Genomic DNA, 56,433 nt, shown 5'->3' with positions numbered 1-56,433 from the left:
GCCTTGACGTTCCGGCCGATCTGGCCCTTGATCGTCATCAGCGACTCTTTGAACTTGCGTGAATCGAAGTTCTCGAAGGCCGAGCCTTTCTGGCGGGCGGCGCTGCCCACAGACATCGCGCTGTCACCCGCCCGCGTCGTCACGCCCACATCCACGTGGGTGGGCACGCCCATCAGCCGGCGGCCTTTGAATTCATCGTATTTGAAGCGCGGCAGGTAGTTGCGGCGAAGGCCCACCTCCTGCTGTGGCTCGCCATCATCCTTGCGGCTGTAGCTTTCAAACGTGATTACTTCGACCAGGTCGGTCTTCCGGGCAAAGTTCCCATTGAGCATGGCCGCTGCACGGTCCTCGGCCATGCCCAGGTTCTTCTCGGCCTGGGCAATCGCTTCCAGGCTGCGGCCGGCAAGCGCCTCCTCCAGCTGCCAGCGGGCGCGCGGTACGGCGGAGAGGCTGCCTTCGATCGAACGCGAGACCTCACGGAACTCCTCCCAGACCTCGGGTGTCAGCAGCAGAAATTCTTCGTCGGCCGCGTTCAGCAGCGCCGGCACACTGATCTTCCCGGCCAGCTCCAGTGTGGCACCTTCGCCCGGCCCGCTCACAACGGCATGCATCTTCACCGGCACCACCGGCACCAGGCGGGGCTGCCCCACGACCCGTGGCTCGGACAGGCCACTGCGCAGCTCGCTCCGGCTGCCCGGCAGCGTGAACACCAGCCGTAGATCTGATTCGCAGAAGATGCGCGGGGTCATCCCCTGCAGGTCCGTTACGCCACGCACCACCTGGCCGTGCACATCGCGGGCGATGACTTCAGCCCCCTTGCTGTCGCGGCGGTAACCCACGAACGCGGCCCCCGGCACCGGTGTTGGCGGACCCTGCCGCTGCAGCTGCAGCTGGTGGAACGGCCGCAGCCGCAGCCTCCGCACCTGCAGCGCAGGCCGCATCGACGCGTCGGCATGTGGATCCTCGCTCCACGGCCCCAGCTGCGCGGGCTCACGGCAGTCCGGGTGCAGCAACGGATCGGTCCACTCGCCGCTTGCATCATCGCGGACCTGCAGGTGGTATCGATGTTCACTCTGCGGCAGGAGCACGCCCTGCCCGGGGGCAGTAGCTGCCTCCTGCCCGGCGCGCCGCGGCCAGGGCAGCTTCAGGCCGGCTGGCCCGGCGCCGGGGTGCGGCCAGCCTTTGCGCCAGTCAGGGAGGACCGGTGGCGCTGGGGTGGGTGCACGCTCGGGCAGTATCACCCGATCCGTATCGCCGTGGATGTCGGTCCTGCCGGACGCCACGACAGCGAAGCCATGCAGCACATCGCGGATGCGATAGGTGACGCCCGCACACGGCACGACGTTGCCATGCCCGTCATGGCGAAACAGCGTGAACTTTCCAGAGCTCATGTTGCAGATTCCTTTCTTCCAACGTGATCAGCTATCGCCTGCGTCGCGCAGGTAGCCCTCGTGCCGCTCGTCATCCACGAACAGGCCCACCTTCTCCGGTCCGTCGGTGACAACTTCCTGGGTAAACCCGTTGCCATCAGTCGTTCCGCTCAACCAGCGGCCATCCGGCAGCTGCATCGAGTACGTCACCCCCGCCAGTGGCGCACCTGCGTGATCGCGCACAAGGAAGCGGGCGCGGCAAGGCGCAATACCCAGCGTGCGTAGTGGATACGCCAGGGACGCTGGGCCGATGAAGCTGTGCTGGCCCGCATGCACGGTGAGGGTTCCCGGGCAGCTGAACTGCAGGTTGCCCCCTTCCATGCGCAGGCTGGCGCCGCCCTCTACCTGTACGACCAGTGCACCTCCAGCAGCCAGTTCTACCGCCGCATGCGCGCTGGACAGGCGCTGTGACTGCCGAGACTGAAGCTTCACCGCGTCGCCCTGCGCCTGGATCTCGACAGGCTGCTCACCAGCGGCGATGGTCAGGCCGGACGGACGGCCCGATGCCGAAGTGGCGGCCGACGCCAGGACGCCGACCGACTGTGCCGCGTGCAGGCGCGCGTGGCCCATGACGACCGCGTGTGCAGCACCGCCGGCACCCAGGACCACGTTCTGCCCTGCCTGCCAGAACAGCCCCTGCCCCGCCACCACTGCCTGCAGCGGCGCGACCATGCCCAGCAGCGGTGCCGTGCTGTGGGGCACGCCACCGGCTGTGTCGCCGGCGGCGGCGCACGCACGGGCGAAGCCATCGGCCGCGACCACGCCCGCTGCCGCTTGCCGCAGCGGTGCCAACGCAGGCGAGGCATGCAGCCCTGCGGTACCGTGCAGCACAGCGCTCTGCCCGAACGCAGCGGCCATCGCCCCACACTGGGCCAGCAGCGCGCCTGCCTGCGCTGCCGTACCCGCCGGTTGGCCACGCCCTGACGGATGGGCACCGAGCCACAGCCCGCGCTCGCTGCGCACAACGCCCGCTGCATCGCTGCGCAGCTCGAAGCCCTGCCCGCGCAGGCTGCCGCGATGATTGCCGCGCTGGTGGATGACGTGGCCCAGGTTCAACTGGGTGGCCGCCTGTGTCGTCGCCAACTGCAGGCGGAGCTGGTCGTCCGTGTCGTCGAACTGCAGGGTGGAGCCACCCTCACCGCCCCATTCGCGGGAGCTGAAACCCCAGAGCGCACCGGGATGGCGATGCGCCTGCGGGCCATCACCCGCTGCGTGCCAGGCCGGTGCGTTGCCACCGGCAAGGTTGCCGGTGCCGCCGACGCGCGTATCGCTCGCCTGTGCATGCAGCGATGGATCATTCTCGCCACGCCCGTTGTACAGGGCGCCCAGTACGATCGGGCGCTACACATCCCCCTCCAGGAAGCCCACCAGCACCTCCTGGCCCACGCGCGGCAGGAACTGGCTGCCCACGCCCGGGCCTGCAAACCGCTGTGCAACGCGCAACCATGCGCTGTGCGCCGGCTTGCCCGCTGCATCCATCAGTGGAAAGCGCACGCGGATCCGCCCGAGGGCGTCGGCGTACACGCGATCGCCTACGGCAGCTCCGCCGCCCTCATCGGCACCAATCACGATGGCCGTCTGCCGACCCACCACTTGGGCTTCACTCGCCGGGTCTGGCGTGGTTGGACGCCAGGGACGCTGGCGGTCAACAGCATGGAAGGCGGCGGCATAGCCGAGCTGCTGTGCATGGCGCTGCAGTTCGGCAGGCAGGAACCCGTCACTCTGCAGCGCCTCCACCCAACGCTGCGGGAGCAGCCGATCTGGCAAGGTATTGGCGCCGGCATGCTCCAGCGAAGTGATCAGAAGTTCGGGCGTGTGGTGCGGCGACCATTGGCTGATGGCTGACCACCTGCCTGCGGCCAGGCCTCGCACTGTCGCAATGCCCTGCCACCCATGCCGATCCGCCTCGTGGCGCTCAACCGCAAGGACGGCGCGCCGCTCGCCTTCTGCCCGCGATTCGAAGCCCAGCGAGCCGCATGCCAGATACTCCTCGACAGACGAACTACCACCGCCATCCACCGGCAACTGCACGGCCAGCGTGCGATCCTGCCGATAGTCATCGCTGACCATGCTCAACCGGTGAGGGCCCAGCCTCACGCGCCGGGCCAGGTGCAGCACGCTGTCCTCCTGCTCGGCCGCGTCGCCGCGGTGGAAACGAAGGCCACCGCCACGTGCCGAAACCGCGTGCTGTGGCAAGGCCACGCTATCGAAGAACAGTTCGATTCGATGCAGTGCGGGCGCCTCCGCATCTGCCTCGACACGCCAGCCAATGCCCTCTTCGGCCAGCAGGCCGGCGACAAAATCCATATCGGACTGGCGATACTGAACGCAGTAGTGACGCGGCGGCAGCGCGTCCAGGCAGGCCCGCGCATCGTCGCTCCAGCGCCAGCGGGCAAGCGCTGGATGGCCGGCGAACACGGCATCCACGATCTGGCGGACGGTTGCATCGCGGAAAACACGACTGTTCCGTTGCTGCGCCAGCCACCACGTCCATGCCGCCAGGCGAATGCGGTAGCGGGTGAAACCGCGATCGCAGTCCAGCCGACACACCTCGCGTACCAGGCCGACCCGCTGGATGTCGCGCCCCTGCGCATCGCGGGTGGACAGCGTTGCGGGCCGGCCCAGCCACGCTTCGCAGGCAGGGTCCGCGTGCGCCGCGAGTATGTCGACGTGGTAATCCAGTCCTTCGGACAACGCTTCGCGTCCGCGCCAGCGCTCCACCAGCAGAAGGCCCGCGCCGGGCAGTTCAAACCGGTGCAGCAGCGCTGCATCCTCATGCGCTTGCAACGTGTGCATATGGCTTACGCCCTGTGCACCACCCTGGCGCACTTCTGTGCGCAGGACCCTAGCAAGGGGTTGGCCGAGGAAAAATCAGACGATTACGAAAATGACCTCAGGCAGCCAGAGAACATCACTGCATCACGGATTCGGCAGCGAGTTGTATGGCCGGGACGTAACCTGCGGCCAACAGCAGGTGCTGATTGCGACACGGAAGGTGGCGCCCGCGCAGCGCGCATCGCTTTGGTAGAGCCGAGCCCTTGCTCGGCTGCTTCTGGCGTAATGCCCAAGCCGAGCGTGGGCTCGGCTCTACAGGCTCGGTCGCCGGGCGTGGCCCGGCGCTACCCTTACGGCTTCGACATCGAATACGGCGCCTGCGCACCCTGCCCCGGCCACGCCTTGTTCGGCTCGGCCTGCATGGTGAAGGTCAGCTCGCCACCGGCCAGGATCTCGTCATGGCGCAGGAAGGTGCGCTGCAGCGGCTTGCCGTTGAGGCTGACGCTGCCCACGTAGGTGTGCTTGTCGTCCAGGCCGTTGGCCACGATGGTGAAGGTCTTGCCGTTCGGCAGGCGCATCGCGGTCTTCGGCAGGAACGGGCGGCCCAGGATGTACTCGCCCGAACCCGGCGCCACCGGGTAGAAGCCCAGCGCCGTGAACACGTACCACGCCGACATCTGGCCAACGTCATCGTTGCCGGCCAGGCCATCGGGGCGATCGGCGTACTGCGTGTCCATGATCTGCTTCAGGCGTGCCTGGCTGCGCCAGGGCTGGCCGGCATACGAATACAGGTAGGCCACGTGGTGGCTGGGTTCGTTGCCATGCGCATACCAGCCGATCAGGCCGGTGATGTCTTCCATGTGCTCGAAGATGGACGGATCCACCTTGGCGTTGAACACCTCATCCAGCCGCGCCAGCAGCTTGTCGCTGCCACCGTGCGCTGCCGCCAGCCCGGCCACGTCCTGCGGCACGTACCAGGAATACTGCCAGGCGTTGCCTTCGGTGTAGTCGGTGCCGTAGCCGCTGGCGCTGGGGTCGAACGGCGTGCGGAAGCTGCCGTCACGCTTGCGCGCACGCATGAAGCCGGTGTCCTTGTCGAAGGCGTTGCGCCAGTTGCCGGCGCGCTTGTCGAAGGTGGCCGCGATATCGGCCTTGCCCATCGCCTGCGCCATGCGCGCGATGGTCCAGTCGTCGAAGGCGTACTCCAGGGTCTTGCTGGCCGCCTCGCCTTCCTCATCGATGGGTACGTAACCCAGCTCGCGGTACTGCGCGATGCCATCGTAAGGGCCGTAGTTCGCCGTCTCGACCATCGCCTTCAGTGCCTTGTCGGCATCGAAGCCACGGATGCCCTTCACGTAGGCATCGGCGATCACCGGCACCGCGTGGTAGCCGATCATGCACCAGTCTTCCAGGCCGTGGAACGACCACACCGGCAGCATGCCGTACGGGCTGTGGTCGTGGTGGGCCAGCATCGAGTTGATGAAATCTCTGTTGCGCTTCTCCGGCTGCACCAGCGTCAGCAGGGGATGCAGGGCGCGATAGGTATCCCACAGCGAGAAGGTCGAGTAGTTGGTGTAGCCCTCGGCCTTGTGCACCGCATTGTCGGCGCCGCGGTACTGGCCATCGGCATCCATGAACAGCGTCGGGCCCAGCATGGTGTGGTACAGCGCGGTGTAGGCGCTGCGCCGTGCATGCTCGGGCGCGTCGATGTCCAGCACCGACAGCGCCTGGGTCCACTCCTGCTTGGCCTGTACGCGCACGCGGTCGAAATTGAAGTCGGCCACCTCCGCATCAAGGTTGGCGATCGCACCGGCCTCGCTGACCGGCGAGATGGCGACCTTGACGATCAGCGGCGCATCGAGCTTGCCGAAGTCGAACGTGCCGACCAGCTGCCGGCCCTCGATCTGCGCCCGCTGCGCCGGGTCCTTTTCGCCAGGGGGCGCGAAGCCCTTGTAGACGATGTCCTTCTCGGTGTTGTGCAGCTCGTGGCTGGCCAGCGGCCGCGAGAAGCGCATGGCGAAGTACAGCTGGCGGCCCGCCGCCCAGCCCCGCGTTTCGCGGAAGCCGGTCACGGTGCCATCGTCACGCACGCGCACCCGCGACCACAGGATCTTGCCCGGGTAGTCGTACATGCTGGTGCGCATGTCCAGCAGCATCTTCGCGTCGGTACCCTTGGGGAAGGTATAGCGATGCACGCCCACGCGGGCGCTGGTGGTCAGCTCGGCACGTACCTTGTAGTCGTCCAGGGTCACGGCGTAGTAACCGGGCTCGGCCTTCTCGTCGTCATGGCGGAAGCGCGAGGCGTAGCCACTGCGCGGCTTTTCCGGGTCACCGCGCTCCAGGCCGGGTTCGCCGGTGAACGGCATCACCAGGATGTCACCCAGGTCGGAATGGCCGGTGCCGGAGAAATGCGTGTGCGAGAAGCCGACGATGCTGCTGTCGTCGTAGCGGTAGCCCGCTGCCCAGCCATACGCCTTCTCGCGCGGCTGGATGCGGGTGTCCGGGCTGAGCTGGACCATGCCGAAGGGCACGGTGGCACCCGGGTAGGTATGCCCTTCCCCGCCGGTGCCGATGAAGGGGTCGACCGAGGCATAGGCCTTGTCGGTGGCGGACTTCGGCGTGGCGGCCGTGCCCACGCCGGAGGCGAGCATGGCGGTGGCGGCGACGGCGATCAGGAGGCGACGGTCCAGCAGGGGCATCGGCATTTGGATCGATTCAGGTGGTGACCGGATCGTAGCACCGGGCCAGGGCCTGCACATGCTGCGTTGCAACTGAACAGATGGAGACGCGACGAAAAGTGTCGCTTTCATATGCAACTTTTTGTATTCACCACCTCTGCCCCGGCGGACAGACTGGATCGGTAGCGGTGCACTGCACCTCTACAACGAGAACCGCCTGCTGATGTGCTGGCGCGCTTGCGACGTTTTTGGCGTTGTTTCGTGGCGCCGATGCGGGTGCCGACGGCCTGCCGCCCTGTTGGGGCTGAGCGCCCGCAGGTAAGCAGAGTGCTTTCCGTTGGGTGCATTGCGCCATGTCGTGACGCATTCGGACCACTTGCAGGGGTGTGCGTTCAAGCGCTCTTGGCGGCGCCGAAACTGAGGCAACGCGATGATGAAAAAGAAACTGGATCCGCTGCGATGGCGGAGTGCAGGATGGCGGCGCAGTGGCGTAACCGCTGCCGGGCGTGGAACCCCGAAATGAGTTGTGAGAGCTGCTTGCCGTGACTACGGCGGGCGGTGCGCGGCGGCCGCATGGCCCACCGGCTTTTTCTCACAGCTCAGCCGAAGTTCCACCCGCGTATCGCCCGCCACCTATGGGTGGCCCACTCTTGCAGGAGCCATCGCATGTCATCTGAAGCACCCACCATCACCAACGAAGTGGAATCGCTGTTCTTCCGGCTGGAACACGCCCTGTACACCGCCGAAGGCATGGCGACGATGATCAACGAGAACGAACCGCCGGACCCGGCGGCGCATGGCCGCCCGGGCTACAACGTGCACAAGGTCAGCTCGGCCATCATTGCTGTCAGCCAGCGTGGCCGTCGGTTGCTGGGTGAACTGCGCGCACACCACGGCCCCATTACGTTGCATTGAGGCCCGGGTGGGTAGAGCCGAGCCCATGCTCGGCTGCCCTCTCAGCCGAGCATGGGCTCGGCTCTACAGACACAGCAGTCCTGCATGGCTCGGCTCTACAGACACAGCAGTCGAGCAAGCTCGACTCTACTGCAGGCCGTCGCTGACGCGCTCCAGCGCCTGCCGGTAGCGCCGGCTGCCGAACAGGCCGCGCTGCAGGGTCGTGCGCACCGCCTGCACGTCCTCATCGTCCGGCTGCTGCGCGCAGGCGCGCTCGGCCCAGAACACCGCCCGGTCGAAGTCGTGCTCGCTGCGTGCGGCGTAGTACTGCGCCAGCATCCAGGCGGCCTGCGTCCACGCCTGGCCAGCCCAGAATTCGAGGGTCTCCAGCAGGCGTGGCAGGCGACCTTCGGCAGGCACCTGCGTGCGCAGGTAATAACCGACGCCGGCCACGCAGCTGCGCACCCGACGCTGCAGGCGCTCGCCCCACTCCTCTTCGGTCGCAGCCAGTTCCAGGCAGCGCAGCTCGCAGGCGTTGGACAGATGCACCAGTTCGTCCACACCCATGCCCGCAATGCCGCCCTCCTCCAGCCCGCGGTCGTAGACCAGGCTGAGGTTGTAGAGCGCGCGGCCACTGTCCTGCTCCGCTGCGCGGCGGTACCACTGGATGGCCAGCGCAGGATCGTAGGCCGGCGCATGCTCGAAATAGTGGTAGCCCAGCGCGGCCTGCATTTCCGGGAAGCCCAGCTCGGCGCCGGCCTGCGCCATGTGCAGCAGCGCGGTGTGCTGCTGCGTTTCGTCGAAGGCGTAATAGACGTCGTTGAACGGACAGTCCGCGCCCGGCGCTGGCACCGCCATCAGCGTCGCCGCATGGCGATAGGCCGCCTCGGCCTGTGCTGCATCCGGCGTCACGCCGCACCAGCCGGTGTCGCGCAGTGCGCCCTGCATCACCGCCGCCCAGGCAGAATTGCGCCACTGCCGCGCGACGACCGGCGCCAGCCACTCGCCCATGCCGGTGGCGGCGGACGCGTGCAGCATGCGCATCAACTGGTGATCATCAAACCCGCGCGGCACGCTGGGGTCGGCCGCCTGCGCATAATGCGCCGCGGCCATATCGGTGTTGTCCACCCGCGATGCAAGTTCGGCCAGCTGCAGGTGGATGCCCGTGCGCTCCAGTGCCGACTGCGGCTGCGCCAGCAGTTCCATGCCGCGCGCGAACGCCTGCTGGACCGCGCCGCGGTTGCCGGTATCAATACTGTCCACGTCGATGGCATCCAGCCAGGCGACCATCCGCAGCTGGTTGCGCTGCGATGCATCGAGGCCTTCGGCCAGGGGGCCATCGGCCAGCGCCAGGATCTCGTCATGGCTGCCACCCCAACGTGGCGTGCGCAGCCGCGCGTAGGTGTCCAGCAACGGCAGGCCATGACCGGCGGCCTGCAGGCCCATCTGCAGCCAGGCCAGCGCCGGCTCCGGCGAAGCGCCGTCTGCCTCGATCGGGTCGCCATCCTCGTCCAGCTCCGGCGGCAGCGGAATGGCGGTCGCCCACGACGCGGGCAACTGCGCCGGCAGCGCCGGCAGGCGGGGTGCCTCGGCCATCCACGCACCCAGCAGCGCCTGCATGTCGCGCCAAGGGCCGGCGCCATCGGCGGGATGGAAGCCATCATGCATCCAGTCGCTCATCCACACGGGAACGCCGAAGGCAGCCACGCTGCGCATCAGCTGGTGCAGCAGCGGCCAGCACAGTGGCCCGCGATCGGCCAGGGCGATGGCATGCACGAACAGCGCGGTCTGCGCGGCGTGCACGCTCGACCAGGCGCCCTCGCCCACTGAAGCAGTCCAGCCCGAGCCACGCGCATCGACGGCGATGCGGTCCCAGACCAGCGCTGCCAGCAGCAGCGGCGCGTCGGCCTGCGGCGAGGCCTGCTGCCAGGCAGCCAGTGCCTGCCACAACGTGTTGATCGGCAACGCCTGCGGAGGGGCAAGCAAGGCGAGCACGCGCGCACCGCCATCGGCGTCCTGCGGCGCGAGAAGTTCAGGCAAGGCGGACTCGATGGCCTCGAAGCGATGGGCGAGCAGGTCATCCCAGATCGCGGGTGCGGCAAGACGCCGCGGGGATTCAACGGAAAGCGGAGAGGTCATCAGGATTCAAGCAGAGCGACAGCACGCGCGGAGTATAGCGCTGCGGAAGGGGCGGCAATTCCCGAAGCAGGGATCAAGAGCAGCCGAGCGCAGGCTCGGCTCTACCGGACTCCGGGGTCTTTCACGGTAGTGCTGCCACCAGCGTGGACAGATCGGCGCTGTCCACCGGCCGCACTACGCGGGCCACTTCCTGGCCGTCGCGCAGCAGCACGACAGTGGGCCACAGCTTCACCTGGAATGAGCGGCCCAGCGGCTTCCCCTTGCCATCTTCAATTTTCCAGTGCGGCAGGTCATGCGCGTCCACGAAGGCCTGCAGCGCCGGCTGCGCGGCCTGGCAGTGGCCGCACCAGGGCGCGCCGAACTCGATCAGCAGCCACCCCGCCTGCGCATCGACATCGCTGCGGGCCGGTTCGACGGCCTGGTGGTCGCGCATGAACGGCATGCGGTTACGCCGCCAGTGCGCGCTGGATGTCTTCCAGCGGCGCGTTGGTGAAGTTCTTGGCGAGATCATCCAGCAGTCGCGCCTGCGCTTCCTTGTGCAGCAGCGGGCGGATGCGGCCCAGGGTGATGGGGTCGGCCACCAGGATCAGGTGCGTATAGCGGTTCTTCAGCGCATCCTCGTTCAACTGTTCGGCCACCTGCTTGGCGAACGTAGCTTCGTTGAGCTGGGAAATGGACATGTCCTTCGGCACGGCACCGGAAGGGCCCTGGCCCGACACGCCCTGCTCGCTGATGTCCTGCAGGCGCAGCTCGCCCTCCTGCTTCAGCGTCAGCTGATGATCGGTGCCGACGTTGGTGAACACGCGCGCCGAGCCACCATCGGTGACGACGACAAGGGCACCTTCGGGAATGCGACGGGTCATGCGATGCTCCGGTTGCGTTGGTTCGCCACCACCGTAAAGGCTGCGTTGTGAGCGATGCGGCCACACTGCGTCCACAGCATGTCATCGCAGCGCGCACATGAACAGGCACGCTGGAACACAGCGTCCGCCCGTGGCTGCTTCGCTGCATGTTCACGCCGTAACCGTTATCATGAACGGATGATCGACACGACGTACTACGTGGCAGGCACGCCTGTTACGTGGGAAGCACGGCCGACCGGCGTACCGCTTGCCACACCCGCTCCCACCCCTTCATTCCTTCGCCGCGTGCAGGATCCGGGTGGATGACGCCGCTCAGGCGCTGATCTTCACTGCTTTTCCGATGCGCACCCAGCCTGTTCCGGTCAGCCCGTTCTGATTAGCGGCACGTGCCATCACCGCTGGCATTGATCTTCACCAGCCCTCGCCGATCCACGGCGTAGTTTCCCGTGCGTGGTCTTTTCCCGTACGTCCTGGTCCAGCGTGGACCGCCCGCACCGATGCCCCTGCGCCAGTTGCGCCAGCATCGCCGTTTCCGATTCTCGGGACACACCACACCGCCTATTCCGCACTCCAATCCAAGAACAGAAAGGACGTCCCATGCAGGACAACCCCGATGCCCATGCCCATTTCGGCTGGTTCAAGCGCCGCCGCCACCTGAACGTCGACGAGATCACCGTTGTCGACAAGCCCATGCTCAAGCGCGCCGTCGGTGCCGCTGCACTGGGCAACGCGATGGAATGGTTCGACTTCGGCGTCTACGGCTACCTTGCCGTGACCATTGGCCAGGTCTTCTTCCCCTCCAGCAACCCCACCGCGCAGGTCATCGCCGCCTTTGCCACCTTCACCGTGGCGTTCCTGGTGCGCCCGCTGGGCGGCCTGGTGTTCGGCCCGCTGGGTGACCGCTACGGGCGGCAGAAAGTGCTGGCCTTTACCATGATCCTGATGGCGCTGGGCACGTTTGCCATCGGCCTGATCCCCTCCTACGAGCGCATCGGCATCTGGGCGCCGGTCCTGCTGCTGCTCGCGCGCGTCGTGCAGGGCTTCTCCACCGGCGGCGAGTACGGCGGCGCGGCGACCTTCATCGCCGAATATTCCACCGACCGCAACCGCGGCCTGATGGGCAGCTGGCTGGAGTTCGGCACGCTGGGCGGCTACATCGCCGGTGCAGGCACTGTCACCGCGCTGCACATGCTGTTGAGCAGCGAGGACATGCTGGACTGGGGCTGGCGCATTCCGTTCCTGGTGGCCGGCCCGCTGGGCCTGCTCGGCCTGTACATGCGCATGAAGCTGGAAGAAACCCCGGCCTTCCGCGCCTTTGCCGAAGAAGCCGAGAAGCGCGAGCACGACCGCCCGGGCCTGGGGGACCTGTTCCGCGTGCATGGCCGCCAGCTGCTGGTGTGCATGGGCCTGGTGCTGGTGTTCAACGTCACCGACTACATGCTGCTGACCTACATGCCCAGCTACCTGAGCGTGACCATGGGGTATGCCGAGAGCAAGGGCCTGCTGCTGATCATCATCGTGATGCTGGTGATGATGCCGTTGAACATCGTCGGCGGGCTTTTCAGCGACAAGCTGGGCCGCCGGCCGATGATCATCGGTGCCTGCATCGCGCTGCTGGTGCTGGCCGTGCCCTGCCTGCTGCTGATCGGCAGCGGCAATGACTGGCTGATCTTCCTCGGCCTGATGCTGCTCGGCCTGGCCCTGGTGTGCTTCACCAGCTCGATGCCCTCCACGCTGCCGGCGCTGTTCTACACGCCGGTGCGCTACAGCGCACTGTCGATCGCCTTCAACGTGTCGGTCTCGCTGTTCGGTGGCACCACGCCGCTGGTCACCGCCTGGCTGGTCGAGCGCACGGGCGACCCGCTGGTGCCGGCCTACTACCTGATGGTTGCGGCGGTGGTCGGCCTGGTCACCATGATGTTCGTGAAGGAGACGGCGAACATGCCGCTGCGCGGTTCACCGCCGGCCGTGGCCAGCGACAAGGAAGCCGCTGCGCTGCTCAAGAGCGATGTACCGGTGACCGTGGACCCGACCCTGCCGCCGCTGCCGGACGCTGGTGACGGCGAGGCACCCAAGCCTGCCTGAGGCATCGCAGGCGCCCGCGCATGGGTCGTGAAAGCGGCCCATGCCGGCCCTGCACTGGCGGATAACCGCAATCACGCATGCTGGCTTCATCCCTGATGGAGCCAGCCATGCGCCCGCTACTTTCCCCCGTTCCGTTCCATGCCGGCATGGAGCAGCCCGAGGCTGACGAAGCTGAGACCATCGATGCGTTGCGCGATGTGTTCCTGGACATGGCCCGCACGGTGGCAGCCGCTGAAGGCCACGCGCATCGCGCCGTGCACGCCAAGGGCCAGGCCCTGCTGAAGGGAAAGCTGCAGATAGCAGACAACCTGCCAGAGGAGCTCGCACATGGACTGTTTGCCGCGCCGGGCGCGTATGAAGCGGTCGTGCGCTTCTCTTCCCCGCCTGCCGAGCAGCTGCCGGACACGGTGTCCACGCCACGTGCGATTGCGCTGAAGATTCTTGGCGTGCCGGGCGAGCGCGTGTCGGAAAGCGAAGAACAGCACAGCCAGGACTTCCTGATGGTCAACGGCCCGGCCTTCACCAGCCCGGGCCCCAAGGGCTTCCTCCGCTCCACCAAGCTGCTGGCGGCAACCACCGAGCGCATGCCGCGCACCAAGGCAGTGATTTCAGCCGCCCTGCGTGGCGGCGAGCGGCTGCTGGAAGCCGCCGGCGGCGGCAGCGGCAAGATCAAGGGAATGGGTGGCGAACCGCAGACCCACCCGATGGGCGAAACCTTCTTCAGCCAGGTGCCGTTCCGCTTCGGCCCCTATGTGGCCAAGTTCTGCCTTCGCCCCGTCTCAGCGACGTTGCAGTCGCTCAGCGGTGCGCCCGTGGAGAACAGCGAGGACAGCCAGCGCGATGCCATCCAGGACGCGCTTGCCAGCGGCCGCACTGAGCTTGTCTGGGAACTGTGTGCACAGCTGTGCCGTGACGAGCAGACGATGCCCATCGAGGATGCCTCGGTGGAATGGCCGCAGGAGCAGAGCCCGTTCATTGCAGTGGCTACGCTGCACGTTCCACCCCAGGTGAGCTGGGACGACGCCGAGTCACCGGGCATCGAGGACCGCCTGGCCTTCAGCCCATGGCACGCACTGCAGGCGCACCGGCCATTGGGCGCTTTGAATCGGGCACGCCGCGTGGTGATGGCTGCTTCGCGCGCGCATCGCTCGCAGCACAATGGCTGCCCGCTGCATGAGCCGCTTCCCGGCGCGTAGCCGGCCGCGACGCGTCAACCCGTTGCTGGTGCGTCGGTCTGCAGCAGGCTGTCCCGGTCCCGCAGCGGGAAACGGATGTGGGCATCCACGCCGTCGGCGCGGAACAGCAGCTGCCCGCTGCCGGCCAGCTCGTAAGGCACCCGCTTCTCGATGAGCGAGCAGCCGAGCCCGCGTCGCTGCGGTTGCGACCAGCCGTCCACGGGCGAATGCCGCTCGCTCCAATGCAGGGCCAGCCAGGGACTATCCCCCACCTGCACCTGCACGGACCACGAAACATCGATGCGACCATTGCTGCGGATGGCCCCGTACTTGAGCGCGTTGGTCGCCAGTTCGTGCACGGCCAGCGAGAGGACTTCGGCAGCCTTCGGCGGCAGCAGCACGTCAGGGCCTTCCAGCAGATACTGGTCAGAACGGTGCACCTGCACCGATATTTCCTCGTCCAGCATGCCGCGCAGGCAGACCCCCGCATTGTCACCGCGGGTCAGCAGCGCCTGGGTGCGGGCCAGTGACATCAACCGGCCGCACAGCCGCTCGGCATACTCTTCGACGCTGCCTACGGTTTCCTGCGTGCGCCACGCGATGGCGTGGATCATCGCCATGATGTTGCGCACCCGGTGCTGCAGCTCGGCCAGCAGCACGGCCTGGCGCTCGGTGGCGCGCTTCAGCGTATCAATGTCGATGGCGATGGCGAACACACCGGTGACTTCGCCCTGCGCATCCCGCAACGGCGCCGCTGCAACGCGTGTCCAGCGCACCTGTCCATCCTCTTGGGTGAACTGGAACTCCAGCCCTGGCACGACCGTGTCGCCGCGAAGCGCGCGCGCTACGGCGAAGTCTTCCGGGCCGATCAGGCTGCCATCCTCATGCCAGCCCTGCCAACGCGGCATGTTGCCAATGTCCCGCGACGGCAGCTCACCACTGGGCAGGTAGGCGCGCATCTGCTCGTTGGACTGCAGCACGCGGCCTTCGGTATCGACGATGCACAGCCCCACCGGAAGCATCTGGAAGGCCAGTGACAGGCGCTCGTCACTCTGCCGCCTGCGTCGCTGTTCATGCTCCCGCGCGGCGTGCGCGGCATGCGCGGCGGTCGTCTCGAACATCGTGACGAGCACGCCATCGATGCGCCCGCACGCATCACGGATGGGGCTGTAGGTAATGGTGAACCAGATGTCTTCCAGCCCCCCCTGCCGGGCAAGCGGATACAGCTTGTCCTCGTAGGTGATGGTTTCGCCCTGCCATACCCGAGCATAGATGGGCCCGTTGATGTGCCACACCTCGGGCCAGCAGATGCGGGTCGCCTGGCCCAGGCCGTGCGGGTGCTTGTCGGCCAGGATCTCGGCGTAGCCGTCGTTGTACAGCTGGACCAGTTCTTCGCCCCACAGCACGATCATGGGGAAGCCGTGAGCCAGCATCAGGTCCACGGTCGCCCGCAGGTGCGGCGCCCAGCCGTCACGGTCCCCCAGCGGGGTGGCCGACCAGTCGTGCCCGGCGATCCGTTCGGCCATGCCGCCGCGCAGCGCGTGCAGCGGCGGCGACGTGGGCAGCACCGGCGTCGTGGCGACGGGAGCGCTCAGCTCCATCCGGCTAGCCATGCGGCACCTTCAACTGCCACCTGCGGTGGCGCGGCGGGCATGCACCAGAGTCTCCAGCTGCTGGGCCAGCGCCTGGATGTGGTAGGGCTTGGCGCAGCGAGGCGCATCGGCAAAGCGGCTGGGCACGTTGTCGTCATAGCCGGACGTCAGCAGGAACGGAATGCCGGCGGCCGCCAGCCGATCCGCCAAGGGGTAGACCTGCTCGCCCCCCAGGTTGATATCCAGGAGGGCGACATCGATGGGCTGCTCGTCGAACAGCCTGTTCAGCGCGGCGAGGTCACCAGCGGGGCCCACGATGTGCACGCCCTTCAGTTCCAGATAGTCGACCAGGAACATGGCAATGGCGAATTCATCTTCCGCCACCAGCACACGCACCCCTTGCAGGCCCGGGTTATCAACGGCTCCCAACACGTACAACGCTCCTGTCCAGGCGGCACCTCCGTCTGTTGCAGGCAAAGGGTGGCCAATCGGCCTACAAGATCGCGTGACGACAGGGCCACGTACCGGTGCCGGGCCGGCGGCGGTACCATTTCCCGGCCTCCACTTTCCTGTGCCCCCCATGGCCTACGCACGCATCACCTCCACCGCCGACAACTACCTGCACCACGTCAGCAACGGCACGTATTCCGTTGATGCCGACGAACCGGCGTCGCTGGGCGGCCAGGGCCGCGGCTTCGCCCCCTTCGACCTGTACCTGGCCTCGCTGGCCTCATGTACGGCCATCACCCTGCGCATGTATGCCCAGCGCAAGGGCTGGGAGCTGGGCGAGTTCCACGCTGAACTGCGCTCGGAGCGCGACGCGGACGGTCGCCTGCATGTGCACCGGGTGCTGCACGCCAGCGCGGAACTGAGCGATGCGCAGTGGTCGCGGCTGCTGGAGGTGGTGGAAAAGACCCCGGTGACCCTGGTGATGCGCGAGGGTGCCCGCATCACCAGCGAGCGCGGTCAGGTGGGCTGAGAGCCGGAGCTCAGAGCGGCAACTCGGTGGTCTGCTTGATCCGCTGCATCGGGATCTCGGTCTTGGTGTTCTGCACGCCCGCGATGCGGTTCAGGTGCCGGATCTGGAATTGCCGGTACGCATCCAGGTCCGCCACGGCCACCCGCAGCAGGAAGTCACAGTCACCCGCCATCAGGTGGCACTCGAGCACCTCAGGGAAAGACTTGATGCTGTTGATGAAGTGGTTGGTGGTGTCCTCGTCCTGCCCGCGCAGCCAGACCCGCACGAACACCGTGAAGCCGCGCCCGACCTTGGCCGGGTTCAGCAGCGCCACGTAGCGGTCGATGTAGCCCCCCTCCTCCAGCAGCCGCACCCGGCGCAGGCAGGCCGACGGAGACAGGCCGACCTGCCGGGCAAGCTCCAGGTTCTGCAGCCGCCCGTCACGTTGCAGGGCATCAAGGATGCGGCGGTCCAGACTGTCGAGCTCGATCTGCATGGGATTTCACTGGAATGGCGATGGCGCGCACAGGATTGCAGATATTCGGATCATCACGGCATCAACGCAACCCGATTCGAGGGGCTGGCCGTTAGCATGGTCGTCCCCCCACCCGCGATCGCTCCATGGACGCCCGCACCACCCTGCCCCTGCCCGACCCCGCCTGCGACACTGCGCCCCGCGCCGAATTCCTGCGTGGCCTGCGCGCCGCCATCCCGGTGATGATCGGCTTCCTTCCCTTTGCCCTGGTGCTGGGCGCCCAGGCCGCGCAGAAGGGCCTGACCGCGCTGGAAGTGCCGCTGATGACCGGCCTCAATTTCGCAGGCGGCTCCGAATTCGCCGCGGTGGAACTGTGGACCTCGCCGCCGCACATTGCCTTGATCGTGGCCATCACCGCCCTGGTCAACAGCCGCCACCTGCTGATGGGCGCCAGCCTCGCCCCCTTGCTGCAGCAGTTGCCGCGGCGCCGGGTCCTGCCCGCGCTGTTCTTCATGTGCGATGAAAGCTGGGCGCTGGGCGTGGCCGATGCACGGCACCGTGGGCGCGGCTTCAGCCTGGCCTATTACCTGGGAGTCTCGGCGGGGCTGTACACGGTCTGGGTGGTGTTCACCACGCTGGGCGCGCTGGTCGGGCCGCTGCTGGGCGACATCCACGCCTATGGGTTCGACATGGCCTTCCCGGCCGTGTTCCTGGTGCTGCTGCGCGGCATGTGGCAGGGCATGAAGGCCGCCCGCCCCTGGCTGGTCAGCCTGCTGGTGGCCGCAGGCACCTACCTGCTGGTGCCCGGCGCGTGGTACGTGGCCAGCGGTGCGCTGGCCGGGCTTGCCGCCGCGTGGCTACTGGCGGAGAACGCGGCATGATCCTCGGCGGACTGATCCACTGGACCTCGTTGCTGACCATCGTGCTGATGGCCGCCGTCACCTACCTCACCCGCATCCTTGGCTACCTGGCCCTGCGCAACCGCACCCTCAGCAAGCGCGCGGTCACGGTGATGGAAGCGGCGCCGGGCTGCGTGCTGATCTCGGTGATCGCACCGGACTTCGTTTCCAGCCACCCGGCCGATCTTGCCGCGCTGGCGATCACCCTGCTGGCTGCCACCCGGTGGTCGATGCTGCCGACGGTGCTGATCGGTGTGGTTTCTGCGGGAGTACTGCGCCACGTGATGGGGTGAACGGCCCGCCGGGCATGGCCCGGCGCAACCCAGGCTGCGGCCCCGGGCCACGCCCGGCGCCACACCATCACCCTGCGCTGCTGGAGGCCAGCAGGCACAGGCTCCGCGCAGGCAGCGTCCACTGCCCTTCCTCGTCCATCTCCAGTGGCGCATCGTCGGTCTGCAGCACCACGCGACGGAACGACAGCGTCTCGTCGGACGGCCAGAACCGCTGTGCCTGTTCACCCGGGTTCAACAGCAGGGCCAGGCTGACATGACGGCCCGGCTCACGCAGCCCGCTGTCCGGGCTGCGTCCGTCCAGCACGATCAGCAACGCCCGCTGCTCCGGGTTGTGCCAATCCCCTTCGCCCATGGGCTGCCCATCGGGCCTGCGCCATTCAATATCGCGCATTCCAAGCGATTCGTCGTAGTCGCCGGTAAGGAAACGGTTGCGGCGCAGCAGCCCGTAGCGGCGACGCAGTGCCAGAGCACGCCGTACGAAGGCCGCCTGCGCCTGCGCACCCGGCTGCGCCGCACGCTCCCAGTCAATCCAGCTCAGTGGATTGTCCTGGCAATAGGCGTTGTTGTTGCCCTGCTGCGAATGACCAAACTCATCGCCCGCCAGCAGCATTGGCGTACCTTGTGCGAGCAGCAGCGTACCGAGCAGATTGCGCATCTGCCGCGAACGCACGGCGAGGATGCCCTCATCGTCCGTATCGCCTTCCACGCCGTGGTTGCACGACAGGTTGTGGGAATGGCCATCGCGGTTGTCCTCGCCATTGGCCTCATTGTGGCGGTCGTTGTAGCTCACCAGATCGTGCAGGGTGTAGCCATCGTGCGCGGTGACCAGATTGATGCTGGCCGACGGCCGACGGCCGTGATGGTCGAACAGATCGGCAGAACCGGTGAACCGCGCCGCGAATTCCGGCAACTGGCCGGCATCCCCGCGCCATAGCGCACGGGTAGTGTCACGGAACCGGTCATTCCACTCGGCCCAGCCGGGTGGGAACTGCCCCAGCTGGTAGCCGCCGGGCCCGATGTCCCATGGCTCGGCAATCAGCTTCACCTGGCTGAGTACCGGATCCTGGCGCACCGCATCGAGGAAGCTGCCCGACGGGTCAAAGCCGTGCCGCTCGCGGCCGAGGATGGTGGCGAGGTCGAAGCGGAAGCCATCGACGCGCATCTCGGTCACCCAGTACCGCAGCGAATCCATCACCATGCGCAGCGCGCCGGCGTTGGTCAGGTCGAAGGTATTGCCCGTGCCGGTGTCATTGATATAGAAGCGGCGATCATCGGCCAGGCGATAGTAGCTGGCATTGTCGATGCCCTTGAACGAGAGCGTCGGCCCAAGCTCATTGCCTTCAGCGGTATGGTTGTAGACCACGTCCAGAATGACCTCGATGCCTGCACTGTGCAGCCGGGCGATCATCTGCTTGAACTCGGCCACCGTCTCCAGCGACAGGTAGCGCGGCTGCGGCGCGAAGAAGCCGATCGTGTTGTAGCCCCAGTAGTTGCGCAGGCCGCGCTCCAGCAATTGCTGGTCGTCCACATAGGCGTGCACCGGCAGCAGCTCGATGGCCGTGACGCCCAGATGCACCAGATGGTCCACCACCGCATCATGCCGCAGCGCCGAGAACGTGCCGCGCTCGGCAGGGGGGACGCCGGGATGCTGCATGGTCAGGCCGCGCACATGCGCCTCGTAGATGACCGAGCGATCCCACGGCGTAGCGGGCGCGCGCTCGCTGCCCCAGCTGAAGGCCGGGTCGATCACCGCGCAGCGCGGCATGTACGGAGCGCTGTCGCGGCGGTCGAAGCTCAGATCGGCATCGCGATGTCCCAGCGTATAGCCGAACAGGTGCGGCGCCCATTTGATCTCGCCCACGATCTGCTTTGCATACGGGTCCAGCAGCAGCTTGTTCGGATTGAAACGGTGCCCATCGTGCGGCGCATAGGGGCCATGCACGCGGTAACCATAGCGCTGGCCCGGGCGCACATCCGGCAGGTAGCCGTGCCACACCTCGTTGGTGTACTCCGGAAGCGCGATGCGCTCGATCTCGCGATTGCGCGCATCGAACAGGCACAGCTCCACCTTGGTGGCATGCCGCGAATACAGCGCGAAATTCACCCCCAGCCCATCCCAGGTCGCGCCCAGCGGGAACGGCCTGCCCTCGCGCACACGCGAGGTCTGTGTCCACTTACGGGTTGCCATCGTTCTCGTCCTCACCCGCATGAAGGACTGCTATTTCTGCTTCCACAAGGCGCTCGGCCATATGCCAATGGCGCTGCTGCTGATCATCGGGGCGGCCCTCGGCCTCCCAGATCTGGTGCGCCAGCATCTCGATACGGCGGCGTCGTTCACTGCTGTCCATCTGCCCCACTCTCCTGGCTGATCCACACCGCCACGGGACTGCCGGCAAACAGCAGCGCGGCCGAGGCGGAACCGTTGAAAACTTCCGTGCGACCGTCCAGCACGTTGCGCATCGTCCGGTGCGGCACCACCGCGGCAGCCGTCGCATCGTCGTCCTGCCAGGCCAGACCCGGCCCCGGGCATCGCGCGACGCTCGCCCTGCGTACCGCCACCAACAGCGCCTGCCCGGCGTGCTCACGCACGAAGACCAGGCGATCCGATGCAGGGTTGGGCAGGCCATACAGGGTGCCTTGCAGGAACAGCGCAGGGTGCTCGTGCCGCAGCCGCAACAGCAGCGAAAGCAGGCGCATCTTGGGCGCTCCTTCGCGCCAGTCCTGCAGCAACTGCGGCCACGATCGATCATCAGCCAACGCCTGTGCGCGCTGCGCGAAATCCACGGGGCGCCGGTTATCCGGATCCACCAGACTGAGGTCCCAGAACTCCGTGCCCTGGTAGATATCGGGAACACCCGGAAGGCACAGCTGCAGACACAATTGCGCCAGTCCGTTGCTCGCGCCGGCGGTCGCTAGTGTCCTCACGAACTCAGCCAGTGCATCGCGCACGCCCTGCAGTTCGTTGGCGTGCGTCAAATCTTGCAGCCACTGCTGCGCGGCATCTTCGACGGCGAGATCGGGATCGAGCCAGTTGCTGATCCGCTTGCCTTCCCGCAGTGCCTTGCGCAGCCACTGGTCCATGCGGTGAGGGAAGTCCGCTGCGGGCGCACCGCGCATCGGCCACGCGCCGACCAGCGCCTGCCACAGTGCATAGCTTTCGGCGGCGGGCAATGGCATCGGCATGGCTGCTGCCGCGCACTGCCGCTCCCACTCGGCCAGCGCCGACTGCCATGCCCCGACGTCGGCGCTGATCAGCGCCAGTCGGGCACGCGCATCCGGGCCGCGCTTGTGATCATGCGTGGCCAGGGCAAGCATGGCCTGCGGGTGCTGGTTCCCGCGGGCCTGGGCCAACGCAAGCATTGCCTCGCTGGCAAGGCCGACCCGCTGCGGATCACTGCCTACCTCGTTGCGTGACAGCAGCCGGTAGTAGCGATAGAAAGCCGTATCTTCCACCGCCTTGGCATTGAGCGGTGCCGACAGCTGGCCAAACCGCACGCGCAGTCCGTGGCCCTCCGGCGACTGCAGGGCGTCCACCAGAAGACACAGCGCCGCGCGTCCCGACGCATCAAGTTGCTGCGCTGCGGCTGCGTCGGCCCGCCTCAGCATGTCCCGCTCTGGTTGCGTCTGCAACGCATAGGGTCGATAGACCGGGTAATGGCGCAGAAGCGCACACACCGCCCTGCGCAGCATCGCATCGCTGAGGTCGCTACGGGCGGCTGCTTCACCGATCGCCTGCTTCACGGTGCGCATCAGGCGCTGCAGGTCCGCGTGCAGCGATCCATCCAGGAGCGCATCGCGGGCCGCCAGCTGCACCGCGTCCAGGCTGCGCGGGTCACCCGAGCGTGCCTGCCACTCTCCATTCAGCGATTCTGCAGCCTCCTGCTCATGCAGCCAGGCACCGGCCTGATCCATGAAGTCGTAGCCGGTGGTACCGTCACAGGCCCAGTCCGCAGGCAGTGCCTCACTCTCGGCGAGGATCTTCTCCACGTGCAGAGTGATGTCTGCGCCCCGGCGTCCGCCTGCTTCTGCGGCCTGATCGAGGTGTGCGCGCAGCCGCCCAAGGTATGCACCCGGGTCGGCCAGGCCATCAATGTGATCGATCCGCAGGCCGTCGACCCAGCCTTCGCCCACCAGCCGAAGCGGCAGCGCGTGTACGGCAGCGAAGACATCCTCCCGCTCGACCCGCAGTGCGGCCAAGGAGGTGATGTCGAAGAATCGCCGGTAATTGACCTGGTCCCCTGCGCTCCGCCACCACGCAAGGTGGTAGTGCTGCCGCTGCAGGAGCGCATGCATCCGCTCCGCTGAGCGGTTGCAACGTTCAATCCAGCCCTGCCGAACACCGTGATGCAGCGGATAGCTGCGCGGTGACAGGGGCAGGCGCAGGTCATGGTGGTAAAGGTACGGTTGATCGCCACCGTCCTCAATACGCACGACGCCCGCCTGTACTGCCTCCTGCAGCGGCCGGTCCAGCACCGGCAGCCACAGCCGCTCACCGCCGCTGGCGGCATCCCAGTCAATGTCGAACCACTGTGCGTACCGGCTGCGCCGACCGTGCATCAGCACATCCGACCACCAGGGGTTCTGCGGCGCGGCCGCCAGATGGTTGGGCACGATGTCCAGAAGCAGGCCCAGGCCGCGCGCACGTGCACGCTGTGCCAGCCGCAGGAATCCGCCCTCCCCGCCCAGCTCTGGATTGATCAGGGTGGGATCGATGCCGTCGTAACCGTGGGTCGAGCCCGGCATCGAGGCTGCAATGGGCGACAGGTAGAGATGGCTGACCCCTAGGTCGGCGAAGTAGCCCACCTGTGCCGCCGCTGCATCGAAATCAAAGCCCTTGTGCAGCTGCAGCCGCGCGGTCGCGCGCAACGCGGTCATGGCGTGGCTCCAACACGGCCGACGCTGACGCGCTGCAGGCGCGCCTGCAACGCAGGCTCATCCACCTGCAGGGGCATCCGGCGGCGCCAGTTCGGATGGCCGCCGACGGTTCCCGGCAGATTGACCTGTGCGCGCAGGCCCAGCGCGTCCTCCAAAGGAAGCAGGGCCAGCCGAGATGGGGTGCGGGCCAGCAGGTCCAGTGCTTCGTCTTCCACATTGTCTCCATCAATGATCTTTGCCAGTGCCCCTGCATCCTGCCGACGCTGTCCCAGCGCTGCAGGCAGGTCTTCGATTTCGCCCAGGCGCGCCCGCCAGCGCAGGTCGCGCCCACGCAGCCATCCCCCGAGGGGCGGTAGATCATGGGTTGAAGGCATGGCAACGGCGTCCCGGCGCCAGCGCGCAGCGGGAAGGAAACCCGACGCATCGCGGGTGAATGGCAGGACATCCACACCGAGCACGCCGCGGGCGGCCAACTGCTGGCGAATACCGTCGGGAACCACGCCGAGGTCCTCGCCGATGACCACGCATCGATGCCGCCAGGATTCCAGCACCAGCAGGTTCAACAGGTCCTGCAGCGGGAACTGCAGATAGACCCCTTCACTGGCCGGCGCGCCCTGGGGCAGCACCCACAACCGGTGCAGGCCCAGAATGTGGTCGATACGCACGCCGCCACGGCTGGCCATGACCGCCCTCAGCAGCGTGATGAAGGGCGCATAGCCCTGCCTGCGCAGCGCAAGCGGTGAGAAGCTGGTGATGCCCCATGCCTGGCCTTGGGTATTGAACGGATCGGGTGGCGCCCCCAGCTCCAGGCCCGCCAGCATTGCATGCGATTGCGAGCGCGCCTCGGCGCCTGCAGGCGCGCAACCGATCGCCAGATCGGCAACCAGCCCGATGCCGGCGCCGCTGGCACGCGCTTCGGCATGGACCTGGGCCCAGCAGCGCTGCGCCATCCACTGCGCAAAAGCGTGGTCATCCGCGGTCCCGCTGCGGGCGTCGGCAGCCAGCAGACAATAGTCCTGCAGTGCAGCCCCTGCGTCGGTGCGCCACTGGCAGGCCTCTGCCCACAGGTCGGACTGCGCCTGCTGCAGATGCCGCCGGGTCGAGCACAGCCAGCGCCATTTGACGTCGGCGGCGCCGGGCCAGTCGATACGACGCGCGGTACTAGCCGCTTGCACGGCGCGGGCCAAGGCAGAATCTTCCGCGAGTGCCGCGCGGGCTGCCTCCGGTACGGCCTGCAGAAGCGATGCCTGCAGCGGGTCCAGCCAGCGACGGTCACTGGGCGAATAGGGACTGTAGCCGGCCGTAGGTGGCAAGCCAGCATGCATCGGGCTGAGTGCCAGCGCCTGCCCGCCCTGCTGACGCAGCCGCTGCAGCCAGGGCACGCAACCTGCGCTGTCGCCAATACCGGCATCGCCGGCGCTGCGCAGGCTGTAGACCTGCGCGGCCAATCCCCAGCCGCGGTCGACCTGTGAGGGCCACCATGCCTTCCGTGGCGCGATCGCAACCGCAATGCGACGCGGCCCCTGCTGCCAGTGCCAGTACCCGGGCTGCGAGGGTACGCGCCAGCGTCCATCGCCCTCCTGGCGCGCCACGGTCGCCTGCCCGGCTTCGTCCACCCAGCACGCCGTGCCCACAGCGCTGGGCAGGGCCACGGCCTCGCCGCAGATAGCCGTGTGCAGCGGCCCCCTCACGTCGGCACCATCCGGCTGCAGCGCCTGCAGTACCGCGCGCAGCACCTCCGGTGCCACATCGCACTGGCGCCCGGAAACATCTTCCCACTGCGGTATCAGCCCAGCCGCACGTGCGGCGGCCTGCAGCGCTGCATCGCGGCTCATGCCGGCAGCCAGCGCAGCTGCAGACCACCACCCGGCAGGAGCAACGGGCCGTTCGGCAGGTCAAGCAGCCGTTCTCCATCAGGGAGGGCATGCGCCAGCTCGGCCGGCCCGGCGTTGATGGCAATCCACCACTGGCCCGCCGGCAACTGCCAACCCGCCTGCACCGCGCCCGGGCCCAGCACCTTCGCTCCCAGCGAACGTGCCTGCTCCAGGCCGGGCTGCAGATAGCGCCGGCGCAGGCTGAGCAGTTCGCGGAGCCATCCAAGCGCCTGCTGCGAAGCAAAGCCGTCATCCGGAGGGGGAACGTACGAAGCCTGCAGTGTCGCGGGATCATTCGGGTCGGGAATCAGGGCCCGTGAAGCGGCATCCGCAAATGCACTGAACCCCGCGAATTCACGTCGGCGCCCTTCACGCACCGCCTCGTCCAACGGCGCTTGGTAATCGGTGAAGAACAGGAATGGCGCGGTGGCCTGCCATGGCTCACCCATGAACAGCATGGGCACCATGGGTGTGAGTACGGTCAGCGCGGTGGCCATGCGCAGCGCCTGCGGTTCCAGCAACTGGCTCAGCCGGTCGCCAAAGGCGCGATTGCCCACCTGGTCATGGTTCTGCGCGAACACCACGAAACGGGACGGCGGCAGGTCGCCACTGGGCTCACCGCGGGCTTCGCCATGCAGGTCGGGCTCGCCCTGCCAGGCAAAGCCCTCGGCCAGGGTGCGCGCCAGCAACGCTTCGGCGCGCCCGGCGTAAGCGGCGTAGTAGCCCTCATGCTCGCCGGTCAGCAACACATGGAGGGCATTGTGGAAATCATCATTCCACTGCGCCTGATAGGCACCCCGCAACCAACGGGCCTGGTTGCGCTCGTTTTCCAGCACAAGATGCGCGTGCGGCACCTCGGCACGGATCGCATCGCTCAGCTGCTGCAGGAAGCGGTCGTCATCGATGGCATGCACCGCGTCCAGGCGCAGCCCATCCAACCGGTACTCCTGCAGCCACATCAGCGCATTGTCGATGAAGAAGCGCTGCACCCAGGGCTGCTCGAAGTCGATGGCTTCACCCCACGGGGTACTGCGGCCGCTGTGGAAGAAGGCCTTTGCATACTGCGCCAGGTGGTTGCCCTGCGGGCCAAAGTGGTTGTAGACCACATCCAGCAGCACCGCCAGACCGGCGGCATGGGCCGCATCAACGAAGCGCTTCAGCGCGTCTGGCCCGCCATAGGCCTGCGCAGGCGCATAGGGAAACACACCGTCATAGCCCCAGTTGCGTGTACCAGGAAACTGCGCCACCGGCATCAGCTCGATCGCGGTGATGCCCGTCGCAGCGAGCAGCGGCAGTTGTGCCGTCAATGCAGCGAAGCCGCCGGCCGCCTCCACGTGCGCTTCGTAGATGACCATATCCGACCAGGCCACGCCGCTCCAATCCCGCGTCTGCCAGGCGTAGGCACCGGGCGCCACGACGGCGCTAGGGCCCTCCACGCCCTCCGGCTGCCAGCGCGATGCTGGGTCCGGCACCTCACTGCCATCCGGCAGGCGGTAGCGATAACGGTCGCCATGCGCCGCCGTCGTACGGATCCAATGCAGGCCGTCCGCCTCCCGGCGCATGGGCAATGGTGCGTCACCCAGCACCAGTTCCATCTGCGCGATGTCCGGTGCCCACAACCTGAAATCCACCACGCATTCCGACACTGGCGACGCACCCAGACGACCGACCGCGGTCATGCGACAACCTGGAGGTAGAGCGTGGACATCGGCGGCAGCGTCAAGCGAAGCGACTGCGCATGGCCGTGCATCGGACTGGGTTCGGTCGCCACCGCACCCAGGTTGCCGGCATTGCCGCCGGCATAATGGTGGCTGTCCGTGTTCAACCGCTCCGACCACTGGCCGGCTTCGGGCACGCCAACGCGGTAGCCTTCGCGCAGCACAGGCGTGAAGTTGCTGACCACCAGCATCGCGGGGGCAAAGCCTGCGGGGTCCTGGCGGATGAAGGCGTACACGCTGTTGCGATTATCGTCGGCGACGCTCCAGGCAAACCCGCGCTCGTCACGCTCGTCCCCATGCAGGACAGGCTGCTGCTGCAGCTGTGCGTTGAGGTCACCGACAAGGCGCATCAGCCCTCCCCCCTCGGCCGTCCCGGCCTGATCCCATTCCAGCGCCCGCTGGTGCGCCCATTCGCCGCGCTGGCCGAATTCAGCGCCCATGAACAGCAGTTTGCTGCCCGGGTGGGCCCACATGAAGCCGTAGTAGGCACGCAACTGGGCAAACTGCTGGTTGCGGTCGCCCGCCATCTTGTTCAGCAGCGAACCCTTGCCATGCACCACCTCGTCATGCGAAAGCGGCAGCACGAAGCGCTCGGAAAAGGCGTAGACCAGGCCAAAGCTGATTTCGCTATGGTGGTGCAGGCGATGCACCGGATCGCGCTGCAGGTAGTGCAGCGTGTCGTGCATCCATCCCATGTTCCATTTGTGGGTGAATCCCAGCCCGCCGTCGGCTACCGCGTTGGTGACGCCCGGCCACGCCGTGCTCTCCTCGGCGATCACCAGTACATCCGGGAAGCGCTCGTGCAGGGTCTGGTTCATGCGCTGCAGGAACGCCACCGCTTCCAGATTCTCGCGGCCACCCTGCGCATTGGGCACCCACTGCCCCTCCGGGCGGCTGTAGTCGCGGTACAGCATTGATGCCACCGCATCCACGCGCAGCCCATCGATGTGGAAGCGCTCGATCCACTCCAGCGCGCTGCCCAAGAGATAGGCAGACACCTCGTTGCGACCGTAGTTGTAGATCAGCGTGTCCCAGTCGGCGTGCTTGCCTTCGCGCGGATCGGCATGCTCGTACAGCGCTGTGCCATCAAAGCAAGCGAGGCCATGGGCATCGTCAGGAAAATGCGCACTGACCCAATCGACGATCACGCCCAGGCTGGCCTGATGGCAGCGGTCGACGAAGCGGGCGAATGCCTCCGGGGTGCCGTAGCGCGCGGTTGGCGCGTAAATGCCCAGCGGCTGGTAGCCCCAGGAGCCACCAAAGGGGTGCTCACTGATGGGCAGAAGTTCGATGTGGGTGAATCCCAGGCCGGTGACGTGGGGAATCAGGCGATCCGCCAGCGCGTCCCAGTCGAGCACGCTGCCGTCCTCGGCACGTTGCCAGGATCCCGCATGCACCTCGTAGATGGATAGCGGCGCAGTGATGCCCAGCTGGCTGCGGCGCTGCAACCACGCCTGGTCGTTCCACTGCAGGGGCGCGGAGGCGACCACCCGCGACGCTGTGGCAGGCGAGCGCTCGGCCCAGCGCGCCATCGGGTCCAGCTTGTCGGGCAGGCTCTGGCCGTCAACGCCGATCACACGGAACTTGTAGCAGTCGCCCGGTTTCACCCCGGGAATGAACAGCTCCCACACGCCGGCGGCGTGCCGCAGTCGCATTGGGTGCCGGTGGCCGTCCCAGCCATTGAAGTCACCCACCACCGCCACACGCCGGGCATTGGGTGCCCATACCGCGAAACGAACGCCCTCGACATCCTGCAGGGTCATCTGCGTTGCGCCCAAGGCGCGGACCGCCTCAGCGTCCCCCTGATGGATACGCTGCAGCAGCGCTTCATCCAGCAGCGGGCCGAATGCATAGGCGTCGTGCACCTGCTCGATGCCCCCGGGGAAGTGCAGCGTGAGCAGCGGGATCCCATCCGCGCCTGCAGGCCCCTCATAGAGCCCCGGCAGGGCGGTAGCACACAGGTCCCAGCGGCTGCCCGCTGACTCGACCACCTCGACCCGCTGCGCGCCCGGCACCAGCACGCGCAGGCGGCGGCTACCACTGCCATCAGCATGCGGGCCCAGCCAAGCAAAGGCATCGGCCGGGCCACCCTGCACCAGCGCCTGCAGTTCGTGCGCGACCGGCGTGGCCGCATCGCGCTGCTCTACGTCTTCGTACCCGAACGCCACCGCACCCCGTCCTTCGTCATTCATGCAGCCACCTGGCAGGTCTGCTGGTACAGCGCCAGGTAGGCCTTGCCGGCCGTTTCCCAACCGCCCGGACGCAGCATCGCGGCCCGTCGCATCGCATGCATCAGTGCAGGCAGGCGGAAAGTGCGCATCGCCCGTTCTACGCAGCGGCGCAGCCCATCGGCATTGGCGCCATGGAACAGGAAGCCGGTCACGCCGTCCTCGACCGTGTCGACCAAGCCACCGGTGGCATGGGCCACGGGCAGGCAGCCAAAGCGTTGCGCGTACATCTGGCTGAGGCCGCAGGGTTCGAAGCGCGAGGGCATCAACAGGAAGTCGGCGCCCGCGAACATCTGCCGCGCCAGGCCCTCCTCAAAACCGATGAAGGCCCCGACCCGACCCGGATAGCGCTGCGCGAGCGCCTGCACCTGAGCCTCCACCTGCGGCTCGCCGCCGCCGATCACAACCAACTGGCCACCGGCTGCCACGATCTGCGGGGCAACGTCACAGGTGATGTCCAGGCCCTTCTGGTGGACCAGCCGCGAGACCACTGCGAACAGGGGCCCCTGCGAAGGCTGCAGGCCGAATGCCTGGCGCACCGCCTGGGCATTGGCTTCACGCCCGGCGCACTGGCCGATGCTGAAACGGGCCTTGAGGTGAATGTCGCGGCGCGGGTCCCAGCTCGAGTCGATACCGTTGACGATGCCGCTGAGGTGGCCGCCCGCGGCGCGCCGTGCCAGTAGTTCGTGCAGGCCACAGCCATCCTCGGCGGCAGTGATCTGCTGCGCATAGCGCAGGCTGACCGTGTTCAGTCGGGTTGCATTGGCAATGCCGCCCTGCAGGAACGACATGTGGCCGTGGAAATGCAGTTCGTCCAGATGCTCGGCGGGCACGCCCAGGGTGGCAGCCAGTGCGAACGGGAACAGGCCCTGATAGGCAAGGTTGTGGATGGTCAGCAGGGTCGGCACTGCCGTGCGATCCCATCGCACATAGGCCGCCGCCATGGCCACCGGCCAGTCATTCAGGTGCAGCAGCTGCGGCTTCCAGTCCAGCCCGGCGCGGCCAGCAGCCAGTTCTGCGGCAGCATGGGACAATGTCGCGAAGCGCACCGCGTTGTCCTGCCATTCGCGACCCTGCGCATCCACGTAGGGCGAACCCTCTCGTTCATACAGCGCCGGGGACAGCAGCACATAGATGGGAAGCCCATCGTCCTGCAGTGCCATCGCCACGGTGCAGGCCGGCAGCCCGGCGCGTCCTGCGACGCGGCCCACCTCGCGCAGGTGCGGCAAGCGCTGCAGCACTTCGGGGTAGCCCGGCAACAGCACGCGCGCATCACAGCCGCTGCGCACCGCGCGAGGCAGCGCGGCTGCCACATCACCCAGGCCACCGGCCTTGATGAAGTCCGCCATCTCGGTGGCGACGAACAGTACCCGCTGCACCAGCTCCGGCAGTTCGATCGGCTGTGATGGGCCACGACGGGTGCCGATCGGCACGAGGTCGAGGGCGGGCAGGACAGTCTCTGCAACGGGATCGTGCAGGGAATCGGCGACGAGGTCGAGGGCCATGGTGCTTCTCTGAATCAGTCAGGCAGACGCCAGCGGCGCCCCGATGGGCGCTGGTACTGGGAGGGAAGTCGTCGCGGAACGTGGGGGACGTTTGCGTAGGCTCTACGCGACTGTGCACGGTTCCATATCAAACACCCGTGAAGCGATGGCGATTTCTTTGTGACAGCGCGGCATCTGCTCAGTACGCATCGTTGTGTGCAGTGCCTGCGTCACCCGGTCGCAGGGCCCGGCGCGGGCGCACTTGACCAATATCAATCCGCGCCGCGTGCCGTGCGCGTATCTCTATGCAGGAACCCAACGCCGGCGTCGCCGGCATCCAAAGGACCTGCGATGAGCTACTCCCCCGACAACGCCCAGCTGCTGAACGCCATGCAGAACGTCATGGTGATCTCCACCACCGACCTGCAGGGCAACATCACCTATGCCAATGACCTGTTCTGCACGCTTACCGGGTTCGCGCGCGAGGAGCTGATCGGCCAGCCACACAGCATCGTGCGCCACCCTGACGTGCCCAAGGCCGTCTACAAGGATATGTGGGACACCATCAAGGCCGGCAGGACCTGGACCGGCATCGTCCCGAACCTGGGCAAGGGCGGCGTGCTCTACGTGGTCGACACCACCGTGCAGCCGCTGTTCGATGCCGAAGGCAACATCACCTCCTACATCAGCATCCGCCGCGTGGTGAACGACCTGATGCAGAACTACGACCTGGTCGAGTTCAGCAAGGAAAAGTTCGACGACTTCTACGAGGCCGCGTGAACGCCCTCCCGACCAGTACGTCCTTCAGCCGCCTGCTGGTGGGCTTCGCGTCCGAGTCGGGCAATGCCCGCGCCCTGGCCCAGCGCCTCGGCGCGGAGCTGCAGCCGCACGCGCCGCAGGTCCTTCCGTTCAACGATATCGACGTGGCCAGCCTCGGCCACGGCGACGTGCTGCTGGCCATTTCCAGCTCGTTCGGCGATGGCGAACCGCCCGCCAATGGCGAGCAGTTCTTTGAAACGCTGCGCCAGACCCCGATGCTGAGCGGGCTGCGCTACGCCGTGTTCGGCCTGGGCGATACCGGCTACCCCAGTTTCTGTGGCTTCACCAAGGCGCTGGACGCCGCACTGAGCGAGCGCCAGGCGCAGCCGCTGCTGCACCGCGTGGATGCCGATCTCGGCTACGAGCAGTTCTTCCAGCAATGGCAGCCGGTGCTGGGCCAGGTGTTGCAGGGGAACCTGGCCGCCGGCCAGGACCTGCGCCTGCAGGTCACCGCCTACGGCGAAGACAACGCCTTTGCCGCGCCCATCGTTGAGCGCCGCCGCTTGAACAGCAGCGACCCCGCTGCGTGGCACGTGCAGCTCGACATTGCCGGAAGCGGCATGGCCTACCGCGCCGGCGACACCCTGCACGTGGTCCCGGACAACGATCCGTCGCTGCTGCAGGCACTGGCAACGTGGTACGGCGATCCTGCGGCAGTGACGGCACTGCAGGACCGCGAGCTGCGCCTGCCCAGCAAGGGCGTGCTGCGCGAACTGGCCCGCCTTGGCGGCAGCGAAACGCTGAAAGGCCTGCTCAAGGTCAGCCAGAAGCGCGAACTGGACGCCTACCTGCATGGCCTGGACGTGCTGGACCTGCTGCAGGACCATGCCACGCCGGACAGCGTCCCGCTGGACCGGCTGTGCAGCATCCTTTCGCCGCGCCTGCCGCGCGCCTACTCCATTGCCTCGCACCCCGGCGATGACCAGGTAAGCCTGTGCGTGCGCGAGGTGCGATATCACCTTCGCGGCCGCGAGCGTTGCGGCACCGCCACCGGCAGCCTGCTGCACGGTGCCGGCCATGCACGCGTGTACTGCCGGTCCAACCCGGGCTTCCACCTGCCCGACGCCGCCGATGCGCCGCTGCTGATGGTCGGTACCGGTACCGGCATCGCGCCGCTGATGGGCCTGATGCAGGAACTGCAGGCCGGTACGCACGCGCGCGACGTGCACCTGGTGTTCGGCGAGAAGCACCGGCAACACGATTACCTGTACCGCGAACAATTGCAGGACTGGCACGCACAGGGGCTGCTGTCCGGCCTGCATACCGCCTTCTCACGTGACGGAACCGGAAAGGTCTACGTGCAGCATGTGCTGCAGCAGCGCGCCGATGAAGTGCGTGATCTGCTGGCACGTGGCGGACACCTGTACCTGTGCGGCAACAAGCGGCACCTGGAAGCAGCGGTGCGTGAGGCCATCGATGCGATCGGTGGCGAGGGGCGCTGGGAGACGCTGCGCGGTGAAGGCCGCACCCACTGCGAGCTGTATTGACGGCGGGATCCATTCCGCCGGGCATGGCCCGGCGCTACCACCTGCAGGCGACGCTGCCCTCCGCCGGGCATGGCCCGGCGCTACCACCGGCGGGGCGCCGCTGCCTTTGGTAGCGCCGGGCCGTGCCCGGCGGGATGCGCGCCGTTACATCGGCACGCCGACAATCACGCTCGATGCCTTGAACAGCACCGTGGCCGGGCCGCCTTCCTGCAGCCCCAGTGCGCTGGTGCTGGTGCGGGTGATGATCGCCACCACGGTGCAGCCATGGCCGATATCCACCACGATCTCATCATTCACCGCGCCTTCGATGATGCGCTCGACCGTGCCACTGAACTGGTTGCGTGCCGAATAGCGCGTGCCATCGCCCTGCGACACGATCACCGAGGACGCCTTGACCAGCGCATACGCCGGCACCCCCACGGCCAGGCCCAGCGATTCCACGCTGCCGTGGGTGATGGTGGCGACCACCGCCACGCCGGGCGCGACCTCAATCTGCACTTCGTCGTTGACGGCGCCGTTGGCCAGCGCGCTGACGCGCCCGTGGAACTGGTTGCGTGCACTGGTGATCATGCCGATTCTCCGGATCAGGGCCAGATCCTCGTCCAGCCCGGGGGTGGCCTGCAGCGACTGCAGGAATGCGCGGTGCGCACGCTCGACCTGTTCAAAGCGCGCGATCAGCTGTCGGCCACGCTCGGTCAGGCGCGCACCGCCACCACCGCGACCGCCCACGCTGCGCGCGACCAGCGGTTCGCCGGCCGCGGTGTTCATCGCGTCCACCGCATCCCAGGCGTTCTTGTAGGTCATGCCCATGCGCTTGGCGGCCTGGCTGATCGAACCGCAGGCGTCGATCAAACCCAGCAGGGCGAAGCGCCCGCGTCCGCCCAGGTTCTGCCCGGCAATGCTCAGCCACAGGTTGCCCTGCAATTCCAGGGTGGGGTCGGCCTCGCTCATCGTGCTCCGTTCCATGCCGCGCGTGCGGGCCCCCAGTGTAAGGCGTCGCCGCACCGCACCGGCCTTGATATGAATCAAGGTGCCCATTCACCGCACCGCCGACACTACCCAGGTCGGTCATCAAGTTGACCCCTGCCAACCGTTATATCATCGTGGATATAACGAACCCGAGGACTCGCGAGGATGCGTACCTGTCGTTTCGTTCTACCCCTGTCGGCCCTGCTGCTCCCTCTCTCCGCACATGCCCTCGAGGCGGCCGCGCCGCCCCCGGTATTCACCCTGGGCACGGTTGACGTGCACGCCACCCGCGGCACGTCGGCCACCGTGGCCGAGCGCCGCCTGGATGCCGAACGCATCCAGCAGCTGGACCGCAACACCGTCGGCGAGGCCGTCAGCGTGCTGCCCGGCGTCAGCCTCGCGCGCAACTCGCGCAACGAGGACATGGTCTACCTGCGCGGCTTCGATGCGCGCCAGGTGCCGGTGTTCCTGGATGGCATCCCGTTGTACGTGCCCTACGACGGCTATGTGGATTTCGGCCGCTTCACCACCTTCGATCTCGCCGAGATCCAGGTCGCCAGCGGTGGCGCCTCGCTGCTGTATGGCCCCAACATCCTCGGCGGTGCGATCAACCTGGTCAGTCGCCGCCCCGACCGCCCGTTCGAAGGCGATGTGCGCCTGGGCATCGCCGATGGCGGCGAGCGCAAGGCGGCCTTCAACCTTGGCGGCCGCCAGGGCGACTGGTACTACCAGCTGGGCGCATCGATCCTGAAGGCCGATGAATTCCCGCTGCCCGACGGCTTCGTCGATTACAAGCGCGTGCCCACCGACACCGGCAGCGACCGCCAGAATGCCCAGCGCGAAGACCGTCGCCTGTCGTTCAAGCTCGGCTACACGCCGCGCGAAGGCGACGAGTACGCGATCGGCTATGCACGCCAGGACGGCGAGAAGGGCAACCCGGTCTACACCGGCACTGCGCGCAGCGGCATCCGCTACTGGCGCTGGCCCTGGTGGGACAAGGACAGCCTGTACTTCATCGGCAACACCGCCCTGGGCGAACACACCACCCTGCGCACGCGCGTCTACCGCGATACCTACGGCAACGGCCTGGACGCCTATACCGATGGCACCTACCAGGTGGCCATGGACAACGCCAGCTTCCCCAGCATCTACGACGACCGCACCGTCGGCGGCTCGGTCACCCTGGCCACCACCGTGCTGCCGCGCCAGGAACTGCAGCTGGCCGTGCACTACAAGGAAGACAAGCACAGCGAGAGCAACCCGCATTCGCCGACCAAGGACTACCGCGATGTCACCACCTCGGTGGCCATCGAAGACCGCATCGCGCTCACCGATACCTCGCACCTGCGCGTGGGCATCGGCCACGACCGCCGCGAGGCCAAGCGCGTGTACTTCTGGCCGACCGGCAGCACCGACGCCACCAACGGCGTGGTCGAGTACGTGCAGCAGATGGCGCCGGACCAGCAGTGGTACGCCAGCGTCGCGCGGCGCACACGCTTCCCGACCATCAAGGACCGCTATTCGGCGCGCATGGGTGCGGCCCTGCCCAACCCGGACCTCGCCCCCGAGCACGCCACGCACTTCGAACTGGGCCTGCGCGGGCGCTGGTGGGAAGGCGGCCAGCTGCAGGCCGCGCTGTTCCAGAGCCGCATCGATGACCTGATCCAGACCGCCATCGTGGCCTCGACCGACTGCGGCGGCAGCACCTGCAACCAGGCGCAGAACATCGGCAAGGCCCGCCACCAGGGCGTGGAACTGGGCCTGCAGCAGCGCTTCGGCGATGACTGGAACCTGCAGGGCAGCTACACCTGGCTGCGCCGCACCAACCTGCAGAACCGCGACGTCGCCCTGCTCGACAGCCCGCGGCAGCGCCTGTTCATGGCCGTTGGCTGGCAGATGCTGCCGCAGGTGAAGCTGCAGGCCACGGTGGAAGCCGAACAGGGGCGCAAGGTCAGCTACGCCGATACCGCGCGCCCGGTACGTGCCCTGCCCGGTTACGGCATCGTCGGCCTGAAGGCCAGCTGGGCCCCGCGCGACGCCTTGGATTTCGACGTCGGCGTGCGCAATATCGGCGACAAGTGGTATGAGCTGGCCGATGGCTACCCGATGCCCGGCCGCACCTGGTTCGCCAACGCCAACTGGAGGTTCTGAGCATGGGCACCACCCCGACACCGCGCATCGCCGCGATCGTGCATGACCACAGCGGCGAACCCGATGGGCTGCTGGCCGCGTTCGCCGCGCGCCAGCTGGCTGCCGGGGTACGCGTGCGCGGGCTGGTGCACCTGCCACACGAACCCACTGCCAACGGCAAGCGCATGGCGCTGATGGACGTGACCGACCCCGGCTCACGCTACCCCATCAGCCAGGCGCTCGGCCCGGCGTCCTGCGGCTGCAACCTGGATCCGGGCGGCATCGCCGATGCCAGTGTCGTACTGCGTCGTGCCCTGCAGGAACCTGCCGAGCTGGCCATCGCCAACCGCTTCGGCACGCTGGAATCGGAAGGCGGCGGCATGGCCGACGAACTGCTGGCGCTGATGATGGCCGACATTCCCGTGTTGACCGCAGTGAAGCTGCCCTATCTGCAGGCCTGGCGCGAGTTCACCGGCGGGCTGGCCGCCGAACTGCCCGCCGACGCCGATGCACTGGAGCGCTGGTGGAACGCCTGCCGCAGCACACCGGTGGCGGCGGCATGAGGCGGCGTGCGCTGCTGCAGGCCTTCGCGCTGGCACCCTTGCTGGCCGCCAGTGCAGAACTGCTGGCCATGCCCGCCCAACGCGTGCTGCGCCTGGGTGCGCCGAAGGCCACGCCCAGGCGCGTGTTCGCGGCCGGTCCGCCGGCCGCCGTGCTGATCGCCGCCGTGGCGCCGGACCGCCTGCTCGGCTGGCCGATGAAGGTTTCGCCGGATGCCCTGGCGCAGTTGCCGGCATCGCTGCGCACCCTGCCCGTGGTCGGCCGCCTGGCCGGCCGTGGCAGCACCGTCAGCCTGGAACGCCTGTTGTCGTTGCAGCCGGACCTGGTGCTGGACGCCGGGGATTTCGATGCCAACTACCGCGACGGCGCCGAGCGCGTCTGGAAGCAGACCGCTATCCCCTTCGAGCTGATCGCAGGCCGGCTGCCCGACCATCCCGCGCAGCTGCGCCACGTCGGCAGATTGCTGGGCGTACCTGCGCGCGGCCAAGCGCTGGCCAAGGCCGCCGAGGCACAACTGGCACTGGTGCGCGAGGTGCTGGCCGCGCGTCCGCCCGCCTCCCGCGCCACCGTCTACTACGGCCGCGGCAGCGATGGCCTGGAGAGCGGCCTGTCCGGCTCCATCAATACCGAGGTGATCGAATTCTGTGGCGGCCGCAACGTGGCGGCGAGTGCCGGCAGCGGTGGCCTGGCGCGCGTGTCGTTCGAGCAGCTGCTGGCCTGGGACCCGGACGTGATCCTGACCCAGGATGCCGGCTTTGCCGCACGTGCCGTGCAGGATCCGCGCTGGCGGGCCCTGCGCGCGGTACGCGAGGGGCGCCTGCACTGCGCGCCGGTGCTGCCTTTCGGCTGGCTGGACGGCCCGCCGGGCATCAACCGCCTGCCGGGCCTGCCCTGGCTGCTGTCGAAGCTGCACCCCGGCGCAGCGCCGGCACTGGCACCGGCCGCACTGCACGCAAGGCTGGCGGCACTGCATCTGCTGTTGTGGGGCCAACCGTTGCCCGCCGACATCGCACGCCACCTGGACCCGCGCAGCTGATGCGGCGTCCGCTTCCTGGTTGGGCCTGGCATGTGGGTGGCTGGGCCTTGTTGCTGGCGATGCTGCTGGCGGCGTTCTCGGTCGGCCAGTTCCCCGTGCGGCCCGGCGCGCTGCTGCAGGCCATCGGCTGGCAGCTGTTCGGCATCGGCGAGCCCAGTCCTCCGGCAGTGCAGGCCGCGCTCTGGCATATCCGCCTGCCGCGCGTTCTGACGGCGGTGCTGATCGGCGCGGTGCTCTCTGCTGCCGGCGCGGCTTACCAGGCCATGTTCCGCAACCCGCTGGTCTCGCCGGACATCCTTGGCGTCTCCGCTGGTGCCGGCCTCGGCGCTTCGCTGGGCCTGTTCCTCGGCCTGCCGATGCTGCTGGTCCAGGGCATTGCCTTTGCGGGCGGGCTGGGTGCGGTCGGCCTGGTCTGCATGGTGGCCGCGCTGGTGCGCCGGCATGATCCGGTGCTGGTGCTCGTGCTGGCCGGCGTAGCGGTTTCCGCACTGCTGGGCGCGGGGATTTCGCTGCTGAAGCTGCTGGCCGATCCGTACACCCAGCTGCCGTCCATCACGTTCTGGCTGCTGGGCGGCCTGAACGCGGTGGTCACCGATGATCTGCGGGTAACTGCGCCGCTGCTGCTGATCGGCCTGCTGCCGCTGGTATTGCTGCGCTGGCGGGTCAACCTGCTCAGCCTGGGCGACGAAGAAGCCAGCGCGCTGGGCGTAGCGGTGACGCCGCTGCGCCGGACCTTGATCGCAGCGGCCACGCTGTGCACCGCCGCGGCGGTTTCACTGGCGGGCATCATCGGCTGGGTCGGGCTGGTGGTCCCGCACATCGCCCGCCTGCTGGTCGGCGCGGACTTCCGCCGCCTGCTGCCGGCCAGCCTGCTGCTGGGCGCCAGCTTCCTGCTGGCGGCCGACACGCTGGCACGCATCGTGGCGCCGATCGAACTGCCGCTGGGCATCCTCACCGCCTTCGTCGGCGTGCCCTGTTTCCTGCTGGTGCTGGCGCGCAGCGAGCGTCGTGCATGAGCCCGCCCCCGTCGCTGCTGGATGCAGACGCCCTGGTGATCGGCCATGCCGGGGTGGCACTGGGCGCACCGTTCGCGCTGTCGGTGCAGCCGGGCGAAGTGATGTGCCTGCTCGGCCCCAACGGCTGCGGCAAGACCACCCTGTTCCGTACCCTGCTCGGGCTGCTGCCGCCGGTAGCCGGCGAGGTACGCCTGCTGGGCCAGCCGCTGCGCGGGCTTGACCGCGCCACACGCGCGCGGCGCATGGGCTACGTGCCCCAGGCCGCGCCACTGCCGTTTGCCTGGCGCGTGCGCGACGTGGTGGCGATGGGTCGCGCTGCGCACCTCGGCCTGCTGGCCGCACCCGGCCGCGCCGATGAAGCGATCGCCGAAGACTGCCTGCGCGAACTGGGCCTGCAGGCGCTGGCCGACCGCACCGTGACCACCCTCAGCGGGGGCGAACGGCAGCTGGTGCTGATCGCCCGCGCCCTGGCCCAGCAGGCGCAGCTGCTGGTGATGGACGAACCCACCGCCAGTCTCGATTTCGGCAACCAGCTGCATATCCTCGATACCGTGCGCCGCCTGGCCGGGCGCGGCATCGGGGTGCTGCTGTCCACCCATCAACCGCAGCACGCGCTGCAGGTGGCCGATCGCATCGCGCTGATGGCGGCGGGCAGCCTGACCGCGCTCGGTCGCGCGCAGGAGATCGCCACGCCCGCGCGGCTGGCCGCTCTCTATGGCGTCGATGCTGCCCGCGTCGCCGCCGCACTTCCCGCGTCTGGAGCATGATCGTGAACACCCCGCTTCCCCAGCCCATCGACCACAGTGCCCGCTACCGCCAGCACCTGCTGGCCTGCGGCTTCCAGCCCAAGCCCGCCAGCGCCTGGGACGCGCGGGCGGCGCAGTCCAGCTGGAAGCGCCGGCATGATGACTACAGCGAGGCCTTCCTCGCCCGGCTCGATCTCACTGGCATTGCCACCGTGCTGGACGTGGGCTGCGGTCCCGGCCTGCTCAGCCTGCCCATCGCCGCGCAGGTGGAGCACGTGCATGCACTCGACTACAGCAGCGGCATGCTTGATGGACTGCGCGCGGCCATCGAGCGCGACAGCATCGGCAATGTCACGCCGTGGCCGCTGTCCTGGACCGATGACTGGCAGGCCGTGCCGCGCTGCGACCTGGCCATCGCCTCGCGCTCGCTGATGGTGCCCGACCTGGAAGCGGCGCTGCGCCGGCTGGATGCACATGCACGGCAGCGCGCCTGCATCACCTTCGCCACCGGGCCGCGTGCCGGTGTCACGGAACTGGCCGAGCTGCTGGGCCGCGAGTGGGTGCCGATGCCCGATCACCGTTACCCGATCAACATGCTGCTGGACATGGGCCGCGAGCCGCAGGTGGACTACCTGCCCGAATCGGTGCGCGACGTGGGCCAGGATGCCGATGGCCTGGTGCGCCAGGCGGTGGACCTGTTCGGTGCACTGGATGAGGACGAGCAGGACCGCGTGCGCGCATGGTATGCCCGCTCACCGCACCATCGCTTTGGCATGGCACCGACACGGCGCTGGGCGTTCATCCAGTGGGCGACGGACGGCTGACCGGTAGCGCCGGGCCATGCCCGGCGGATATCCACCGCGCTAACGTTTCTGTAGAGCCGAGCCCATGCTCGGCTGCCGTTGGCGGCAACGCGAAGAGCAGCCGAGCATGGGCTCGGCTCTACAGACGCGGGTCGATCGCTGACGATGCGGCCGTCCACGACGCGGGCCACCTGATCGGTTTGGCATGGCACCGACACGGCGCTGGACGGGCATCCACCGCGCTACCATTTCTGTAGAGCCGAGCCCACGCTCGGCTGCCGTTGGCGGCAACGCGAAGAGCAGCCGAGCATGGGCTCGGCTCTACAGACGCCGTTCAATCGCTGACGATGCGGCCGTCCACGACGCGGGCCACCTGATCGGTTTGGCATGGCACCGACACGGCGCTGGACGGGCATCCACCGCGCTACCGTTTCTGTAGAGCCGAGCCCACGCTCGGCTGCCGTTGGCGGCAACGCGAAGAGCAGCCGAGCATGGGCTCGGCTCTACAGACGCGGGTCAATCACTGACGATACGGCCGTCAACGACGCGGGCCACCTGCTGGCCGAATACTTCGACATCGCGCGGGTCATGGCTGATCAGCAGCAGCGGGATGCCCGTCTCATCCAGCACCGCTTCCAGCTCCTGGCGCAGGTGCTGGCGCAGATCGTGGTCCAGTGCAGCGAAGGGTTCGTCCAGCAGCAGCGCCTGCGGCTGGGTCACCAGCGCCCGTGCCAGCGCCGTACGCTGGCGCTGGCCGCCAGACACCTGCGACGGCAGCAGATCGGCCACGTGGTCGATGCGGAAGGCCTGCAGCCAGCGCTCCACCGCATCATTGCGCACGGCGCGGCGGGGATTGAACCAGCCGCGCTGCAGCCCGAACGCCACGTTCTGCCGCACGCTCAGGTGCGGGAACAGCGCGTAGTCCTGGAATACATAGCCCAGCCGGCGTTGCTGCGGTGGCAGGTTCACCCCCGCAGCACTGTCGAACAACACCTGGCCCTGCAGCCGCACGTGGCCGTGCCAAGGCCGCAGCAGGCCTGCCACGGCCTTCAGGGTCAGGCTCTTGCCCGCACCGGAGGGGCCGAACAGCACCACCTGCCGCTGCCGGCACTGCAGCGCCACGTCCAGCACGAACTGCGTGCTGCCCGCCTGCATCGGCCGGTGAACCTGCAGATCAAGCCACATCGCGCAGCTCCTGCCGGCGCCCGCCTACCAGCCGCGCAGCCAGCAGCAGGATGACGATGCACACCACCGAGGTCAGGATCACCAGCGCATTGGCCTTGCCATCCTGCCCGGCCTGCACCGCTTCATAGATCGCAATCGAGAGCGTCTGCGTGCGGCCAGGAATGCTGCCCGCCACCATCAACGTCGCACCGAACTCGCCCATCGCCCGCGCGAACGCCAGCAGCAGGCCGGCCAGGATGCCGCGCCAGGCCAGCGGCAGGGTGATGCGGAAGAACACCGCGGCCTCGGACACGCCCAGCGTGCGTGCCGCATTCTCGAGCTGGCCATCCACGCCTTCGAACGCGGCGCGGGCCGGCTTGAACACCAGCGGCAGCGAGGCCACCGCTGCGGCAATCACCGCCGCCTGCCAGGTAAACACCAGGTTGATGCCGAACCACGACTGCAGCCACACGCCTATCGGACCGTTGCGGCCGATCAGCACCAGCAGGTAGTAGCCCAGCACCGTGGGCGGCAGCACCATCGGCAGGGTCAGTATCGAATCCAGCAGCTCACGGCCAGGGAAGCGCCTGCGCGCCAGCAGCGCACCCAGCGCAACGCCCAGCACCAGATTGATCGCGGTGGCCCAGCCGGCCACCTTCAGCGACAGGCCCAGGGCGCTCCAATCCAGATCCATGCCTCAGGGCTTGCCGAATCCGTGCTTGACCAGGATCGCCTGGCCCTGCGGCGAGCGCACGAAGGCCGTGAAGCGCTTGGCTTCGGCCGGCTGCGTGCTGGCCTGGACCACCGCCAGCGGATAGGCGATGCGACCGGCGACCGGCACTTCAAACGCGCGGCGCACGCGGTCGGGCATGGCCTGCGCATCAGTGGCGTAGACGAAGCCCGCATCCACTTCACCGCGCGCCACGTAATCCAGCGACTGGCGCACGTTCTGGGTGGTAATGGCCTTGCCCTGCACCGCCGGCCACAGCCCCGCCTTTTCCAGCGCCCCCTTGGCATAGCGGCCCACCGGCACGCTGTCCGGGTTGCCCAGCGCGATGCGCTGCACGCTGCCGCCCGCCAGATCCTTCAGGGCACGCGGGGCAGCCTTGGCCTGCGGCGGCACCACCACCCACAGCGCGTTCACCGCGAACACCTCGCGGGTGCCGGGCGCCAGCAGCTTCTGCTGTTCGGCCTGGCCCATCGTGGTCTCGTCGGCCGACGCAAACACATCCACCGGTGCACCGCGGCTGATCTGCTGCAGCAGCACCCCGGACGCAGCGAAGTTGAAATCAATCTTGGTGCCCGGGTGCGCCTTCTCGTAGGCCGCGCCCAGTTCGCGGAAACTCTCGGTCAGGCTCGACGCCGCCGACACCGTCAGGTCAGCGGCCCATGCCGGCAGTGCGGCCAGCAGGCCCAGCAACAACAGTCCAGCACGTTTCATCATCGGCTCCCGTCAGGATTCAGTCTGGCTCGGATTCGTCGGCCACCGCCAGGGCAGCCAGACGCTCAGGTTGCAGCAGCAGGATCTCACGCTGCTTGACCGCGATCACACCATCATCGCTCAGGCGACGCAGCACGCGGCTGGCGGTCTCCGGCGCCATGCGCAGGTAGTTGGCGATCTCGGTGCGGGCCATGGTCAGGTTGAAGCGCGTGGCGGAAAAACCACGGCGCGCGTAACGCTCGGACATGTCCAGCAGGAACGCGGCCATGCGTTCCTCGGTGCGGTGGTTGGCGGCCAGCGTGGCGACCTTGCCGATCTCCGCGCTGAGCAGGCTGAACAGCTTGGCCTGCAGCCCGGGCATGCGCGTGGCCAGCAGGCTCAGCTTCGGGAAGGAGATGCGGCACAGGTGCACCGTGTCCAGCGCTACCGCATTGCAGGGGAAGCGCGAACCATGGATGGCATTGAGGCCGATCACTTCGCCGGGCAGGCTGAAACCGAGCACCTGCTCGTTGCCCTGGCTGTCATCGACGAAGGTCTTGACCATGCCCGCGCGCACCGCGGCGATCGAATCGAACTGTTCACCGGCACGGAAGATGTAATCACCCGCGTGGAACGGGCCGACATGATCCACCAGCACGTGCAGGTCACCCAGCGCGGTCTTGTCGTAGCCCTGCGACATGCAGGCATCGGAAAACGCGCAGGTACTGCAGAAATGCAGGGCGTCGCCATCATCGGCGGCGGCGGGGTTCGGCGTGGCCTGGCCGAGGCGGCCGCGGGAAGGCGGAGTCAAGGACATCGAAGCGACACTCAAGCGATGGCGGCCGCCGGCCGGAAACATGCCGCCATCATACGCCACAGCAGGTGCCCTTCTTCGGCCAGGCGCAGCACGCGCCCGTCCCAGTGGGCCCAGCCGCGCGCCAGCAGCGGATCCAGGGCCGGCAGTGCATCGGTGAAGCACGCATCAAACGCGACGCCATTGCGCCATTCAAACGCCGCAGCATCGACGGAATGGTCGCAGGCGATGCTCTGCGCCACCTCGGATGACAGTCGCTCCTGTTCAGACAGGATCAGGCCAGCCGTCACTCCGATCTGTCCGGACTGCAGGCGCGCCTGCCAGGCCTGCAGGTCGTCTTCCAGCCGGTAGAACACCTCGCCGATCTGGCTGCAGGCCGCCAGGCCCAGGCCGACGAAGTCGCTGCGGTCACGGCGTGGCACGCCGGCCAGGTCGCAGTGGCGCTGCCCATCGCCCGGCCCGTTCGGGTCCGGCAGGTCGCCGCGCTGGTAGTGGTCACCGCCGATGGCCACGTAACCGGCGTCGCGCAGCAGCCGCCAGGTCTGCAGCCACGCATCGGCAGCGGGCCTTTCGGGCACGGCACACGGTGCCGGCAACAGGATGCGTTCCGGTGCCTCGGCCAGGACTTCATGCACGCGCTCGATGTAGCCACGATCCTCCGCCGACGGCACGCGGAACTGGTAGTAGCGTGCAGTGAACCCGACCTGGCGCGATTGCGCCAGCAGGGTCGGGCCCGGCGCATCAGCACGGTCGATCACATTGAAACGGGTGCAGCCCACGGCGCGGAGCTGCGACGGTGGCAGCGTGCTGCCGGCATCCACCCGGACCTCCACCTGCGGCCGGGCCACGGTGCGCAGCTGCTGTGGCACCGCATCCAGCAACTGGCCCACCGCCACCGGCGCCAGCACGTCGGCCAGGCCGAGCTGCAGCACCATGGCCACTACCTCGCGATCGTCGGCCAGCGCATCGGCCTGGCGCCGCAAGGCGGTCAGCAGGGTATCCAGATAACCGGACGCGGCTGCCGCCTGCCCTGCCCGGCCGGCCTGGAAGCCCAGGGTCAGCCCGCGCGGGATCAGGTGCTCGTTGCTGGCGCGCAGCGCGCCGCGCCATCCACTCTCGCCGAAGCCGGCACTGAACTGGTCGGCCGCCGGGAACAGCACGTGGCGGGGTTGCTGCAGCAATGCTGCCTGCAGCGCGGTGTCCTCACTCGGGTCGACGTGGAAGCTCATGGCAGACATCTTCGGGCGTCCCTCTTCGCGTTGCCCTGATTGAAATCAAGCGTGGTGCATCGGCGGGATACATGCCGGCCAGCGGCCGGCACGCGCACCCGGTAGTGCCGGCCACTGGCCGGCAAACCCGGCTACCTGCCGCGTGCACGATCGGCCGCCGCCGCATCGATCGCTTCGGGCAGATCGGTCTCGCGGTCGATCTGCGGGAAGTGGCGACGCTCCATCCGGCGGATCGCGAAGTGCATCCATGCCAGCGCCGTAGCCACCAGCACGAACAGCAGCATGAAGCAGCTGCTCCAGATGCCCAGCGCATCGTTGAGCGCGCCGAACACGATCGGCAGGATGAAGCCACCCAGCCCACCGATCATGCCCACCACACCGCCCACCGCGCCCACGTGATGCGGGTAGTACACCGGAATGTGCTTGTAGACCGCCGCCTTGCCCAGCGACATGAAGAAGCCCAGCACGAACACCAGCACGGTGAACATCACCACGCCGATGGCCAGGTGGAAATGGATCGGGCCATGGATGCCCTTCACCACGTATTCGGTATCCGGGTAGGCCAGCAGGAAGGTGCAGATGGCCGACACGCCGAAGGTCCAGTACATCACCCGCCGTGCGCCGATCCGGTCCGACATCCAGCCACCGACCACGCGGAACAGGCTGGCCGGGATGGAGTAGCAGGCCGCCAGCATGCCCGCATGGCCCACGTCCATGCCGTAGGCACCCACCAGGTAGTGCGGCAGCCACAACGCCAGCGCCACGAAGCCGCCGAACACGAAGAAGTAGTACAGCGAGAACCGCCAGACCTGCAGGTTCTTCAGCGGGGCCATCTGTTCGGCGAACGGCACCGGCTTGACGCCGTCGCGGCGGCGCTGCTCGAGCGATGGATCCTCCTTGCTGAACAGGAAGAACAGAATGGCGGTGACCGCCAGGGCCACCGCCCAGACCTTGGCCACCATGGTCCAGCCGGCCGCCACCATCACCAGCGGCGCCAGCAGCTTGGTCACCGCGGCGCCGATGTTGCCGGCGCCGAAGATGCCCAGCGCCGTACCCTGCTTGCTGGCCGGGAAGAAGCGCGAGACGTACGCCACGCCCACCGAGAAGTTGCCGCCGGCGATGCCCACGCACAGCGCCGCGAACAGGAACTGGGTGTAGGTGTGGGCGTAGGTCAGCATCCATGTCGCCACCGCGCCACACAGCATCACCAGCACCATCACCTTGCGACCGCCGAACTGGTCGGACCAGATGCCGAGGAAGACCCGGCTGATGGAACCGGTCAGCACCGGGGTGGCGATCAGCAGGCCGAACTGGGTGTCGCTCAGGCCCAGCTGCTCGCTGATCTGGATGCCGATGATGGAGAAGATCATCCATACCGCGAAACACACCGTGAAGGCGAACGTGCTCAGCCACAGCGCACGCTGCTGCTGCCCGGCACTGGCGGGGGCAAGGATCTGGTTCATGCAATCTCCTTTCTCAAGGGTCGGTCAGCCGTTCCCGGCTTCGGCTTCGGCTTCGATCTCGTCCAGCCCGCGCACCGGATAACGTTCCTGCAGCTGCAGCAGGTAGGCCTGCACCTCGCGCTGGCGCACCTGCAGTTCCAGGTAGTCGCGGATCTGCGGCAGCACCGCTTCGAAAGGCTGCGGCTGGCCGTCCTCGCGGGCGTCGATGCAGACCACGTGGTAGCCCCAGCGTGATTCCACCGGGAACCCGGCCAGGCCCTCGCGCAGGCGGAACACCTGGCGGTCGAACTCCGGCGTAGTCTGTCCGCGCTGCAGCCAACCGAGGTCGCCACCGTCGCTGCTGGAGGGACACCGCGAGTGGCGCAGGGCGAAATCAGCAAACAGGTGCGGGGCCTGTTTCAACTCGGCCACCAGCCGCTCGCCTTCGTTGCGCGCGTCCAGCCGCCCGGCCACGTCATCGGCCGGTGCCGCCAGCAGGATATGGCGCAGGCGCACGCGGTCGGGCGAGCGGAAGCGTTCCGGGTTCTGTTCAAAATAGCGCCGGCAGTCCTCGTCGGTGGGTACGCGGTCTTCGATCGCGTCCTCGATCAGCTGCTGGATCAGCACCTCCTCGTCACTCACCCGGCCGCCCTCCTGCGCCTGCAGGCCCAGCCGCCGCACCTCCAGGCGCAGCAGCTCGCGCACCACCAGCGCACGCGCCGCCTCGGCCCGCGACTGCTCCGGGCGCATCGCCCGGTGGTGCTGCATCTCGCGGGCGATGTCGGCCTCGCTGATCGCGGTCTCGTCCACGTACAACCGGCACGGCGCCGGCTGCCCGAGCGAGCGCGGCCCCTGCTCCGCCGCGTCGTGGTGGTGCAAATGGACCTCGGCCGGAACCGAGGCATTGGAGTCGATCACGGTGATCGGCAGGAACTTCGGCAGGCTGCCCATGGCTTACTCCCGCGGACCGTAGCGCAGCGGGGCCTGGCGGCGGCGCACCACCTGGTACGGCCGCCACAGGTAGCTGATCGGAATGCTCCACACGTGCACCAGGCGGGTGAACGGCGCGATCAGGAACAGGGTCAGGCCCAGGAAGATGTGCATCTTGTAGACCCAGCTGACGCCCTCGATGTAATCGGCGGCGCCGGCACGGAAGGTGACGATGTGCTGTGCCCATTCGGCCAGCTGCACCATCACGCCGCCGTCCAGGTGGCCGGACGAGATGCGGATGCTGTACAGGCCCAGGCACAGCTGGGCGAACAGGAGCACCAGCACCAGCGTGTCACCGAAGCTGCCGGTGGCCCGCACGCGCGCGTTGAACAGGCGGCGCACCAGCAGGATGCTGATGCCGATGAAGCACAGCGCACCGAACACGCCGCCCACCACCATCGCCAGCATCTGCTTCTGCGAGGAGGTGATGAAGTGCTCGTACACCGCATGCGGGGTCAGCAGGCCCACCAGGTGGCCACCGAGGATGGCCAGGATGCCGATGTGGAAGCAGTTGCTGCCGATCCGCATGCCCTTGTCCGACAGCATCTGGCTGGAACCGGTGCGCCAGGTGTACATGGCCTTGTCGTAGCGGGCCCAGCTGCCGATCAGCAGCACCGCCACGGCAATGTACGGGTAGTACTGGAAGGCGAATTGATGAAGGTAGTAGTTCATGGCTGGACCTCACGGTGCACGGGACGCCCGGGCGAGCGCGTCGGTGGCTTGCAGTCTTCGGCAGGGGCTTCGGCGCCGAAGCGCACCGCCTCCTCTTCCCACAACCGGTCCATCGCCTCGGCCGTGTCGTCGCGGGGTTCTTCGCTGGCGCGTTGCCGCAGCGCCTCCAGGTTGACCTTGCCGTCGCCGGCCTCCACCAGGATCTCCAGCAGCGGTACGTGCGGCAGCGTGCGTTCGGCCGCACGCGCGGCCAGCATGCCGGCAATGTGGCCGATATGGTGCAGCCATTCGCGGGCCTCCTCCTGTGGCCGGTGGGCCAGGAATTCCAGCAGCAGCGGCAGGTAATCCGGCAGCTCGCGCGCATCGAGCTCGAAGCCTGCACGGCGGTAGGTTTCCACCAGATCGACCATGGCCTGGCCGCGGTCGCGCGATTCGCCGTGGATGTGTTCGAACAGCAGCAGGCTCATCGAACGGCCCCGGTCGAAGGTCGCCAGCCAGGCCGCCTGCGCGTCCAGCGGGTCACTGTCCAGCAGCTGCTGCACGAAGCCGCGCAGCTGCTGGCGGCGGGCGGCGGGGAGTGCCGCCTGGTCGCAGGCAGCCAGCAGTTCATCGCCATGCTGCCAGAGTTCATCACGGGGGTAGTCCAGCAGCACCCCGACCAGCTTGAGGACGCTCATTCCACCACCTCCTTGCGGCGCCGGTGGTTGGGCCCGTTGTTGACCACGAAGGTGGTGGCCTTGCGCTGCCCGAACAGGTCGGCCGGGCTGTCACCGTTGCAGCCGTTGCCGAAGGTGAAGCCGCAGCCACCACGCTCACCGAAGGCGTCGTTGGCATACTCGCGGTGGCCGGTGGGAATCACGAAACGATCCTCGTAGTTGGCGATGGCCAGGTAGCGGTACATCTCCTCCACCTGGGCGATGCTCAGCCCCGCCTGGTCCAGCACGGCGGTGTCCTCCACGCCGTCCACGTTCTTGGCCCGGCGCCAGGCGCGCATCGCCATCAGCCGTTCCAGCGCGCGCACCACGGGGGCTTCGTCGCCTGCGGTCAGCATGTTGGCCAGGTAGCGCACCGGAATGCGCAGCGACGCCACGTCCGGCAGCTCGCCGCTCATGCCGATACGACCACGCTCGGCGGCGGACTGGATGGGCGACAGCGGTGGCACGTACCAGACCATCGGCAGCGTGCGGTATTCCGGGTGCAGCGGCAGGGCCAGCTTCCAGTCGATGGCCAGCTTGTACACCGGCGACTGCCTGGCCGCTTCCAGCCAGCTGTCCGGGATGCCCTCCTTGCGCGCAGCGGCGACCACCGCCGGGTCTTCCGGGTCCAGGAAGATGTCCAGGTGGGCCTGGTACAGGTCCTTCTCCGCAGCCACCGAGGCGGCCTCGGCGATGCGGTCGGCGTCGTACAGCATCACGCCCAGGTAGCGGATGCGGCCCACGCAGGTTTCCGAGCACACCGTCGGCTCACCCATCTCGATGCGCGGGTAGCAGAAGATGCACTTCTCGGATTTGCCGCTCTTCCAGTTGTAGTAGATCTTCTTGTACGGGCAGGCCGACACGCACATGCGCCAGCCACGGCACTTGTCCTGGTCGATCAGCACGATGCCGTCTTCCTCGCGCTTGTAGATCGCACCGGACGGGCACGCCGACACGCACGCCGGGTTCAGGCAGTGCTCGCACAGGCGCGGCAGGTACATCATGAAGGTCTTCTCGAAGGCGCCGTAGATCTCCTTCTGCACTTCGTTGAAGTTGTAGTCGCGCGAGCGCTTGCTGAATTCCGAGCCGAGGATCTCCTCCCAGTTCGGGCCCCACTCGATCTTCTGCATGCGCTCGCCGCTGATCAGCGAACGCGGCCGCGCGGTGGGCTGGTGCTGGCTGTCCTTGGCGGTGTGCAGGTTCTGGTAGTCGAAATCGAACGGCTCGTAGTAGTCGTCGATCTGCGGCAGGTCCGGGTTGGCGAAGATCTTGGCCAGCATCCGCCAGCGCCCACCGGCACGGGGTACCAGCTTGCCGGCGCGCGTGCGTACCCAGCCACCATTCCACTTGTCCTGGTTTTCCCACTCCTTCGGGTAGCCGATGCCTGGCTTGGTTTCCACATTGTTGAACCAGGCGTACTCGACGCCCTCGCGCGAGGTCCAGACGTTCTTGCAGGTGATCGAGCAGGTATGGCAGCCGATGCACTTGTCCAGGTTCAGCACCATCGCGATCTGTGCACGGACCTTCATCACACCACCTCCTTCGCAGCCGCAGGAACAGCCTCACCGGTCGCTCCTGCGCGTCCTGCGCTCGCGACACTCGAACTTCCTTGTTCATCGTCCAGCCAGTCGATCTTGTCCATCTTGCGGACGATCACGAACTCGTCGCGGTTGGTGCCGCAGGTGCCGTAGTAGTTGAAGCCGTACGCCAGCTGCGCGTAGCCACCGATCATGTGGGTCGGCTTGAGCACGATGCGGGTCACCGAGTTGTGGATGCCACCGCGCGTACCGGAAATCTCAGAGCCCGGCACGTTGATGATGCGTTCCTGGGCGTGGTACATCATCGCCATGCCCGGCATCACGCGCTGGCTGACCACCGCGCGCGCGGCAATCGCACCGTTGACGTTGAACAGCTCGATCCAGTCGTTGTCGACGATGCCGGCATTGCGCGCGTCATCCTCGCTCAGCCACACGATGGGGCCACCACGCGACAGCGTCTGCATGATCAGGTTGTCGCTGTAGGTGCTGTGGATGCCCCACTTCTGGTGCGGGGTGATCCAGTTCAGCACGATCTCCTTGTTGCCGTTCGGGCGCTGGTTCAGCAGCGGCTCCACCGTGCGCGTGTTGACCGGCGGCCGGTAGCCCATGAAGGCCTCGCCGAAGTCGATCATCCACTCATGGTCCTGGTAGAACTGCTGGCGACCGGTCACCGTGCGCCACGGAATCAGCTCATGTACGTTGGTGTAGCCCGCGTTGTAGCTGACGTTGTCGTCCTCCAGCCCCGACCAGATCGGCGAGGAGATGATCTTGCGCGGCTGCGCCTGGATGTCACGGAAGCGGATCGCCTCGTGCTCCTTGCCGACCGCCAGGTGGGTGTGCTCGCGGCCGGTGAAGCTGCCCAGCGATTCCCAGGCCTTCACTGCCACGTGGCCGTTGGTTTCAGGCGCCAGATGAAGGATGACTTCGGCTGCGTCGATGGCGGTGGAAATGGCCGGACGGCCGTGGCTCACGCCTTCGTCGAGCACGGTATGGTTGAGCTTGCCGAGGAAGTCGATCTCGTGCTTCGTGTCCCAGTTCATGCCCTTGCCGCCGTTGCCCAGCTTGTCCAGCAGCGGGCCCAGCGAGGTGAACTTGCGGTACAGGTTGGGGTAGTCACGCTCGACCACGGTCATCGACGGCATGGTCTGCCCCGGGATGGCCTCGCACTCGCCCTTCTTCCAGTCGGCCACGCCGAACGGCATGCCCAGTTCGTTGGGCGTGTCGTGCAGGGTCGGCACCAGCACCAGGTCCTTTTCAACGCCCAGCACGCCCGGTGCCATGTCGCTGAGGGTACGTGCCACGCCCTTGAAGATGTCCCAGTCGCTGCGCGACTCCCAGGCCGGGTCCACCGCCTTGGACAGCGGGTGGATGAACGGGTGCATGTCCGAGGTATTGAGGTCGTCCTTCTCGTACCACGTCGCCGTCGGCAGCACGATGTCCGAGTACAGCGCGGTGGTGCACATGCGGAAGTCGAGCGTTACCAGCAGGTCGAGCTTGCCCTCCGGCGCCTCGTCATGCCACTTCACTTCCTGCGGCTTGATCGCGCCCATTTCGCCCAGGTCCTTGCCCTGCAGGCCATGGCGCGTGCCGAGCAGGTGGCGCAGCATGTATTCATGGCCCTTGCCCGAGGAACCCAGCAGGTTCGAGCGCCAGATGAACATCATGCGCGGGTGGTTCTGCTGTGCATCCGGGTCGGCGAAGGCGAAGTCCAGCGAGCCATCCTTGAACTTGCCCAGCGCGTAGTCCGCCGGGGCCACGCCGGCCGCCTCGGCCTCGCGCACCAGCTGCAGCGGGTTGCGGTCCAGCTGCGGGGTACTGGGCAGCCAGCCCATGCGCACCGCACGCAGGTTGAGGTCGGCCAGGCTGCCGCTGTACTTGCTTGCATCGGCCAGCGGCGAAAGCAGCTCATCCACCTGCAGCTTCTCGTAGCGCCACTGCCCGGTGTTGAAGTAGAAGAACGAGGTGCCGTTCATATGGCGAGGCGGGCGGCTCCAGTCCAGGCCGAAGGCCAGCGGCTGCCAGCCGGTCTGCGGGCGCAGCTTTTCCTGCCCCACGTAATGCGCCCAGCCGCCACCGGTCTGGCCCACGCAGCCGCACATGATCAGCATGTTGATCAGGCCGCGGTAGTTCATGTCGTTGTGGAACCAGTGGTTCATGCCCGCGCCGACGATGATCATCGAACGGCCGTGGGTCTTGTCGGCAGTGCGGGCGAACTCACGGGCGATCTCGATCACTTCGCCGCGCGACACGCCCGTGATGCGCTCCTGCCAGGCCGGCGTACCCGGCACCATGTCGTCGAAGCTGGTGGCCACGTTGCCGCCGCCGAAGCCACGGTCCACGCCATACTGGGCCAGCAGCAGGTCGTAGACCGTGGCCACCAGGGTTTCGCCACCATCGGCCAGGGCCAGGCGACGCACCGGGATGTTGCGTTCAAGCACGTCCTCGGCCGGGGCCGCGGTCCAGCCGTCGGTCTCGATGCCGCCGAAGTACGGGAAGCTGACCGCTTCGATACCCTCGTGGCCCTCGGCCAGGCTCAGCCGCAGGCGCGTATCGCTGCCGTTGCTTTCCTTCTCCTCGATGTTCCACTTGCCCTTCTCGCCCCAGCGGAAGCCGATCGAGCCGTTGGGCACCACGATCTGGCCGCTGCTCTCGTCGTAGGCCAGGGTCTTCCAGTCGGGATTGTTGGCTTCGCCCAGGCCACCCAGTTCGCTGGCGCGCAGGAAGCGGCCCGGCACCAGCCGGCCATCCTCGCGGCGCTCCAGGCGCACCAGCATCGGCATGTCCGAGTACTGGCGGCAGTAGTCCTGGAAGTACTGCGAGGGCGAATCGACGTGGAACTCGCGCAGGATCACATGGCCGAAGGCAAACGCCAGTGCTGCATCTGTGCCCTGCTTGGGGTGCAGCCAGTGGTCGGTCAGCTTGGCCAGCTCGGAGTAGTCCGGGCAGATCGCCACCGTCTTGGTGCCGTTGTAGCGCGCCTCGGTGAAGAAGTGCGCATCGGGCGTGCGCGTCTGCGGCACGTTCGAGCCCCAGGCGATGATGTAGCGGCTGTTGTACCAGTCGGCCGATTCGGGCACGTCGGTCTGTTCGCCCCAGATCTGCGGCGAGGCCGGTGGCAGATCGCAGTACCAGTCATAGAAGGACAGGCAGGCGCCGCCCAGCAAGGACAGGTAACGCGCGCCGGCCGCATAGGACACCATCGACATCGCCGGAATCGGCGAGAAGCCGACGACGCGGTCCGGCCCATACTGCTTCACCGTGTACAGGTTGGAGGCGGCGATGATCTCGTTGGCCTCTTCCCACTGCAGGCGCACGAAGCCGCCCATGCCACGGCGGGTCTTGTACGAGCGCGCCTTTTCCTTGTCCTCGACGATGCTGGCCCAGGCATCCACTGGAGCCTTGCTCTTGCGGGCTTCGCGCCACAGGCGCAGCAGCGTGCCGCGGATCAGCGGGTACTTCAGGCGGTTGGCGCTGTACAGGTACCACGAGTAGCTGGCGCCACGCGGGCAGCCACGCGGTTCATGGTTGGGCAGGTCCGGGCGCGTGCGCGGGTAGTCTGTCTGCTGGGTTTCCCAGGTGACCAGGCCGTTCTTGACGTAGATCTTCCAGCTGCACGAACCGGTGCAGTTCACCCCGTGGGTGGAGCGGACGATCTTGTCGTACTGCCAGCGCTGGCGGTAACTGTTTTCCCAGTCACGGCCCTCGCTCTTGGCAAAACCATGGCCATCGGCAAAGGTCTGGGGTTCACGCTTGAAGAACTGCAAGCGATCGAGGAAATAGCTCATCGGGGGTCTCCCTTTGCGGACATCTGCATCGTGGCTGAGGTGTTCATTGGCTGCGGTGCGTTTTCATGTCGTCAGCAGGGTGTCTCGGCACCGCGCCGGTAGTACCACCACCAGGTCACGGCCAGGCAGGTGACGTAGAAAACAACGAATCCGTACAGCGCCATGTCGGGGCTGCCGGTCAAGGTGATGGACGAGCCGTAGCTCTTGGGGATGAAGAAACCGCCATAGGCGCCAATCGCACCGGAGAAGCCGACCACCGCGGCCGATTCGATGCTGGCCTGGTGCGCAGCCGCGGCCTTGCCCTCGGCGCTGTCGTTGGCCGCCCAGCGCTCATGCAGGGTGCGGAAGATCACCGGGATCATGCGGAAAGTGGTGCCGTTGCCGATGCCACTGAGCACGAACAGCGCCATGAAGCTGAGCAGGAAGCCGTTGAAGTTGCCGCCCTGGCCGTCGCTGGGCAGGAAGTGCAGCACGCCGAACACGGCGGCGATCATCAGCGCGAACACCCAGAAGGTCAGGCGTGCGCCGCCCCAGCGGTCGGCCATGCTGCCGCCCACCGAACGCATCAACGCGCCCAGCAGCGGGCCGATGAAGGCGTAGGCCAACGGATTCACCTCCGGGAACTGGCTCTTGACCAGCATCGGGAAGCCGGCCGAGAAGCCGATGTAGGAGCCAAAGGTGCCGATATACAACCAGCACATCAGCCAGTTGTGCTTGCGGCGGAAGATCACCGCCTGTTCGGAGAACGACGAGCGGGCACTGGTCAGGTCGTTCATCCCGAACCACGCCGCGATGGCGCAGATCGCGATCGCCGGCACCCAGATGAAGCCCGCGTTCTGCACGAACAACGGCGCCGCGCCTTCCACCGTGGGCTGCGGCGCACCACCGATGGCACCGAACACGCCCACGGTGATGACCAGCGGAATCACGGCCTGCGCCACCGACACGCCCACGTTGCCCAGGCCGGCGTTCAGGCCCAGCGCCAGGCCCTGCTTCTGCTTGGGGTAGAAGAAGGAGATGTTGGACATCGACGACGAGAAGTTCGCGCCACCGAAGCCGCACAGGATCGCGATGGCCACGAACACCCAGTACGGGGTGGCCGGGTCCTGCACGGCGAAGCCCAACCAGATCGTCGGCGCCAGCAGCGAGGCGGTGGACAGCGCCGTCCAGCGGCGGCCACCGAAGATCGGGATGACGAACGAATAGAAGATGCGCAGCGTGGCGCCGGACAGGCTGGGCAGCGCCACCAGCCAGAACAGCTGGTCGGTGCTGAAGGGAAAGCCGATCTTCGGCAGGCTGATGGTCACCGCCGAGAACAGCACCCAGACCGCGAAGGCCAGCAGCAGCGAGGGGATGGATATCACCAGGTTGCGGGTGGCGACCCGCTTGCCGGTGCGTTCCCAGTAACCGGCGTCTTCCGGCATCCAGTCGCTGATGACGCGGCCGGATCGGGCAGTGCTGGGGACAACAGGATCGCTACCGACGGTCATACATGGCTCCAAGGCTGTGGAATGACGTGGGTACTGCTTTCAAGTTGTAACCCGTCGTCACGCAGCCATTAGGCCGTGCATTGCCCTCGACGGGGTTGATCTGGATCAATCAGGGGCCGGTATCCACCCTGCCCCTGACAAATGTCAAACCGTTGACCCGGAACTGCTGCGGAAGCTCACGCCGCGCTGGCGCACGCTGTCGCGCACATCCACATCGAACTGCAGCTGCAGCGTGGTGCCGTCATCAAGGTACAGCGGAAAGGCCAGCCCGTCACGGCACGGCAGGCGCCCGGCCAGCGCTTCGACCGCCTCGCGCGGCAGTACCAGCCGGCAGTAGGTGCCCCCGTCGAGCAGCACGGCCTGGTCGCCGCCATGCAGGGACACCGCCGTGCCCCAGCCCCCATTGCCGCCGAACCGGGTCAGGTTCTCGACTGATTCGCCGGCCAGCAGCTGGGCCAGTTCGGCCTCGTCCAGGCGTACACGCATGGCTTGATCCTGCAGCTGCACCTTCATGAGGCGACATCCTCCCATTGGGCGGGGGTGTTGCAGTTGACCAGGGCGCTTTCGTCGGCGTGGGCCAGGCGCACGGTGTGTGCGCCCAGCCGATGTTGCAGGGCCTGCAGGGAACGCGGGCCAAGGGGATCGTGGATCATGCTTTCAAGGACTGTACGGCTTTCATGGTCCACATTAAACAGCATTGGCAACGGATGGCCGTCATAGATCGTGCAGCGGCCAGGATGGGCATCACGCAACTGCTGGAGCAGCCGGGGGGTGAGGCGTGGCGTATCCACCGGCACCACCCACGCCGGGCCGTCAGGCATCTGCAGGGCCACGCTGTACAGGCCGCCCAGCGGGCCGCAGCGGGCCACCCGGTCGGGAATGCCATCAAACGCCGGGTAGTGGCCACTCACCCAGACCCGGTCCGCGCCTGCCAGCATCAGCAGGCCGCGCATGTGTTCCAGCAGCGTGCGCCCCTGCCACGGCAGCATGGCCTTGTCGCGCCCCATGCGGCTGGACAGGCCGCCGGCCAGCACGATGCCGGCCATCGGCGCGTTCATGGGGGAGCCACGCCATGCGTAGCTGCGCCGGCCGGCGGTACCGGAAAGGCCCCATCCACGCATGGCGTGGATCTACTGAAACCCGCAGTCAGTAGAGCCACGCCATGCGTGGCTGCGCCGGCCGGCGGTACCGG

General features: G+C 67.5%; 45 protein-coding genes and 1 pseudogene. 14 read left to right on the top strand and 32 right to left on the bottom strand.

Going from position 1 to position 56,433, the window contains the following annotated elements; translation table 11 throughout:
- The 4 genes and pseudogenes from QMZ26_RS16960 to QMZ26_RS16945 all read right to left on the bottom strand — a co-directional run.
- Positions 1–1,391: pseudogene (locus tag QMZ26_RS16960) on the bottom strand (hypothetical protein); the annotation flags it as partial.
- A 27-nt stretch (positions 1,392–1,418) separates the two neighbouring features.
- On the bottom strand, positions 1,419–2,717 hold the full coding sequence (locus QMZ26_RS16955; protein WP_283222139.1) for a type VI secretion system Vgr family protein: 1,299 nt from the start codon (positions 2,715–2,717) through the stop codon (positions 1,419–1,421).
- 54 nt (positions 2,718–2,771) lie between these two features.
- Complete coding sequence (tssI, locus tag QMZ26_RS16950) at positions 2,772–4,226, bottom strand: type VI secretion system tip protein TssI/VgrG (RefSeq protein WP_283222138.1); 1,455 nt, start codon at positions 4,224–4,226, stop codon at positions 2,772–2,774.
- 329 nt (positions 4,227–4,555) lie between these two features.
- Positions 4,556–6,910, bottom strand: coding sequence for a GH92 family glycosyl hydrolase (locus QMZ26_RS16945; protein WP_283222137.1), 2,355 nt, complete (start codon positions 6,908–6,910; stop codon positions 4,556–4,558).
- A 639-nt stretch (positions 6,911–7,549) separates the two neighbouring features.
- Here QMZ26_RS16945 and QMZ26_RS16940 point away from each other — a divergent pair.
- Positions 7,550–7,798 (top strand): hypothetical protein, encoded by a 249-nt coding sequence (locus QMZ26_RS16940; RefSeq protein WP_283222136.1) that lies wholly within the window; start codon positions 7,550–7,552, stop codon positions 7,796–7,798.
- Between the two features lie 126 nt (positions 7,799–7,924).
- Here QMZ26_RS16940 and QMZ26_RS16935 read toward each other — a convergent pair whose 3' ends face one another.
- From QMZ26_RS16935 to QMZ26_RS16925, 3 genes are all read right to left on the bottom strand, one after another.
- On the bottom strand, positions 7,925–9,916 hold the full coding sequence (locus QMZ26_RS16935) for a DUF4034 domain-containing protein (RefSeq protein ID WP_283222135.1): 1,992 nt from the start codon (positions 9,914–9,916) through the stop codon (positions 7,925–7,927).
- A 121-nt stretch (positions 9,917–10,037) separates the two neighbouring features.
- Positions 10,038–10,358 (bottom strand): thioredoxin family protein, encoded by a 321-nt coding sequence (locus QMZ26_RS16930; RefSeq protein WP_200732384.1) that lies wholly within the window; start codon positions 10,356–10,358, stop codon positions 10,038–10,040.
- 4 nt (positions 10,359–10,362) lie between these two features.
- Positions 10,363–10,779, bottom strand: a complete 417-nt coding sequence (locus QMZ26_RS16925; protein WP_283222134.1) for a host attachment family protein — start codon at positions 10,777–10,779, stop codon at positions 10,363–10,365.
- Between the two features lie 597 nt (positions 10,780–11,376).
- Here QMZ26_RS16925 and proP point away from each other — a divergent pair.
- The gene (proP, locus tag QMZ26_RS16920) at positions 11,377–12,864 is read left to right on the top strand and encodes a glycine betaine/L-proline transporter ProP (protein WP_200732382.1); all 1,488 of its coding nucleotides are present in this window, start codon (positions 11,377–11,379) and stop codon (positions 12,862–12,864) included.
- Positions 12,865–12,971: 107 nt separating this feature from the next.
- A complete protein-coding gene (locus QMZ26_RS16915) occupies positions 12,972–14,060 on the top strand; it encodes a catalase family protein (RefSeq protein ID WP_283222133.1) in 1,089 nt (362 codons plus the stop codon).
- 14 nt (positions 14,061–14,074) lie between these two features.
- Here QMZ26_RS16915 and QMZ26_RS16910 read toward each other — a convergent pair whose 3' ends face one another.
- Together QMZ26_RS16910 and QMZ26_RS16905 are read right to left on the bottom strand one after the other, a co-directional pair.
- Entirely contained in the window at positions 14,075–15,652 is a 1,578-nt protein-coding gene (locus QMZ26_RS16910; protein ID WP_283222132.1) for a PAS domain-containing protein, read from the bottom strand.
- 9 nt (positions 15,653–15,661) lie between these two features.
- Positions 15,662–16,063 carry a response regulator gene (locus tag QMZ26_RS16905; RefSeq protein WP_108760729.1) on the bottom strand — a complete coding sequence of 134 codons (402 nt, stop codon included), beginning with the start codon at positions 16,061–16,063 and terminating at the stop codon, positions 15,662–15,664.
- A 148-nt stretch (positions 16,064–16,211) separates the two neighbouring features.
- Between QMZ26_RS16905 and QMZ26_RS16900 the strand changes: the two genes are divergently transcribed.
- Positions 16,212–16,610, top strand: coding sequence for an OsmC family protein (locus QMZ26_RS16900; RefSeq protein WP_079222061.1), 399 nt, complete (start codon positions 16,212–16,214; stop codon positions 16,608–16,610).
- Between the two features lie 10 nt (positions 16,611–16,620).
- Here the strand turns inward: QMZ26_RS16900 and QMZ26_RS16895 are convergent, their stop codons facing one another.
- Positions 16,621–17,085, bottom strand: coding sequence for an Lrp/AsnC family transcriptional regulator (locus QMZ26_RS16895; RefSeq protein WP_283222131.1), 465 nt, complete (start codon positions 17,083–17,085; stop codon positions 16,621–16,623).
- A gap of 125 nt (positions 17,086–17,210) precedes the next feature.
- Here QMZ26_RS16895 and QMZ26_RS16890 point away from each other — a divergent pair, with 125 nt between their 5' ends.
- Together QMZ26_RS16890 and QMZ26_RS16885 are read left to right on the top strand one after the other, a co-directional pair.
- Positions 17,211–17,945 carry an AzlC family ABC transporter permease gene (locus tag QMZ26_RS16890; RefSeq protein ID WP_283222130.1) on the top strand — a complete coding sequence of 245 codons (735 nt, stop codon included), beginning with the start codon at positions 17,211–17,213 and terminating at the stop codon, positions 17,943–17,945.
- The gene (locus QMZ26_RS16885) at positions 17,942–18,256 is read left to right on the top strand and encodes an AzlD family protein (protein WP_283222129.1); all 315 of its coding nucleotides are present in this window, start codon (positions 17,942–17,944) and stop codon (positions 18,254–18,256) included. The genes QMZ26_RS16890 and QMZ26_RS16885 overlap by 4 nt, the downstream gene beginning before the upstream one ends.
- Positions 18,257–18,323: 67 nt before the next feature.
- On the opposite strand, the gene glgX is transcribed toward QMZ26_RS16885, so the two are convergent.
- From glgX to glgA, 7 genes are read right to left on the bottom strand one after another with little or no spacing between them, the layout of a single operon-like run.
- Entirely contained in the window at positions 18,324–20,444 is a 2,121-nt protein-coding gene (gene glgX / locus QMZ26_RS16880) for a glycogen debranching protein GlgX (protein ID WP_283222128.1), read from the bottom strand.
- Positions 20,431–20,604, bottom strand: a complete 174-nt coding sequence (locus QMZ26_RS16875) for a DUF2934 domain-containing protein (RefSeq protein WP_283222127.1) — start codon at positions 20,602–20,604, stop codon at positions 20,431–20,433. Before QMZ26_RS16875 ends, glgX begins: the two co-directional genes overlap by 14 nt.
- Positions 20,591–23,131, bottom strand: coding sequence for a malto-oligosyltrehalose synthase (treY, locus tag QMZ26_RS16870; protein WP_283222126.1), 2,541 nt, complete (start codon positions 23,129–23,131; stop codon positions 20,591–20,593). Before treY ends, QMZ26_RS16875 begins: the two co-directional genes overlap by 14 nt.
- Positions 23,128–24,966, bottom strand: coding sequence for a 4-alpha-glucanotransferase (locus tag QMZ26_RS16865; protein ID WP_283222125.1), 1,839 nt, complete (start codon positions 24,964–24,966; stop codon positions 23,128–23,130). The genes treY and QMZ26_RS16865 overlap by 4 nt, the downstream gene beginning before the upstream one ends.
- Positions 24,963–26,684 carry a malto-oligosyltrehalose trehalohydrolase gene (treZ, locus tag QMZ26_RS16860; protein ID WP_283222124.1) on the bottom strand — a complete coding sequence of 574 codons (1,722 nt, stop codon included), beginning with the start codon at positions 26,682–26,684 and terminating at the stop codon, positions 24,963–24,965. The genes QMZ26_RS16865 and treZ overlap by 4 nt, the downstream gene beginning before the upstream one ends.
- Positions 26,681–28,915: a 1,4-alpha-glucan branching protein GlgB gene (glgB, locus tag QMZ26_RS16855; RefSeq protein ID WP_283222123.1), complete on the bottom strand. Its 2,235-nt coding sequence runs from the start codon at positions 28,913–28,915 to the stop codon at positions 26,681–26,683. The genes treZ and glgB overlap by 4 nt, the downstream gene beginning before the upstream one ends.
- Entirely contained in the window at positions 28,912–30,456 is a 1,545-nt protein-coding gene (gene glgA / locus QMZ26_RS16850; RefSeq protein ID WP_200732370.1) for a glycogen synthase GlgA, read from the bottom strand. Before glgA ends, glgB begins: the two co-directional genes overlap by 4 nt.
- 330 nt (positions 30,457–30,786) lie before the next feature.
- Between glgA and QMZ26_RS16845 the strand changes: the two genes are divergently transcribed.
- Both QMZ26_RS16845 and QMZ26_RS16840 read left to right on the top strand, forming a co-directional pair.
- A complete protein-coding gene (locus QMZ26_RS16845; RefSeq protein WP_200732369.1) occupies positions 30,787–31,215 on the top strand; it encodes a PAS domain-containing protein in 429 nt (142 codons plus the stop codon).
- Positions 31,212–32,741, top strand: coding sequence for a sulfite reductase flavoprotein subunit alpha (locus tag QMZ26_RS16840; RefSeq protein ID WP_283222122.1), 1,530 nt, complete (start codon positions 31,212–31,214; stop codon positions 32,739–32,741). The genes QMZ26_RS16845 and QMZ26_RS16840 overlap by 4 nt, the downstream gene beginning before the upstream one ends.
- 144 nt (positions 32,742–32,885) lie before the next feature.
- On the opposite strand, the gene QMZ26_RS16835 is transcribed toward QMZ26_RS16840, so the two are convergent.
- Positions 32,886–33,692 (bottom strand): TOBE domain-containing protein, encoded by an 807-nt coding sequence (locus QMZ26_RS16835; RefSeq protein ID WP_283222121.1) that lies wholly within the window; start codon positions 33,690–33,692, stop codon positions 32,886–32,888.
- Between the two features lie 183 nt (positions 33,693–33,875).
- Between QMZ26_RS16835 and QMZ26_RS16830 the strand changes: the two genes are divergently transcribed.
- From QMZ26_RS16830 to QMZ26_RS16805, 6 genes are read left to right on the top strand one after another with little or no spacing between them, the layout of a single operon-like run.
- Positions 33,876–35,861, top strand: a complete 1,986-nt coding sequence (locus QMZ26_RS16830) for a TonB-dependent receptor (protein WP_283222120.1) — start codon at positions 33,876–33,878, stop codon at positions 35,859–35,861.
- 2 nt (positions 35,862–35,863) lie between these two features.
- Positions 35,864–36,403, top strand: a complete 540-nt coding sequence (locus tag QMZ26_RS16825) for a DUF2478 domain-containing protein (protein WP_283222119.1) — start codon at positions 35,864–35,866, stop codon at positions 36,401–36,403.
- Positions 36,364–37,437 carry an iron ABC transporter substrate-binding protein gene (locus QMZ26_RS16820; RefSeq protein WP_283222118.1) on the top strand — a complete coding sequence of 358 codons (1,074 nt, stop codon included), beginning with the start codon at positions 36,364–36,366 and terminating at the stop codon, positions 37,435–37,437. The genes QMZ26_RS16825 and QMZ26_RS16820 overlap by 40 nt, the downstream gene beginning before the upstream one ends.
- A complete protein-coding gene (locus tag QMZ26_RS16815) occupies positions 37,437–38,453 on the top strand; it encodes an iron ABC transporter permease (protein ID WP_283222117.1) in 1,017 nt (338 codons plus the stop codon). The genes QMZ26_RS16820 and QMZ26_RS16815 overlap by 1 nt, the downstream gene beginning before the upstream one ends.
- Positions 38,450–39,220 (top strand): ABC transporter ATP-binding protein, encoded by a 771-nt coding sequence (locus tag QMZ26_RS16810; RefSeq protein WP_283222116.1) that lies wholly within the window; start codon positions 38,450–38,452, stop codon positions 39,218–39,220. The genes QMZ26_RS16815 and QMZ26_RS16810 overlap by 4 nt, the downstream gene beginning before the upstream one ends.
- A gap of 2 nt (positions 39,221–39,222) precedes the next feature.
- Entirely contained in the window at positions 39,223–40,023 is an 801-nt protein-coding gene (locus QMZ26_RS16805) for a class I SAM-dependent methyltransferase (protein WP_283222115.1), read from the top strand.
- A gap of 495 nt (positions 40,024–40,518) precedes the next feature.
- Here the strand turns inward: QMZ26_RS16805 and QMZ26_RS16800 are convergent, their stop codons facing one another.
- The 14 genes from QMZ26_RS16800 to QMZ26_RS16735 form a co-directional block, all read right to left on the bottom strand.
- A complete protein-coding gene (locus QMZ26_RS16800; protein WP_283222114.1) occupies positions 40,519–41,187 on the bottom strand; it encodes an ATP-binding cassette domain-containing protein in 669 nt (222 codons plus the stop codon).
- Positions 41,177–41,860 (bottom strand): molybdate ABC transporter permease subunit, encoded by a 684-nt coding sequence (gene modB / locus QMZ26_RS16795; protein WP_108746815.1) that lies wholly within the window; start codon positions 41,858–41,860, stop codon positions 41,177–41,179. The genes QMZ26_RS16800 and modB overlap by 11 nt, the downstream gene beginning before the upstream one ends.
- Before the next feature lie 3 nt (positions 41,861–41,863).
- The gene (modA, locus tag QMZ26_RS16790) at positions 41,864–42,607 is read right to left on the bottom strand and encodes a molybdate ABC transporter substrate-binding protein (protein WP_200732087.1); all 744 of its coding nucleotides are present in this window, start codon (positions 42,605–42,607) and stop codon (positions 41,864–41,866) included.
- Positions 42,608–42,626: 19 nt separating this feature from the next.
- Positions 42,627–43,403: a helix-turn-helix domain-containing protein gene (locus tag QMZ26_RS16785; protein ID WP_079222080.1), complete on the bottom strand. Its 777-nt coding sequence runs from the start codon at positions 43,401–43,403 to the stop codon at positions 42,627–42,629.
- 11 nt (positions 43,404–43,414) lie between these two features.
- A complete protein-coding gene (locus tag QMZ26_RS16780) occupies positions 43,415–44,629 on the bottom strand; it encodes a coproporphyrinogen III oxidase (protein WP_283222113.1) in 1,215 nt (404 codons plus the stop codon).
- 131 nt (positions 44,630–44,760) lie between these two features.
- A complete protein-coding gene (locus QMZ26_RS16775; protein WP_200732084.1) occupies positions 44,761–46,092 on the bottom strand; it encodes a nitrate/nitrite transporter in 1,332 nt (443 codons plus the stop codon).
- Between the two features lie 24 nt (positions 46,093–46,116).
- Entirely contained in the window at positions 46,117–47,022 is a 906-nt protein-coding gene (locus QMZ26_RS16770; RefSeq protein ID WP_283222112.1) for a peptidylprolyl isomerase, read from the bottom strand.
- 3 nt (positions 47,023–47,025) lie between these two features.
- Positions 47,026–47,733: a respiratory nitrate reductase subunit gamma gene (gene narI, locus QMZ26_RS16765; protein WP_079222084.1), complete on the bottom strand. Its 708-nt coding sequence runs from the start codon at positions 47,731–47,733 to the stop codon at positions 47,026–47,028.
- Positions 47,730–48,410 carry a nitrate reductase molybdenum cofactor assembly chaperone gene (gene narJ, locus QMZ26_RS16760; RefSeq protein WP_079222085.1) on the bottom strand — a complete coding sequence of 227 codons (681 nt, stop codon included), beginning with the start codon at positions 48,408–48,410 and terminating at the stop codon, positions 47,730–47,732. The genes narI and narJ overlap by 4 nt, the downstream gene beginning before the upstream one ends.
- The gene (gene narH, locus QMZ26_RS16755) at positions 48,407–49,957 is read right to left on the bottom strand and encodes a nitrate reductase subunit beta (RefSeq protein ID WP_200732081.1); all 1,551 of its coding nucleotides are present in this window, start codon (positions 49,955–49,957) and stop codon (positions 48,407–48,409) included. The genes narJ and narH overlap by 4 nt, the downstream gene beginning before the upstream one ends.
- A complete protein-coding gene (locus QMZ26_RS16750) occupies positions 49,957–53,751 on the bottom strand; it encodes a nitrate reductase subunit alpha (RefSeq protein WP_283222111.1) in 3,795 nt (1,264 codons plus the stop codon). Before QMZ26_RS16750 ends, narH begins: the two co-directional genes overlap by 1 nt.
- A 71-nt stretch (positions 53,752–53,822) precedes the next feature.
- Entirely contained in the window at positions 53,823–55,241 is a 1,419-nt protein-coding gene (locus QMZ26_RS16745) for a NarK family nitrate/nitrite MFS transporter (protein ID WP_283222110.1), read from the bottom strand.
- Positions 55,242–55,385: 144 nt separating this feature from the next.
- Positions 55,386–55,754 carry a hypothetical protein gene (locus QMZ26_RS16740; RefSeq protein ID WP_283222109.1) on the bottom strand — a complete coding sequence of 123 codons (369 nt, stop codon included), beginning with the start codon at positions 55,752–55,754 and terminating at the stop codon, positions 55,386–55,388.
- Positions 55,751–56,299: a molybdenum cofactor guanylyltransferase gene (locus QMZ26_RS16735; protein ID WP_283222108.1), complete on the bottom strand. Its 549-nt coding sequence runs from the start codon at positions 56,297–56,299 to the stop codon at positions 55,751–55,753. The genes QMZ26_RS16740 and QMZ26_RS16735 overlap by 4 nt, the downstream gene beginning before the upstream one ends.
- Positions 56,300–56,433 lie beyond the last annotated feature (134 nt).

It is taken from the genome of Stenotrophomonas sp. PFBMAA-4 (assembly GCF_030053215.1).
Lineage (GTDB): Bacteria > Pseudomonadota > Gammaproteobacteria > Xanthomonadales > Xanthomonadaceae > Stenotrophomonas.
This window is presented reverse-complemented; position numbering and strand designations above follow the sequence as displayed.

Coding starts and splice junctions, on each gene's coding strand:
- tssI (WP_283222138.1), bottom strand. CDS start 4,226: ATGCACACGTTGCAAGCGCATGAGGATGCAGCGCTGCTGCACCGGTTT.
- QMZ26_RS16945 (WP_283222137.1), bottom strand. CDS start 6,910: ATGCCGATGCCCCTGCTGGACCGTCGCCTCCTGATCGCCGTCGCCGCC.
- QMZ26_RS16940 (WP_283222136.1), top strand. CDS start 7,550: ATGTCATCTGAAGCACCCACCATCACCAACGAAGTGGAATCGCTGTTC.
- QMZ26_RS16935 (WP_283222135.1), bottom strand. CDS start 9,916: ATGACCTCTCCGCTTTCCGTTGAATCCCCGCGGCGTCTTGCCGCACCC.
- QMZ26_RS16930 (WP_200732384.1), bottom strand. CDS start 10,358: ATGCCGTTCATGCGCGACCACCAGGCCGTCGAACCGGCCCGCAGCGAT.
- QMZ26_RS16925 (WP_283222134.1), bottom strand. CDS start 10,779: ATGACCCGTCGCATTCCCGAAGGTGCCCTTGTCGTCGTCACCGATGGT.
- proP (WP_200732382.1), top strand. CDS start 11,377: ATGCAGGACAACCCCGATGCCCATGCCCATTTCGGCTGGTTCAAGCGC.
- QMZ26_RS16915 (WP_283222133.1), top strand. CDS start 12,972: ATGCGCCCGCTACTTTCCCCCGTTCCGTTCCATGCCGGCATGGAGCAG.
- QMZ26_RS16910 (WP_283222132.1), bottom strand. CDS start 15,652: ATGGCTAGCCGGATGGAGCTGAGCGCTCCCGTCGCCACGACGCCGGTG.
- QMZ26_RS16900 (WP_079222061.1), top strand. CDS start 16,212: ATGGCCTACGCACGCATCACCTCCACCGCCGACAACTACCTGCACCAC.
- QMZ26_RS16895 (WP_283222131.1), bottom strand. CDS start 17,085: ATGCAGATCGAGCTCGACAGTCTGGACCGCCGCATCCTTGATGCCCTG.
- QMZ26_RS16890 (WP_283222130.1), top strand. CDS start 17,211: ATGGACGCCCGCACCACCCTGCCCCTGCCCGACCCCGCCTGCGACACT.
- QMZ26_RS16885 (WP_283222129.1), top strand. CDS start 17,942: ATGATCCTCGGCGGACTGATCCACTGGACCTCGTTGCTGACCATCGTG.
- glgX (WP_283222128.1), bottom strand. CDS start 20,444: ATGGCAACCCGTAAGTGGACACAGACCTCGCGTGTGCGCGAGGGCAGG.
- QMZ26_RS16875 (WP_283222127.1), bottom strand. CDS start 20,604: ATGGACAGCAGTGAACGACGCCGCCGTATCGAGATGCTGGCGCACCAG.
- treY (WP_283222126.1), bottom strand. CDS start 23,131: ATGACCGCGTTGCGCGCGACCGCGCGGCTGCAGCTGCACAAGGGCTTT.
- QMZ26_RS16865 (WP_283222125.1), bottom strand. CDS start 24,966: ATGAGCCGCGATGCAGCGCTGCAGGCCGCCGCACGTGCGGCTGGGCTG.
- treZ (WP_283222124.1), bottom strand. CDS start 26,684: ATGACCGCGGTCGGTCGTCTGGGTGCGTCGCCAGTGTCGGAATGCGTG.
- glgB (WP_283222123.1), bottom strand. CDS start 28,915: ATGAATGACGAAGGACGGGGTGCGGTGGCGTTCGGGTACGAAGACGTA.
- glgA (WP_200732370.1), bottom strand. CDS start 30,456: ATGGCCCTCGACCTCGTCGCCGATTCCCTGCACGATCCCGTTGCAGAG.
- QMZ26_RS16845 (WP_200732369.1), top strand. CDS start 30,787: ATGAGCTACTCCCCCGACAACGCCCAGCTGCTGAACGCCATGCAGAAC.
- QMZ26_RS16835 (WP_283222121.1), bottom strand. CDS start 33,692: ATGAGCGAGGCCGACCCCACCCTGGAATTGCAGGGCAACCTGTGGCTG.
- QMZ26_RS16830 (WP_283222120.1), top strand. CDS start 33,876: ATGCGTACCTGTCGTTTCGTTCTACCCCTGTCGGCCCTGCTGCTCCCT.
- QMZ26_RS16825 (WP_283222119.1), top strand. CDS start 35,864: ATGGGCACCACCCCGACACCGCGCATCGCCGCGATCGTGCATGACCAC.
- QMZ26_RS16815 (WP_283222117.1), top strand. CDS start 37,437: ATGCGGCGTCCGCTTCCTGGTTGGGCCTGGCATGTGGGTGGCTGGGCC.
- QMZ26_RS16810 (WP_283222116.1), top strand. CDS start 38,450: ATGAGCCCGCCCCCGTCGCTGCTGGATGCAGACGCCCTGGTGATCGGC.
- QMZ26_RS16800 (WP_283222114.1), bottom strand. CDS start 41,187: ATGTGGCTTGATCTGCAGGTTCACCGGCCGATGCAGGCGGGCAGCACG.
- modB (WP_108746815.1), bottom strand. CDS start 41,860: ATGGATCTGGATTGGAGCGCCCTGGGCCTGTCGCTGAAGGTGGCCGGC.
- modA (WP_200732087.1), bottom strand. CDS start 42,607: ATGAAACGTGCTGGACTGTTGTTGCTGGGCCTGCTGGCCGCACTGCCG.
- QMZ26_RS16785 (WP_079222080.1), bottom strand. CDS start 43,403: ATGTCCTTGACTCCGCCTTCCCGCGGCCGCCTCGGCCAGGCCACGCCG.
- QMZ26_RS16780 (WP_283222113.1), bottom strand. CDS start 44,629: ATGAGCTTCCACGTCGACCCGAGTGAGGACACCGCGCTGCAGGCAGCA.
- QMZ26_RS16775 (WP_200732084.1), bottom strand. CDS start 46,092: ATGAACCAGATCCTTGCCCCCGCCAGTGCCGGGCAGCAGCAGCGTGCG.
- QMZ26_RS16770 (WP_283222112.1), bottom strand. CDS start 47,022: ATGGGCAGCCTGCCGAAGTTCCTGCCGATCACCGTGATCGACTCCAAT.
- narI (WP_079222084.1), bottom strand. CDS start 47,733: ATGAACTACTACCTTCATCAATTCGCCTTCCAGTACTACCCGTACATT.
- narJ (WP_079222085.1), bottom strand. CDS start 48,410: ATGAGCGTCCTCAAGCTGGTCGGGGTGCTGCTGGACTACCCCCGTGAT.
- narH (WP_200732081.1), bottom strand. CDS start 49,957: ATGAAGGTCCGTGCACAGATCGCGATGGTGCTGAACCTGGACAAGTGC.
- QMZ26_RS16750 (WP_283222111.1), bottom strand. CDS start 53,751: ATGAGCTATTTCCTCGATCGCTTGCAGTTCTTCAAGCGTGAACCCCAG.
- QMZ26_RS16745 (WP_283222110.1), bottom strand. CDS start 55,241: ATGACCGTCGGTAGCGATCCTGTTGTCCCCAGCACTGCCCGATCCGGC.
- QMZ26_RS16740 (WP_283222109.1), bottom strand. CDS start 55,754: ATGAAGGTGCAGCTGCAGGATCAAGCCATGCGTGTACGCCTGGACGAG.
- QMZ26_RS16735 (WP_283222108.1), bottom strand. CDS start 56,299: ATGAACGCGCCGATGGCCGGCATCGTGCTGGCCGGCGGCCTGTCCAGC.